Source organism: Arcobacter sp. CECT 8985 (genome assembly GCF_004116495.1).
Classification (GTDB): Bacteria; Campylobacterota; Campylobacteria; order Campylobacterales; family Arcobacteraceae; genus Malaciobacter.
The window spans coordinates 1-57,671 of record NZ_PDKC01000013.1; the positions used below are offsets into that span (position 1 = coordinate 1).

Sequence of the window (57,671 nt, forward strand, 5' to 3'; positions counted from 1 at the left end):
TATTTAAAGTTACATATTATTTACTTTAAAATTTACTATAATTAAAAGATAATTTTTTTCTAAATATTTAATAAAATACTTATAAATTTCATTTTATTTAAAATATATATTGAATCTATTTATAAATTTATTATTATATATAATTATTACTTTTTTATTAGAATTTTATTATTTTATTTACAATTTTATTATTTATTTAGTTATATTTCATTAAAATTTCATTATTCAAAAGGAGAATATATGAAAAAAATTACGTTATTAATTTTATTATCTTTATTTCAATATGCTTTTGCACATGGAACAGATAAAGGAATAAAAGTAGAAACAGTTGTTAAGGCAACTAAAAGTTGGAATGGAGATAAACTACCAGACTATACAAAAGGAAAACCTCAAATCACTATTTTGAAAATCACTATTGCACCACATACAAAATTACCTTGGCATAAACATCCTTATATAAATGCGGGAGTATTATTAAAAGGTCATTTAACTGTACATAGTGCAAATAATGAAGTATTAAAAATGAAAGCTGGTGATCCAATTGTTGAATTAGTAAATAAATCACATTATGGTATCAATGAATATGATGAACCTGCAGTTATTATGGTTTTTTATGCAGGTGAACTTAATAAACCTGTAACAGTACTTGACAAAAAAGTAAAATAAAATAATTTGCTTTAAGCTTTGTATATTTTTCTGTAGTACAATGAAAAATATACAAAGTAAATTAAACTCAAATTACACACTTACAAAAGTTTATATGTTATTGGAATAGAAATAACTAATGACTTAGGAACAGATGGGAACTTTTTAGATGCATTTAAAATAGCTTCTATTGTGGATTTTCTTAATAACTTATGCCCTTTTAATACTACTATTTCTTTTATGTTACCATTTTTTAATATTTTAAACTTTACTTTTACATCCCCTTGAATATTGAACATTTTTGCTCTTTTTGAATAAGTAATATTTTCTTGAATTAATTTTCTTATTAAAAGTAAATTTTTTTGTATATAAACTTCTTTTTGATTTAATTTTGGCTGTGTGATTTTAGTTGTTTTTACTTTTTTATTTGCTGCTTCTTTTTTTACTTTTTTTATAACTTTTACTTTTTTTATAATACTCTTTTTTAATACTTCTTTCTTTATTTTTGTTTTAACTACTTTTTTTGTTTTGACTACTTTTTGTGGTTTAATTTCTTTTATTTTTTTATCTTGTTTTACCTTTTTTAATACCACATAATTTAAAGATATTTTATTTATATCTTTTTTCTTATTAACTATTATTTTTTTATTTGCAAATAAAAAATATAATCCACTAGCTATTAATACATATATAAAAACTGTAATTATAAATGAGTTTAAATATCTTTTCATTTTTTAGTTAAAATTGATATATTTTCAAAGTTATTAGATTTAAGTGCATCAAGTATTTGTACAAATGTATCAAAAGTTGCTTGCTTATCACTTTTAATATTTATTGGTGTTTTTCTATTTAGTTTTAATAATTCTATTTTTAGAGTTTTTATACTTACTCTTTGTTTTTTAAAATAGATTTGATTACTTTTCTTTACGATAATATTTACTTGTTTATGTGTATTTATACTATTAGCATTACTTGCATGTGGAAGATTTACAGGAATAATACCTTTTGTAATAAAAGTCGATGTCATAAGTATTATTGCTAAAAGTACAAGTAAAACATCAATAAATGGAATTACATTTATACTATCAAATTTCTTTATCTTCATATTTACTTTCCAATACTTCTGCGTATCTACTTAATATATTATAAAAAACCATAGAAATTATGGCTACTACTAATCCTGCAGCAGTTGCTTTAAGAGCCAGAGCGAGTGATGCCATTATTTTACTTGCTTGTATATCTACACTACTCATTGTCATAAATGTAAGCATTATAGCTATTACTGTGCCTAATAAACCAATAAAAGGTGAGTTTGATGCAATTGTCCCAATAATAATTAAATGCTTTGTAAGAGCTATTTCTAAAGCTTTTTTATTTTTATATTTTGTAATATCAAGTTTTCTATAAAAAAGTACTCTTTCAATAAAAAACCATACAGATATAAAGCTCATAATAGCTAATAAGATTATAACACCATAATCAACAAGATTTTTCATTACTTCTATATCCATGGTTATTCTTCCTTTTATAATTGGTTTTTATTTTGCATAGAATAAAAAGTTAATGTAGTAAAAGTAGATAAACTAATTTTCATTATTATCCTTTAGTTTTTATAAGAATAATAATTTAAATGTGTTAATTAATCATTAAATAACTATTAAGTAAGCCTTAAATTTTAGTTTTTACTATTATATTTTTTAAATCAAGAATAAATTTATTTCCATTTTTAGATGGTTCTATCTTAATAGTAATTAAATTTTTATCACAAAATTCTTTTACCATTGCAAGACCTAATCCAAAACCCTCTTTATGTGTATTTTCTTGAAAGTATTTATCAAAAATTATAAATAAGTTTTTTGTATCAATCTCTTTTCCCGTATTAAAGAAAATTAATTTATTATCAAAAAATGAAATTTCAACAATACCATCTTTTTCTATATTATGTTTTAATGCATTTGATAAAAGATTATCAATAGTTTTTTCAAAACCATTAATATCACTTTTTAATAAAATATCTTTTTCTAATTCAACTTTTATTTTTATATCTTTTTTTACATCTGCAAATTTTTCTAAACTATTGTTAATAAGCTCTTTTAAACTAAATTCTGTAATATCAATTTTATCAATCTCTTTTTTTATTTGATATTCCATATTTTCATATAACTTCAACAATTCACTTGAAGCTTTTTTAATTCTACTTAATCTTTTTAATGCCTTTTCATCATCAATCTTTTTTTCAAGCATTTGAGTATTTAAATTAATAGTTGAAATTGGTATATTTAGTTCATGTAGAGTCTCTTTAACTGTTTTTTGTAGATTTTCATCACTTTTAAATAGTGGTTCAAAAATAGATTTACTAAGAAATAAATATAAAACAAGTCCAAAAATCAAAACACTAATTGTTATAAGTAAAAAAGTATCATGATTAAAGCCAAATATTGAAGTCAAATAATAATTCAAAAACAAAGATAATAAAAGCACGAATATTATTACAATAGAATTTGATATTAGAAAGTTTCTTTTTTTAAAGTTCAAACTTGTACCCTATTCCTTTTAGATTTTTTATTGAGTCTTTCCCAAATATTTTTTTTAAATTATTTATATAAACTCTAATTGAGCCTTCACTATACTCTTCATTATATGACCAAAGGCTATTTATAATCATATCTTTTGTAACAATAGTTTCTCTTTTTGCTAAAAACAATTCTAATAAGTCGATTACTTTACTTGTAAGATTTAAATCTTCATTACCTTTTAATAATCTTCTATTTTCCACATCAAAAATCATATCATTAGGTAATTCAATTTCTTTTTTTAACTTACCGCTTCTTTTTAACAAAGAATTTATTCTAAGTAATAACTCATCTAAATCTACAGGCTTTTTTAAATAATCATCACATCCACTTAAAAATCCATTTGTTAACATATGTTTATCTTTGTGGGAAGTTAGATAAATAGTAGGTGTATTATCATCTGCATGTCTAAGCCTTTTTAGAAGTTCTATTCCACTTATTTTTGGAACATTTATATCTAATAAATATAAATCATATTTTTCTTTAAAACAGTAATCCAAAACCTCTTCACCATCTCTTGCACACTTTACTTCAAATCCTTCATCATTAAGAAAATCTTCTAAAGTTTCCAAAAAAAGTTCGTCATCTTCTAAAATTAATATTCTATTCATTGTTGCTTTCTTATTAAGATATTACAAATTTTATCAAAAGAAGACTTATTTAATAAAATTTATTGTTATAATATATAACAATACTATATATTTTGGGGGAGAGAATATGATTAGAAACGTGGGTGTTATAATACTTTTCCTATTTTTGGGATATTTTGTAGTTTCACAAGAAAATATAAAAATTATTTTTAGTGGAATTGCTATATTTTTAGTTGGAATGTATTTTATGGAAAATGGGTTTAAACTATTTTCGGGAGGAGTATTAGAAAAAGTTCTTGCAAATTTTACAAGTAACATATTTAAATCAATTACAACAGGTTTTGTAACAACAACTCTTGTTCAAAGCTCTTCATTAATCTCAGTAATAGTAATATCATTTTTATCTGTAGAATTACTTACTTTAGCTCAAGGTATAGGAATAATATTTGGTTCAAATCTAGGAAGTACAACAACAGCTTGGATTGTCTCAAGTTTGGGATTAAAAATCAAGATTTCAATGTATGCAATGCCAATGTTAATATTTGGAGTTATTTTAAAGTTTTTTAAAAATAACACTTATAAAGGAATTGGAAATATACTTTTGGGGTTGGGTTTTATATTTTTAGGTATTTCATATATGAAAGATGGATTTGAGACCTTAAAAGACTCAATTGATTTAGCTTCATTTGCAATGACTGGTTTTTCAGGATTAATAGTATATATCTTAATTGGCGCATTAGCAACTATTGTCATTCAATCAAGTGGTGCAACTATGGCAATTATAATTACTGCATTAAGTGCTGGAAGTTTAATATATATAAATGCACTAGCTCTTGCAATTGGGGCAAATATTGGTACTACAGTTACTGCAATAATAGGTTCTTTAACCTCAAATGAAAATGGAAAACGACTTGCTTTTGCACATCTTATTTTTAATGTAATAACAGCTTTATTTGCAGTGGTTTTTCTTCATTATATAAAAGATTTTGTTGATATATTAGCACCCTATTTTGGAATTGATGCAAAAAACTATAGTATGAAACTTGCACTTTTTCATACCATTTTTAATATTATAGGAGTAATTATTGTCGCTCCATTTACAGGATATATTGTAATACTTTCAAAACGATTTATCAAAAAGAAAGTATCAAATTATTCAAAACCAAAATATTTACTAGAATCAAACTTAACAATACCAAATGCAGCTATTTTATCTATCAGAAAAGAATCAATAAACCTATATGAAAATTGTCAAAAAGCAATACTTCATGCTTTAAGTTTACATACTTCAAATTTAAGAACAAAAGAAGATTTAAAGCAAGAATTAACAAAAGATATCAAAAAAATCGATACAAACCTAGATGAAATTTACCAAGAAAATTTAAAAGTACTTTATAGTGAAATAATAAAATACTCCTCTTTTGCACAAGAGAATATGACAAGTAGTCAACTAAAAGTTGTAGGAAATTATAAAAGATCTGCAAAAGAGATTATTGATATTCTTAAAAGTACAAGAGATATACAAAGAAATGTAAATTTTTATTTAAAAAGTAAAAATGAATACATAAAAAAAGAGTACAATATTTTAAGAGAAGAGTTGGCTACTATATTAATAGATATAACATATCTAGATAATGACAATTTAGAAGAAGTTGATAAACTAACTCAGTTAGAGATTATAAAAGATAGATTAAGTCAAAATGATATATCAAATAGCGAAAAAATTGATATATTAATTAGAGAAAATAAAATAAAAGCAACCATGGCAACTTCACTTATTAACGATAGTGCTGCAGTCTATTCTATACAAAAGAAATTAGTAGAAATAGCTATGCTTTTATTTATAAAAGATGAACTAATTCAAGAGATAGGAGAACAAACAGATGCCTCATATTGAACTAATTGAGAAAGTAAAAGCATTTTTAAAACAAGATAATAAAAAAGATGTAAAAAAAAGTAAAGTTATTAAGATATTAAATAAATTAATCGAAAAAAAACAGAATATGAAAAAAGAGATTAAAAAGTGCGAAAACAAAAAAGAGAAACAAAAGCTTCAAGAAAAACTTGAAGCTTTAAAGAAACTAATAAAAAAAACAAAAAAACTCATTTGAAGTTTTTAAAGTTTTGTCTTAAAGCTTCATAAGCAACAATTGAAACTGAATTTGCCATATTTAGACTTCTTGCATCATTTGTCATAGGAATAGTAATACATCCATGTTCATTCATTGCAAGTAAGTCTTCTGGTAATCCAGCATCCTCTCTTCCAAAATAGAAATAATCACCTTCTTTAAACTCTTGATCAAAATATACTTTATCGGTTTTTGTAGTTGCAAAGAAATGTCTATTTGAGTATGGATTCTTTTCCCAAAACTGTTCAAGATTTTCATATTCATAAACTTCTAAATCATACCAATAATCAAGACCTGCTCTTCTTACTTGTTTTTCTGTAATTTCGCCAAAACCATATGGTTTAATTAAGTGTAATTTACAATTTAAAGCAAAAGCTAATCTTCCTATTGTGCCTACATTTCCTGGAATTCTTGGTTCGTGTAAAACTATATTAAACATTTTATAAAATCACCGTTTTGTTTTTGTGTACAAATACTTTATCATCTAATAATAATTGAAAAGCATTATATAGTACAACTTTTTCTACATTTCTACCAGCATTTCTCATCTGTTGCCATGAATAAGTATGATCAACTCTAACAACATCTTGTGAAATAATTGGTCCTTCATCTAAGTCATCAGTAACATAATGAGCTGTTGCACCTATAATCTTAACACCTCGTTCATAAGCTTGTTTATAAGGATTTGCTCCAATAAAAGCAGGTAAGAATGAGTGGTGAATATTTAAAACTTTTTTAGGGAAAGTCTTAACAAATTTTGAAGTTAATATTCTCATATATTTTGCAAGTACAATTAATTCAGGGTTAAACTCTTGAATTTTAGTTATAAGTTTATCTTCATGTTCTTCTCTACTTAATCCCTCTGCATTGATACAGAAAAATGGTATTCCAAACTTTTCAACTAAGTCTCTTAAATGTTCATGATTTGCAATAACAGCTTTAATATTCGCATCTAAATCACCATCTAAATATCTAATCAATAAATCACCTAAAACATGTGATTCTTTTGTAGCTAAAATAACAACATCTTTATTTTGTTTTTCATTTAATTTTATAGATGATTCCGGTGGTAAAACTTCATGTAATTCTTTTAGAAGAATTGTTTTTTTTACATCTCCAGTAATAACAGTTCTCATAAAAAATTTCTTAGTTTCTGGGTCAACGTACTCTGAGTTTTGTTCTATATTTAAGTGATTTGCAAAAAGAACTTTTGAGATATTGTAAACAAGTCCTTTATCATCTATAGTATCTATTAAAAGTATATACTCTTTCATTATAATCCTAGTATTATTCTCATTTTAAAGTGAGAATAATACCATTTTCTTGATTAATAGATAATTGAAATTATACCATTGAAGCTAATTTTTGTCTATAAGCCTCTAAATTAAAGTCTTTAACTCTAGCTACACCTGTTTCAACTGCTGCATTTGCAACTGCAGAAGAAACTTCAACCATAAGTCTTTTATCAAATGGAATTGGAATAATATATTCTCTACCATAAGATAACTCACCATATGATTCTTTTAATTCATCAGTTAAAGGCTGTCTTGCTAATTGTGCAATAGCTTTTGCTGCTGCCATTTTCATTGTCATATTAATTTTTCTAGTTTGTACATCTAATGCACCTCTAAAAATAAAAGGAAAACCTAAAACATTATTTACTTGATTAGGAAAATCTGATCTACCAGTTCCTACAATTGCTTTTGGTTTAACTTCTTTAACATCTTCAGGAAAAATTTCTGGAGTTGGATTTGCTAATGCAAAAATAATTGGTTCTTCACTCATAAGTGCAATATGCTCTTTAGTAAATGTTCCAGGTCTTGAAAGTCCAAGAACCATATCAGCATCAGTAAATGCTTCTTCCATAGTTAAAGGCTCATCAATCATAAACATTTTTTTATATTTATTTAAATCTTTTCTACCTTTATGTATAACACCTTTAGAATCACACATAATTAAATTTTTTACACCTAGTTCTTTATACATAGTTGAACAAGCAGTAGCTGATGCACCTGCACCAACAACTACTACTTTCATATCTTCAATTTTTTTACCCATCATATCACTAGCATTTATCAACCCCGCACTTGTAATAATTGCTGTTCCATGTTGGTCATCGTGCATAACTGGAATATTTAACTCTTCTATTAATCTATCTTCAATTTCAAAACACTCTGGTGCTTTAATATCTTCTAAGTTGATACCCCCAAAAGTTGGTGCTATTGCCTTAACAGCTTCGCAAAATTTATCTACATCTTTTGCATCAACTTCAATATCAAAGGAATCAACTGCAGCGAATTTTTTGAATAATACAGCTTTACCTTCCATAACTGGCTTTGATGCTAAAGCACCAATATCCCCTAATCCAAGTACAGCTGTACCATTTGAAATAACTGCTACAAGATTTCTTTTTGCAGTATATTCATATGCTAATTCTGGCTCTTTTTTTATCTCTTCACACGGATGTGCAACACCTGGTGAATAAGCCATTGATAAATCTCTTTGTGAATTTAATTGTGTAGTAGTAGCAATTGCTACTTTACCTGGATTTGGACTTTTATGGTATTCTAAAGCTTCTTCTTTAGTAACTTTAACGCTCATCTCTCTAACCTTCCTCATTGATTTGAAGCGCAATTGTAACAAAATGAAACTTAATTTTATAAAAATTTTATAAAGATTCCCTATTTTTTATATAGTTAAGGTTGTTTTTAGCTTTTTTATTACATAACTTATACATAATAAATACATTAATTTTAAATATTAACTATCTTATTTCAATAATTCCTGCAAATCTTCCAGTCTTTTTTGATTTCCTATATGAAAAATAATCATCTCCACTACATTTTGTACAATATTCAGAAATTTTAATATTTTTTATTCCTAAATCATTTAACTGTTTTTTATTTATTTGTTGTAAATCAATATTTCTATTATTTACAAATTCTTTTCCAAAAGAAGTTTCAACAATTTTCACTAGTTCTTCACTTACTTCATAACAACACTTTTGAATACAAGGACCTAAAATAGCATTTATATTTTCTGGCTTACAGTTAAATTTCTCTATCATTTTTTTTGCAGTTTTTGCAGTAATTTTTAAAAAAGTTGAATTTCTACCAGCATGAACAGCTGCAATAACCCCTTTTATCTCATCATAAAGTAATACAGGAATACAATCTGCAACCATTACCATAAGAGGTAGATTTTTTTCATTTGTTATTAATGCATCACAAGAATCTATTAAAAATTCACTATTTTTATTTATTATTTTTACTTCATCTTTATGTACTTGATTCATATATCTTAAGTTTGGGATAGTAAAAGGATATTTTTTTGAAAGATTAAATCTATTTTTATCTACATTTTCTTTTTTATCATCCACATGATAAGCTAAATTTCCATCATTTTTATTAGTAAACGTATAAAAAATATTATTTTTCATGTAAATCCCTTTTATTTATAATTATAATTATAATTATACAAAATTACAATTATAAAATTTTGAAAATATTATTTTAGTATTTAATAAGATGAAAAAATATTTTTGTTTTTTATACTTGTACTCTTTACTAATTGATTAATAATATTTAAAACCTAAGTTTTATCTTTTTAATAAATATTCTTATAATCCCAATAACATGAAAGATTAACTATAAATACCTCTTATCTAATTTTGCATGTAGATATTAAAAAAACTTATATAAGTGAAAAGTATTTTTTTATATAACTTATTTGTAATCTAATAGTAAATAATACAAAAGATTATTTTAATATTTTATTATAAACATTTACTTATATTCTTTTTGGTAAAATCCATTTTTCAAAGGTAAAAAATGTCAAAAAATAATATAAATAACACACAAGTCTATGCAATTTTTGGGGATCCAGTAGAACATTCAAAATCTCCACAAATGCATAATAGTGCATTTGAATTTCTAAATTTAGATGCAGTTTACAAAAAACATCATTTAAAAGATGGGAAAAAATTAAAAGAAGAATTTTTAAATAATTTATATGCTGGAGCAAATATCACAGTTCCACATAAAGAACAAGCTTTTAAACAAGCAGATGAAGTAATTGGAATCGCAAACGAAATAAAAGCTGCAAATACATATATTAAAAAAGATAACAAAGTATTGGCTTATAATACAGATGCCCCGGGATTTTTAAAAGCAATTGAAAGCTTTGGAAATATAAACAAAGTATTAGTTATAGGTGCAGGAGGTACAGCAAAAGCAATATCTCTAGCACTAAAAGAAAAAGGAATTGATGTAGTTGTTGTAAATAGAAGTGAATCAAAACTAGAATTTTTTAAAGAAAAAGATATCAAATCTTATTCATGGAAAGATTTTAGACTTGATTATTTTGACCTAGTCGTAAATTCTACAAGTGCAGGACTAAAAGATGATAAACTTCCGATGAATAAATCTCAATTAGAAAATATCTTTTTGAATTCATCATATGCGTTTGACTGTATCTATGGTAAAGAAACTCCATTTTTAGCACTTGCAAAAAAAGAGGGACTAGAAACAAAAGACGGGGAAGATATGCTTTTATTTCAAGGTGTTTTAGCATTCGAATATTTTACAAATACAAAAATAGATTCAAAAACTATTGAAATAATGAGAAAAGCACTTAAAGAAGAAAATTAATTTTCTTCTTTATCTTTTTCCTTTTATTGCATCCAAGTAACTATACACAGTTACTTTTGAAACACCCATAAAGTTTGCAACTTTATCTATGGAACCTTTTACTAAGAAAATACCTTTCTCATCCATAAATTTAATAATCTCTAAACTTTTTTTTCTTGTTAGTTTTTCATTATTTTTAACTGTGTTTTTAAATATCTGTTCGATGATATTATCAAGTGTACTCATAATATCTTGATTAAGTATATATTCTTCTTGTTTTTTCATATCTTCAGTTGAAGATGTATTTCCCAAAAATCCTTGTAATTCTTCTTGTAAAAGATGAGATAAAGTTAAATCATAATTAAGACATAACATACCTATTACTTCATCTTTCCCATCACGAATCAAGGCTGATGAAGATTTTATTTTTTTACCATCATGTGTCTCAAAAAAATAATTGACAACATAATCATCTTTAAAATCTTTATTAAGTAAAACCATTTTGATAAGATGATCAAAACTTTGCCCAACTTTTCTTCCTGTAACTTCACCATTTGCTGCATAAACTACAGAATTTTGAGGTTGTGTTAAATCATGCAATACAACTTCACAATTTTTTCCAAAAGTTTTTACAATTAAATTTGCGATTGGGATATAAGCTTTAAGAATTGAATTCATAAAAAGTCTCCTTCTTAAAATGTAATATATCAAAAAAATACTAAATTATTTAGTGGTCAGATTTCAACCCTGCTCCACACATTGAAATTAAGCAATCACTTAAACTTTCATTATCTTTACAATATTGTAAATAAGCAGCATATGAAGCAGCTGTTGTATGCTCACAATAAATTCCTTTTGACGCAAGTATTTCTCTACTTCTAATAATATTATCTTCTGGTGCAATTATCGTCTTTACATTATACTTATAAATATATTCTAAAATCTCTTCTCCCCTCATAGGAACACCAATTGCTATACCTTCAGCTAATGTAGGTTTTGAAATTACTTTAGAAGGTTTTAATTCACTGTTTTTTGTAGCTAACACAAAAGGAGAACAATATTCACTTTGTATTGCATAGATATTTGGCATTGATTCAATTAACTTGCTTTCAAGTAATTCTTCTAAAGCTTTAATAACACCAATAAATAAAGTACCATTTCCTAAAGGAATAAATATATTTTTAGGAATTCTATTTAATTGTTCATATACTTCATAAATATAAGTTTTTGTTCCTTCATAAAAAAATGGATTATAAACATGATTTGCATAATATTTTTTCTCTTCACTAACTTTTTTTCTACAAATATCTGCACAATCATCTCTTGAACCAGGTGTTATATTTACTTTTGCATTATGAGATCTAATCATATTTATTTTTTTAGGTGAAGTTCCTTTAGGAACAAATATTTCGCACTTTATATCTGCTTTTGCACAATATGCAGCCACACTATTTCCTGCATTTCCACTACTGTCTTGAACTACACTTTTTACTCCAATTGATTTACAATGAGATACTAACATAGCTGCGCCTCTATCTTTAAAAGATAATGTAGGCATAAAATAATCCATTTTTAATAATACATTTTCATCAAATCTAATTATAGGAGTCATTCCTTCACCAAGAGTAATATCTTTCCAACTATCATCTATTATTGGCATAAACTTTCTATAACGAAATAGTCCCCATGTATTTTTATCTACAAGTTCCAAATCAAATTTAGGAGCTTTAAACTGTAACTTCCATAATCCACCACAATCACATTTTGATTTTTGAGATGTCACATCTTCAATTTTTTTACATTTACTACAAATATATTTCATTTAATACTCCTTTATTTACAAGATGCAATAACATCAACTTCTACTTTAAATCCAAAATGAAGTTTTGATAAGGTTGCAATAGTACGAGCAGGTGTATGATTTTGGAAAAAATCACTATATATACTATCAACTACAGCCCATTTATCTAAATCATTAATGTAAATATTTACTTTTAAAACCTTTTCTTTACAAGATCCTGCTTCTTGTAGAATTAATTCTATATTATTTAGAATTTGTTTTAATTCATCTTGCATTGTTCCAAATTTTTTTTCACCAGTATTTGGATCAATTGAAAATTGTCCTGATAAATAGACTCTACCCTCATCTACAACTGCTAATGCATAATGACCATTTGCTTTTAAATTTTTTACTTTATTTATTATTTTCAATTTTAATCCTTATAAATTTTATTTAAAATTATATAACTTTTTATACTTAATGTCAATTATATATAATTTTTTATATATAAAATTATAAATTTTTATAAAATTTTTGAATAAAAATTATAATTTTAAAATAGAATTTATATAAAACTATAAAAATGATTGCTATTATTATATTTATTTTTATTATTTAACAGGTTTTAAAAGTATAAAAACAATAAATAGGATGAAAAATGTCTAATTTACCTTTAACTCAAAAATCAAAAAAAGCGATGGTAGTATCTCCCCATCATGCAGCTTCTGATGCTGGATTAGAGATATTAAAAAAAGGAGGAAATGCAATTGAAGCAACAATTGCAGTTGCCTCATCTTTAGCCATACACTATCCCCATATGACAGGAATTGGTGGTGATGCATTTTGGTTAATATATGATCCAAAAGATGGAGTAAGTTTTATTGAAGCATCTGGTTATTCAGGCTTTGATGTAAATATGAACTTATATAAAGATTTAAAATCTATTCCTTTTAGGGGCAAACTTGCAGCAAATAGTGTTGCAGGTGCTGTTTCTTCATGGGATTTAGCTTACAAAAAAAGTAAAGAATCTTGGCAAGGAGAACTAGACACTTCTACTCTCGTACAAGAAGCTGTAAATTCAGCACAAGAAGGAATTAGAGTAACGCAATCTTTACATGATACATTAAAAGAAAAAAAAGATGAGTTAATAAAAGATTCTTATTTTGCCCAAGTTTATTATCCAAATAATGAAGTACCTAAAGTTGGTGAACTATTAGTTCAAGAAAAACTTGGAAAAACTATCAAAACTTTGGGAGAAAAAGGTTTTGATGATTTTTATACAGGAAGTATAGCTAAAGATATTGCAGATGATTTTAAACAAAGAGAAGGTTTAATAACAACTAATGATTTAAAAAAACACAATGCAACTTGGCAAACTCCTTTACAAATAAAAACAAGTAATGCAAAAATATTTAATGCTTCTGCTCCAACACAAGGTGTTGCATCACTTATGATTATAGGACTATTTGATAGATGGCTAAAAAAGCTACCTAAAAAAGACTCTACAAATCATATTCATTTACTTGTAGAAGCTACAAAAATAGCTTTTAAACATAGAGATAAAATGAGTTCAGCTGCAACTTCACAAGAGTTGCAAGCTTGGTTAGAACCAAAATATTTAGATAAATTAAGTGAAGAAATTGATTTTCAAAAAGCAGTACCTTGGGGTGAAAATACAACACCTGGTGATACTACATGGTTTGGAGCAATAGATTCAAAAGGTAGAGTAGTAAGTGCAATTCAAAGTATTTATCATGAATTTGGAAGTGGTTTTACTCTTCCTAAAACTGGCATTGTTTGGCAAAATAGAGGTTGTAGTTTTTCTCTTGATTCAACACATATTCAATCTTTAGAACCACATAAAAAACCTTTTCATACATTAAATCCTGCTATTGCACTTTTTGATGATGGAAGAGTTATGGCTTATGGAACCATGGGTGGAGATGGTCAGCCTCAAACACAAGCTGCAATTTTCACTAGATATGCTTATTATGATGAAGATTTACAAACATCAATAAATAATCCAAGATGGTTATTAGGTAGAACTTGGGGTAACTCCTCACAAAGTTTAAAACTTGAATCAAGATTTAGTAATGAAATAGTCAATAACTTAAGACAAAAAGGGCATGATATTGAAATATTAGGCAAACTTGATTCTGCAGTTGGACATGCAGGTGCAATAGTTTATTATCCGTCAAAAAACATATTAGGTGCATTTGACCCAAGAAGTGATGGAAAAGCTTCAAACTTTTAAAATAAGGACAATTTTATATGAATGAATTATTAATTTTAATACCTATACTTTTAATTAGTGGTATTATTGCTGGTTTATTAGCAGGACTTCTTGGTGTAGGAGGAGGAATAGTTATAGTTCCAATGCTATATCATATTTTTATACATATGCATATTGATATTTCTATTGCTATGCCTTTAGCTATTGGTACATCATTATCCACTATTGTAGTAACTTCAATAATTTCTGCTAGATCTCATCACAAAAAAGGTGGTATTGATTGGGAATTATTTAAAAGATGGATTCCTTTTGTTGTTTGTGGAGTTTTAATTGGAACAGTTTCATCAAAATTTATAGATGGATCAAATTTAAAATTTATGTTTGGTATTTTACTTTTAGTAGTATCTATAAATATGATTATTAATAGATTTAAAACATTAACAATTTCAGATCAATTACCAGGAAAATTTGGCCAATCTATTTTTGCTACACTATTAGGAAGCTTTGCATCAATGCTAGGAATTGGGGGAGGAACACTTATGGTTCCCCTACTTACTCTTTTTTCCTTTCCCATTCACAAAGCTGTAAGTACAGCTTCAATTTTTGGTCTTATTATTAGTGTACCTGCAACAATAAGTTATATTATAATTGGTTGGAATGTAGAAAATTTGCCTGCTGCATCCACTGGTTATGTTAACTGGATTGCTTTTATTATTTTAGTTCCAATGACTATGTTCTTTGCTCCATATGGAGTAAAATTAGCTTATAAACTAAATGTAAAACAATTAAAAACTGCATTTGCTGTATTCTTAGCTTGTGTAGGATTAAAAATGGTATTGGTTTAAAACCAATACCATTAAATTATATTATTTATTTACTATTTTTATAGTTGCTTTCTTTTTAAGCTCTTCAATTTTATTCATTGCCCAGTTTTTCACAGTTTTTTGGATATACTCATCTTTTACAGTATCTTTTACTCCATCAAATGTACTTTTGTACTCTGGAATATCATTTAACACATAAAATACTTCATACCCAAACTCTGTTTTTACTGGTTTTTCAGAGAAATACCCTCTTTTTTTATCTTTTAACAATGGTTTTAATTGACTATTTAATGCTTCAATTGGCATTTTTCCTAAATAACCATGATTTTTTGCAGTTGGTGCTAATGAGTGTTTTTTTGCTTCAATAGAAAACTCTTGAAGTTTATCTTTTGCATTTTGTAATTTTTTGATAATTTTTTTAGCCAAAGATTCTTTATTTACAACAATACTTAAAAGCTCAATTTGTGCTGGTGTATCATATTTATACTTTCTATCTTTGTAATATTTCTCAAGAACTTTATCACTTGGTTTCATATTTTCAGATTTTTGATCAAGCAATAAATCAAATGCTAATAACCCTTTTTTACTACTTAATTGCTCTTTTGTATAACCTTTAATTGTTTTCTCTTTTACCACATCAACTAAACTACCATTTTTTTTCTTTTTAGTATCTTGCCCTAAACTTAAAATATGTGTTAATACTTTCTTATATTTTTCAGTTTTTACAATATCTGTTTTTAATGCATAATCACTTGCCAATCTCTTTTCAATAAGTTTATTAATAATTTTACTTTGCATTTTTTTATCTAAAGTTTTGAAGCTCTTTGGAGCAACTTCTGTTGTAATATTTTCCCCATTTACAACAGCCAAAATATCACTTGCATAAGTTGATGATATTAAAGTTGATGCCATTACCATACTACACATTAATTTTTTCACATTTTATCCTTTAAAAATATTTTTATATATAAACACTTTATATTTATATATAAAAATATTTTAAAGAAGGAAGATATTTCTTCCTTCTTAATAATTAAATCTGATTAATCTTCGATTTTTCCTGATTTAATTCTTTTTTCATAAATTGCTTTAAGTTCTCTAATATCTTGTTGAACTTCAAATACACCATGCCAGTGAGCATAATCAGGAGCACCCATTAGTGCACCTTGTCTCATTCTTCTTCCTTCATGATGCCATAAATGATACCAAATTTTAAATGCTTTATCTGCCCATTTATCTTTGTTCATTAAACCTTTTTTAGTTAACTCATCAATCATTTTCTTAGCATCTGTTGCATAAGTGTTATAAAGTTTAACATGTTTATCTGCCATAGTAAAGAAGTTTTTAGTATGTGTTTTTGTGTGACAAGAAGCACACACTTGTTCCATTTCACTTCTTGCTGCTTTACTTCCTTTTGGATTTCCTGCTAAAGGGTTACCTTTAGTGAATTTTCCAGTTTTTTCAAACTCAGTTACAGCTGTTTCATATCCACCATCTCTTTTTTTAGAAATTGGTGCCCAAATATTCCATTTTAATCTTTTACTAACATTATGAGTTGATGAAAGACTTCCAATACCACTCATATGACAAGTTGCACAAGTTGGTGCTCTATAATCACCTGGTTCCCATGCATCTGGTGCAGAATCATATTTCCATTCACTACCTTCAGCATTAAAGATGTGTCCATGCATAGAGTTATTATAAATTTCGATATCTGGATGATCAGGTCCTAAGTGACACGATGCACAAGCTGCTGGTTTTCTAGCTTCAGCAATTGAGAATTTATGTCCAGAGTGACAAGATTTACAGTTTCCTACTCCACCATCTGGATAAACATTACCAATACCATAGTTTGGCCAAGTTTCTGCAGTTGGTCTTTTGTTTTTATCTAATTTAATAATAGTACCATGACATTGCATACATCCTGTAGCTTCGGGAGAGTGTTTAAAATCTTTATGATCTCTACCTTCAAAATGTTGCATTAATGATTGCATACCTTTTTTAGCTTTTACTTGAATAGCTGCTCTTGCATGCCCACTTTGATGAAATTGTGTTACCTCATTTGGGTGACATCTTTCACATGTTTTTGGACTTACTAATGCAGATACAAAAATTTCTGTACCTTTAATACCTTTACAATTTTGTGCTGCCATTGGATTATCTTTTTTAACACTATGACAATCAATACAGCTTACACCCACATGTCCATGTCTACTCTCTCTCCAATCATTTACATGACCTGGAGTCATTTTGGCATGACATTCAACACAACTTTTTCCTGCTTCTGTTAGTCCTCTTTTAACTTTTAAAGTTTTAACACTTGTAACATCTCCTACATTTGCTGCAAATGCTGTAAGTCCTAAAGCAAGAAATATAAATATCATCTTTCTTAACATTTTACTTCCTTTTTTGTGTATCAAATTTATTTCTTTATATAATCACCCAATATATGGTGACCAACGTTTTTGTGACATTCAACACATTTTTTGTCTGTTCTTTTTTCAAAGTACTCTTTATGTGCGATAAAAGCTTTAGTGTTGCTTGTAGTCGCATTTTGTAAGTTTGTATGACAATTCATACAACCTGTATCAAAAACAAAATTTTTAGAATGTTTTCTTTTTGCCTCCCAATCAATAGATTCAGGATCTCCAAAGTTTTGAACTCTAAAGTCATGTAATCCAGTTCTTGCTTTTTCAAATAAATAACTAGCAAGTGAATCATGAGGTAAATGACAATCAACACATTTTGCTTGAATACCGTTTGGATTGTTACCGCCGTGAGCATCAAGATAATATGAATCAGCCATAGGTTGCATCGTATGACACAATGTACAAAATTTGTCGTCTGAAGTTTTGTGTACCCCAACTGCTACACCAAAGGAGAAAAGTAGACCTATAACGCCACCTAAGACAAAGATTCCTATAATGAACCATATAGATTTAGCTTTTTTTTCCGTATTACGGGACATAAAAACTCCTATTATTTAAAACTTCGATTTCTCAAAGTATTTAGATGATAAATAAATATCATCCAACTAATATTACACTTCGTGTACCTACTTTATAAATAAATATAAATACTCTTCTACACCATAATAACTCTAACCTCCCCTTACTTATCAAATAAACAAATAAATATTCATTCATTTTGATTTTATAAAGTGCAATAGCAAATCTTAAATAAATATATTCAAAATCAATCATAAATCAACGGTTAGCTGCTAAATCTATGATAAAACTAATGCATTTTCTTTTATAAAATTACTAAATATAAAATTTAATAATTTATAAAGAATATATCTTAACTAAATTAGAAAAGAAAAAAATTGACGAAGGTCAAAAAAATGAAAATTATTTAAAATTTATTAAATAATATAATATATAAATATTTTAAGCTTTATATAAGGTAGTGTGAAGAAAAATTAAATAGAGGAATATCTCTATTTAATCTTATTATTTTATGTTAGGTCTATACACTTTTATGTTTGTATAGTTTTCTGAATCTCTTAAGTATTGCCCATGAAGCTGGCTTAATATACCTTTTTCACAATATAATAAATACTCTTTATTAGTAGGAAGTTTTTTAAACTCTTTTTTTAGATTAAAAAATGGTATTTTTAACACTTCTGTATCATCAAGTTCTATACAATCTTGTCCTTGTCTTATATCAATAACAGTATAATTTGTATCTTTAATATCTGTTACTACTTCTAGCTGCCCTACTTCTTCATTTATATTTTCTATCATTTCATCAACATATGTCTCTTTTGCATTTTCTACAGCTATTTCTAAAACACTATAATCAAACTTTTTAGACTCTGATTCCATTTTATCAAATGAACCATGAGTTACAGGATTTTTTGAGATTACTCCGCAATATTCTGGCATTGTTTCTGCAAATCTTCTTGTTCCAATCTCTTCTGCAATATCTATAATTTCAGGCTTATTCATAGTACAAAGAGGTCTTAAAACAAGTTTTTTTGTAACTTGGTCTATAAGTGCAAGATTTCTTAATGTTTGACTTGACACTTGTGCGATACTTTCACCTGTCATAATTGCATCAATTTTCATTCTATCTGCTATTTTACTTGCAGCCATAAACATTAATCTTTTTAATGTAACTCCCATATATGATTCATTAGTAGATCTAAATATTTCAGTTACTACATCTTCAAAAGGAATTGTAATAAAAGATACTCTATGCGAAGCACCAAATTTATTCCATAAATAATAAGCTACTTGTTTTACACCAATTTCATGAGCTACTCCACCAAGATTAAAGAAAACAAAATGAGTTTTCACTCCTCTTTTCATAGTTAAATAACTTGCAACAGTAGAATCAAATCCACCAGACATCAAAGATAAAACACTACCTTGTGTTCCAATAGGAAACCCTCCAAGTCCTTTGTGTCTATAAGTAATTATATTTAACTGCTTTTCAATTAGTTCTAATTTAACAGTAACTTCGGCATCTTTTAATTTTACGCCTTTTGTATCATTATTAGCAAGCATATACCCACCAACAGTTTGTTCTATATTTGTTGATCCAAATTCATGAGTTCCAGATCTTTTAGCTCTTACAACAAAAGTTTTACCTTCTATTTCACTTCCCATAAATTCATTTACTTTTACTTTTATTTCATCTAAAGTTGATACATTATCTATTTGAATTGCTTCTAAAACTAATTCAACACCTGGTGTTTGAACTAGTCTTTGTCTAACAGTGTCTACTACTTCTATTGGGCATACAACTTCTATTTTATCAAAAAACTTTTTGATAGGAATATCGTCTGAAATTTTACTCATTAAGCTTTTAACATTGTTATAAATTTGATTTATCATTTGTCTTTTTGCTTTTGTTCCCTTTATCATAACTTCTGGGAAAAATTTAATGATAAATTTTTGTGTTTTTAGCTGCGTTCTATCCATAAATTGAAAACCTTATTTATTTTATAGGCGCAATTATAACATAACTGTTTTAAGGTTAAATATTTAATGTAAAAAATAGCAATTATTCAGTAATATACAGCACTTTTAAACTATAGATGAATTAAGGATTTTGATTTGAAGAAAAGAAATCATATAAAAAAAATATCGGACTATGCAATTGTTGGCGGACTTGGAGCCCTACTTGTAACTGGACTAGTTGGTTGTCAAGATAGAGGAAGTAATCAGCAAGGTGATAATGCAGCTTTTACAAATGCTTCACAAAAACAAAATGCATTTGTTATTATTGAACAACTTCCAAACAATAAAGGATATAAAATTGTAGATGAATTTCCTGCAAATAAAACTACAGTTGTACTTAGACAACCTGATGGAAGTGAAAGAATTTTAACAAAAGATGAAATTGATAAACTTGTTAAACAAGAAGCTGCAAAAATAGATGCAGGAACTTCACCACTTACTAATCCTGAAGTATCAAATGGAACAATGGGACTTGGAGGAGTACTTTTATCTTCAATTGCAGGTGCAATGATTGGTTCATGGATAGGTAACAAATTATTTAATAATCAAAACTATCAAGCTCAAAGAAGAACACAATATAAATCTCCACAAACATATACAAGATCAAAAGAGTCATTTAAAAAAGCAGCTAGCTCTGCAAATAGAACAAGTTCAACTAAAAAAAGTGGTTTTTTTGGAAGCAAATCTTCCTCTTCTGGTTCTAGAAGTTTTTTTGGTGGATGATAAATGAATTTAAAAAAATTAGAACCTCTAACAAATGAATATTTAGAGTCAATTGGATTTGTTTGGCACACTGATGAAGATAAAACTTCGTATGTTGCCAATGAAGTAATTGAAATAACAGAAGACGAAGCTAATGCATATTATGAAGCAACAAATGAACTTTATGATATGTATTGTGAAGCTGGTGAATATGTAATTAATAATAATTTATTTCATGAATTAAACATTCCATTTAATTTAGTAGATATTATCAAAAAATCTTGGGAAGATGATGTTCATTGGCATATTTATTCAAGATTTGATTTAGCAGGAGGAATTGATGGCAAACCTATTAAATTAATAGAGTTTAATGCTGATACTCCAACTTCATTATTTGAAACAGCTATTATTCAATGGGCTTTATTAAAAGCAAATAATTTAGATGAAGCCAGTCAATTTAATAATTTATATGAATCATTAAAAGATAACTTTAAAAGAATAATAACATTAGATAGTGATGTAGAAAAATTTGAAGAGTATTATAAAGATTTAGGATGGAAAATATTATTCTCTTCAATTAGTGGTATTAGTGAAGATGAAAATACAACTAAACTTTTACAACATATTGCAACAGAAGCTGGTTTTAATACAGAGTTTGAATATATTGATAAAGTTGAATTTAGTGATGATGGTATTTTTGCAAAAGATAAAAGTTTTGAATTTTGGTTCAAACTTATTCCTTGGGAAGATATTGCAATTGATGAAAGTGAACTTGCACTACTTTTAACTGAGATGATAGAGAATAAAAAAGCAATTATTTTCAATCCTGCTTACACTTTAATGTTTCAATCAAAAGGTTTTATGAAAATATTATGGGATTTATATCCAAATCATCCTTTATTGTTAGAAACATCATTTGAACCTTTAGAAAATAAAAAACAAGTTGAAAAAAGATGCTTTGGTAGAGAAGGAGCAAATACAAAAATAATAAATGCTGATGGCTCTATTGATATACAAACTGATGGTGAATATGAAGGACATAAAGCAATTTATCAAGAGTATGTTGAATTTCCTAAAGATAGTGATGGTAATTATTATCAAGCAGGTGTATTTTATGCATATGAAGCTTGTGGTTTAGGTTTTAGAAGAGGAGAAAAAATATTAAATAATATGTCAAAGTTTGTAGGACATATTATTAAGTAAGTTAAAGAATCAACTCTTTAACTTACTATCTTCTTTTTCTATATGCTCTAATAATTTTTTAAAACTTTTTTCAATTAATCTAAAATTTTTAATAGATAAAACAGGAGTATGACTCAATCTATCTTTTGGTTTAAATCTTCTTCTTGTTGTATCTCTTATATCAATATTATCACCAATAAGAACGATATCAAAAGCTCCACTTTTTCCAATAAAGCCTATATTTAATGGTATATAATATTCTCTTTCATCTTTTATATTATAAAAAATTGCTTCATTTCTAAGCATAACATACTCTAAAGGAGCATCAATAGTACAACCAAATGAATTAGATTTATTAAAAATTATTTTTTTAATATTTTCAATATTTATAATAGATTTTTTTAATCTTTTTTGTACTCTTTTATACATAATTTTCCATAAAAAAGAATCAATTTGTTTTGAGCCATCTAAATAAGTTAAAGGCTGTTCATCTATATAATATATATTATTCAAAATTAACCTTTATAACTATTTATATAATCATCTAATGGTTTAAAATTCACTTTTTCATAATCAATTTTTAACTCTAAATCCATCAAATATATATTTTCTAAAGCAAACTGTTGCAATTTTACAAAATCTTTTTGTGTTGTAATAATTGCATATTCAGCATACTCTTTTTTAATTTTAGCAACATCATCTTTTGTAAAGGTATGATGATCTTCAAAAGCTTTAATTTCTACATTTTTAGGTAAATAATCTAATAACCTTTTAGGTTTAGAAATTGCCGTTACCAATAATAACTTATGAGGTAAAACATTTACTCTTTTTTCATTTAAACTATATGAAACAAATCTTTTAAAATCTTTTCCTTCTTGAAGCTGAATTTGAGCAAATGAATAAAACATCTTTGGCTCTCGATATCCACCACTTGGAAGACAAAAAATATTTGTAGGTTCATCTTTTGGTCTAATTAAAATATCGAATTTATTAATATTATACTTTGAAAATCCATCATCAAGAAAAACTATTTTACAACCTAATTCTTGTGCTTTTTTAATAGCTTCAACTCTATTTTCACTAACAATAATTGTCGCATTTGGTAAAGATTTAGCAAGAAGCATTGCTTCATCACCACTTGTTTTTATATCTTCTAAAATTTTTCCATTTTTAGATATAATATATAATCCTGTTGAAGTTCTACCATATCCTCTTAAAACTACACAAGCATTTTCATATTTTTTTGCTAATTCAATTGTCAATGGAGTTTTACCACTTCCACCTACAATTAAATTCCCTATACTTATAATTGGAATATTAAATTTTTGAGGTTTTGAAAATCCTCTTTTCATTAGTACTATAATTAAATAAATTAGAGTAAAAGGTAATAAAAGAAATGATATAATTTTTTGGAAAGTGTTTGGATAGAAGAGATAATCTTCTACCCATAAAAAAAGCTTTTGTCTCAATCTATATCCACTCTGAAGCAATCGATATAATATTATCACAAATGTAATTTACTTCTTCATCCGTTAATGCAGGATACATTGGAATAGATAAAATTTGTTGATAAGAAGTTAAAGCTGCTGGGAATTCAGTAATTTTTATTGAATACTTATTTTTATAATAACTTAATAAATGTAAAGGAATATAGTGTAATCCTGTTGCAATTCCTCTTTCTTTTAATGCTCTTGCAAAAGCATCTCTATTTCTTGAAATTCTTATTATAAAGTGATTAAATACATGTTCTTCTTTTGCTTTTGGTACTGATACATGCTTAACACCTGATAATCTTTCAGTATAAATCTTTGCTATTTCTCTTCTTCTTTTTATAAACTTATTTGTTTTTTGAAGTTGTGCAAGAGAAAATGCTGCATCAAGTTCACTCATATCATATTTGTGTCCTATGTCTACAACATCATAAATATAATCTAAGTTTCCAAAATCATCATATGTTGTTGTAATTGCATGTGTTCTAAGTAATCTTGCTGTATTTGCGATTTCTTCATTATTTGTAACAATCATTCCTGATCTACTAAGAGCATGTTTACCATTTGATGGATTTGTAGAGAAAATAGTCATATCAGCTCTTAAAGAACCAACTGTATCATTTTTATAAGTAACACCAAGTGCAGCAGTTGCATCTTCAATTAAAATTATTTTATATTTCTCACAAATATCATATAATCTATCTAAATCAGGAGTTTGACCTGCAACAAAAGAAATAATTGCACCTCTTAATTTTTTAGACTTATTCTCTTCTAATACTTTTTCGAATTTATTTAAATCAATATTCATATCTTCACTATTAATATCAATAAAAATTGGTTCTGCATCAAAGTGTCTTACTACTTCAGGAATATTAACAAAAGAGTTTACAGACATAAGTATCTTATCACCTCTTTTTAATTTAATAGCACTCAATGCTAAATGTATTGCAGATGTAGAGTTACAAGTTGCTATTGCATGTTTTGCACCTACAAAATTTGCCATATTTTCTTCAAGCTCTAAAACTTTAAAGCCTTCTTTCTTATTATTAGTATCTAATACTGTTTTAATTTGTTTTAATTCTTCATCATTAACAGAAGAACTATAAAATGAGATCTCTTTCATATATTAACTCCATTGTATTTTTGCTATTACAGGTAATTTACCTTTAAATTCGTTTGATTTAATTTTATGATTTAACATATCAATTAATTTTTCTTCAATTCCTAAAGAGATTAACTCATCTTTAGATTTTTTTTCATCAACCATAAGTTTTAGTACATCATCCATTTGTTTATATGTATATCCAAGTTCATCTTCATCAGTTTGACCTTCCCATAAATCAGCACTTGGCTTTTTAGTTAAGACTTCTTCAATTACACCTAAATATTTACCAAAATCATATTCATCACTTTTATACATTTGCCCAATAGGATTAATTGCACAAGCTATATCACCAAAAATTGTTCCATACCCCAATAAAAGTTCACTTTTATTTGATGTTCCAACTACAATAGATGAATCTCTAGATGAAATATCATATAAAACTGACATTCTTACTCTTGCTGAATAGTTTCCTATTCTTAATTTATCTTCATTCATATTATTAATATATGCGTTTATCATTGGTGATATATCTACTATTTCATAAGATATATCAAATTTTTCACATAATTTTTTTGCGTCATCAATGCTACTTTTACTAGAAAATTGTGAAGGCATAAGAACACAACTCATATTCTCTCCAAAAGCTTGTTTACAAAGGATTGCAACAATCGCTGAATCCAATCCGCCAGAAAGACCTACTGTTACTTTTTTTAAACCAGTCTTTTCAACTTCATCCCTTAAAAACTTTAATAATTGTTGTTCAATGTTTTTCCAGTTTATCAATTTTTATCCTTTGATAATAATTATATCTTATCTTTTTTTGTTTTTTCATAAAGTTTGTCTAAATAATCCAAACTAGTTTCTGAAATATTACTTTTTTTAACCTGTAAATCATTTCTTATAGATTGTAATTCTTCAATTTCAAAATATTGTAAAAAGTTTGGATTTATGTCAACACTATCCTCTTTATTAATAACTATTAACTTTTTTATTTCTTCTATTAATTGTTCTTTTTCTTCCATTATTTATTAAACTTATTTAAAATTTGAGTTAAATATAATTGCATTTTCTCTTCTCCAATATCACAGCTTGCATCTACACAACATTTACAACATGTACCAGCATCTGTAAGCTTTGCTAAATCATCTAAAGACTTTGCACCTTTTTCTTTTACTACATAAACTATCTCACCTAATGTAACTTTGTGACAATTACAAACTTCAAAAGAGTGAGGAAAGCTTTTTGCCATAATATCTCCTTGTCATATTCCCCTTGATTCTTTTATTTGTTCATATGCTTGATTTATTTCTTGAAGTTTCTGTGTTGCTTCATCTATTATATTTTGACTTGCACCTTGCCCTGCAATAATATCGGGATGATGTCTTTTTACTAATGCTCTATACTTTTTCTTAACTTCACTATCACTATCACTGCTAGAAGCGCCAATTATTTCATATGCTTTTTCTAAAGATAGTGTTTCATTCTCTTTTTGTTGTTTATAAAACGTCTCAAAATTATTTACTAATCTCTCAAAATCCTCTCTTTTAATTTTAAGCGCATTAGATATATCTTCTGTTATCATTAATTCAGTATTTGAAAAATCTCCATCAATAAATGCAAGATTTAATAAATACTCCATAATTTTAACTCTTTTTTCATAATTATTACTTGTCAACTTGTATAAATTTTTACAAATTTCAATTGTATTATCAAAAGAAGCTTTCTCTTTATTATAAATTTGTTTTAATTTTTCTCTAATTTCTTCGTCATTTTGAAAGTGTCTTGAAATATCACTTAAAGTGTGTTTTAAAAGTTGCGCTTCTAAATCACTTACTTGTCCATCTGCTTTTGCAACTTTAGCCATAAGAGCTACAAGAAGGCCTGCTTCATGTTGCATCAAGTCTCCATCAAACTTTTCTTTTATATTTAAGTTAATATTTGCAAATTTTTCTGTTTTATAATTTTTTGCTATTAAAAATAGAATAAAACCAATAATTAATAAAACTATAAACTTCATTAATAATTTCCTTTAAATAAATTTTTCTGATAATAGAGAGATTTTATCAAAAATTAGGTAAAATCTTTTCTTTAATTAGATAAATATTTGGAGAATTTATATGTTTGGAATGGGCTTTTTTGAAATATTACTCGTTGCAGTAATAGCTATAATTGCATTGGGACCTGAAAAATTGCCAAATGCAATGGTAGAAATAGCGAGATTTATTAAAAAATTTAAATCAGGTTTGGATGACGCAAAATCAACATTAGATAATGAATTAAATATATCAGATATGAGAGAAGAAGCAAATAAGTTTAAAGCTCAAATTGAAGATGCTAAGTCATCAGTTAATGGTAGTTTCGATCTTGGATTAGATGATATTATGAAAGATGAAGATACTTCAAAAGAAAATAAAAAAGTATCTTTAAAAAAAGAAAAATCCAAAAAGAAATCAAAGAAAAAAGAAACTAAAGTAAAAGAAGAAATTATTGAAGATAAAACTTCTCAAGAAGAACAAGACTCTTCTAATAAATTTAAAGTTAATTTTGATGAAGTAACAAAAAAGGATAATGATTAATGCTTGAAGATTTAAAACCACATATTGCTGATCTTAGAAAAAGACTTGTAATTTCTGTTCTTGCTTTGGTTGCAGGTTTTTTTATATGTTTTTTCTTTTATGAACCAATTTTAGATTGGATGATGGTACCTGTTGAAGCTGTATTGCCAGCAAACTCACAAATGGTTGCAGTAGAAGTTCAAGAGACTTTTTTCACAGCTTTAAAAGTTGCTTTTTTTTCTGGTTTTATTTTAGTTTTACCTATTATATTTTGGCAACTATGGCTATTTTTATCTCCTGGGTTATATGACCATGAAAAGAAATTAGTTTTTCCATTTGTATTTTTTGGAACTTTGATGTTTATTATTGGTGGAGCATTTGCTTATTATGTAGTTATTCCTTATGGATTTGAGTTTTTAATTAACTTTGGTTCAGCAGTTGTAACTGTACTGCCAAGTATTGGGAAATACGTAGGTTTTTTTACTAAATTATTATTTGGATTTGGTATTGCATTTGAATTACCTGTTATTACATTTTTCCTTGCAAAAATAGGAATAGTTGATGATAGAATGTTAAAAGACTATTTTAAATATGCTGTTGTAATAATATTCATTGTAGCTTCACTATTAACACCTCCTGATGTATTAACACAGTTTTTAATGGCAGGACCACTTATCATACTTTATATTGTTTCAATATATATTGCAAAAGCATTTAATCCTGCAATTGATGAAGACGAAGACGACGATGAAGATGATGATGATGACGAAGATTATGAAGAGCAAGATGAAAATGATGACGAAGATGATGATGACAAAGACGAAGACGAGGAAAATGAAAAGAAATAATTTAGACCCACTAAAAACTTCAAGCTATGATTACCACTTACCAAAAGAACTTATAGCCACTCAACCAGTAAGTCCAGCAGATAGCGCTAGACTTCTGGTTTATGATAGAAAAAATGACAAAATAATTCATACAACTTTCAAAAATTTACTTGACTTTATACCTGATAATGTTTCAATTTTCTTAAATGATACAAAAGTTATTAAAGCAAGAATATTTGGAACAAAAAGTAGTGGTGGAAAAATTGAACTACTTTTAAACAAACCTTTATTTATGAATAGATTTTTAGTAATGATAAGAGGAAAAGTAAAAATTGGTACAATTTTAGATTTTGAACATAATTTAAAAGCAGAAGTAGTAGAAGTAAATGAAGATGGAACAAGAGTTGTAAAATTTTATGAAAATGAAAAAGAGTTAGAATTTTTACAATTAGTTGAAATTCTAAATAAAATAGGACATCTACCTTTACCTCCTTATATGAATAGAGAAGATAAAGAAGAAGATAACCAAAACTATCAAACACTATTTGCAAAAAACTATGGAGCTGTTGCAGCACCAACTGCTTCACTACACTTTACTCCTAAATTATTAAAAGATTTAGAAGATAAATTTAGCATTGATTATCTAACTTTACATGTAGGTGCTGGAACTTTTAAACCTGTTGATGTTGAAGATATTTTAAATCATCCTATGCATAGTGAATATTTTGAGATATCTGCAAAAGCAAAAGGATCTTTAGATAATGCAAAAAAAGTTTTAGCAGTGGGTACAACTGTTACTAGAACTGTTGAGTATTATGCAAGAACAAATAAAATTCAAGGTGAGTGCGATCTTTTTTTAAATCCATCAAATACACCTATAAAAGTTGATCATTTATTAACAAATTTTCACTTACCAAAATCAACTTTAATAATGTTAATTGCCTCATTTGTAGGATTAGAAAAAACACTAGAAATATATGAAGAAGCCATCAAACAAAAGTATAGATTTTACTCTTATGGTGATGGAATGCTAATAATTTAAGGACGAACTATATGCCAACTTACGTACTATTTGACACAGAAACAACTGGAAATCAAGAAGAAGATAGAATAATTCAATTTGGAGCAATGATTGTAGAACAAAATGGAAATTTAACTTGTTATGATGAATTATGCCATAGTGATGAACCAATTAAACTTGAAGCGATGGAAGTTCATAATATTACTCCTGATTTAATAGAAGGAAAACCAAAAGCTATTGAAACTACATTTTATAAAAAACTTCTTGAACTTAATAATGAAAATAACTATTTAATAGCACATAATATTAATTTTGATTTAGGAATGATTCAAAAAGAAGGTTTTGAAAATAAGTACCAACTAATAGATACATTAAGATGTGCAAAACATTTATTTCCTCAATTACCTTATCATAGATTACAATATTTAAGATATGCATTAGAATTATACAGAAATGAAAAACAAGAAGCTCAAAAACATGATATTATAATAAAAGCACATGATGCTATTGGTGATGTATTAGTGATGAAATTATTTTTATCGAAATTGGTTACTGAATGTAGAAAGCAATATCCAGATTATAATCCGATGGAAAAACTTGCTGAACTTACAAAAACTCCTGTTTTTATCACAACTTTTAAGTTTGGTAAATATAAGGGTAAAGATGTAGTTGAAGTAGCAAAAGAAGATACAGGTTACCTAAATTGGATGCGATCAAATTTAGACTTGGATGAAGATTTAAAATATACATTAGATAAAGTTTTATCTTCTTTTTAATAACCTTTGTCAAATTAGATAATAAAGAATTGTACTTTATTATCTAATACTGCTTATATTCATATTAATTTCATATAAATTTCATTTACTTTTCTTTATAATACTAAACTTAAAAAAAACACAAGGGTAGATTTTGAATCATTTTTCAAGAATAGGTTTTATTTTGGCAGCTGCTGGCTCGGCTGTTGGGTTAGGTAATATATGGAAGTTTCCATATATTACAGGAGAATATGGTGGGGGTGCATTTGTTTTAGTATATCTACTTGCAATTGTATTTATTGGTTTATCTGTATTTTTAGCAGAAGCGGTAATTGGACAAAATGCACAAGCAGATATTGCAACTGCATTTATTAAGACTTCAAAATCAAAAAATAAAAATTGGAAATTCACAGGATTAGTGGTTATTGCAGGTTTATTAATTCTTTCTTTTTACTCTGTAGTATTAGGCTGGATTTTAAACTATATTTTTACTTCTTTTGGTGACTTACCAACAACACCTGAAGTTGCAGAAAAAGCTTTTGGTGATTTACTTGGTAAAAATATTGTAGGACAAATTATTTTTCATACAATAATTGCTGGAACTGTAATTTTTATTGTTCTAAAAGGAATTAAAGCAGGTATCGAAAGAATAAATTTAATTTTAATGCCATTATTAGCAATTATTTTAATAGGTTTATTAATTTATGCTTTAACTTTAGATAGTTTTTCTCAAGCAGTTACATTCATGTTTTATCCTGATTGGAGTAAAATTGATGGTGATGCATTACTTGCAGCATTAGGACAAGCTTTCTTTACACTATCTTTAGGTGTTGGTACAATTTTAACATATTCAGCTTCATTACCAAGAAGAGTAAATTTTGTTAAATCTTCAATTATGGTTGCAATCGTTGATACAACAATTGCAATTGTTGCTGGTTTAATTATATTCTCTTTTCTTTTTGAAGCGGGAGCAAAAAGTACTGATGGTCCAGGACTTGTATTTATATCTTTACCTGTAATTTTCTCTGGATGGGGAGTATTAGGTCATTTTATTTCACTTGCATTTTTTATTGCACTTGTATTTGCAGGAATTACATCTGCTGTTTCTATGATTGAACCATCACTAAAATTCTTCACTGATAGATTTGGTATGACAAGAACAAAAGCAACTGTTATTTGTGGTACTTTTTTCTATGTATTTGGTATTATTGCCCTACTTTCAATGACAGGAGAGTTTAAACCAATGTTAACTGCATTTGGGAAAAATGCATTTAATTGGATGGATTTTGTTACATCATCAGTTATGATGCCACTTGCAGCAATTTTAACTTGTGTATTTTTAGGTTATTTTGTTGATAAAGATTTATTACATAGAATCTTCACAGCACATGTATCTGAAACATTCTTTAATATTTGGTATTTTTTAATTAAATTTTTAGTACCAATTGCAATTACTATTTTATTATTAAACAAATTAGGTGTTTTAGGTTATTTTAAATATATATAAAGGCAATTGCCTTTATATATAAGTATAAAGAAAAAACAAAGCTATCAAAATATTTAAAATTATAAAAAATATCTTTTTGTAAACAGATAACAATGATATTAAAAAGTAAAAAACTAAAAAACTAAAATTTACGCTAACTTCATAACTATTAATATTTAATGAAAATATTTTTAACAAATAATCATCAAAAACACCACCAAATCCTAAAAAATGAAGAAATAATAACAATGGATAAAAAATAGTAAAACCAAGTGTAATAATAAACGAGAATAATTGCATATAAGAAGTTGTACTAAAAAAATAATGAACAACAGGATTCATAGCCAAGAATATCCAAATATTAAAAAATAACAACAAAACTACTTTTGGTAAGTTTTTAAAATAATTCAAAAATAAATAGACATAAAACACACCAATTATAGAAAACCAAAGAGATAAAGAAAATATATATTTTGGGAAAATTGATATTATTAAAATTAAAGTAAAAACAAGAGTATTAAAAGATAATATTTTAATATTTGATCTTAAAAATAAGATTCCAAATACAAACATTAAAAATGCTCTAAAAAAAGATGGAATAAAATCAATAATCACCAAATAGAAAAATAAAAAAAATACACAAATAAAAAGTAAATCAAACTTTTTATTTCTGTGATTATAAAATTTTTTATGAATAGGGGTATAAAAAGCAAAGAAAATATAATAGATAAATAAACAAAACAGACTCAAATGAAAACCAGAAATGGCAATAAGATGAGAAATTGCAAATTTTGAAAAGAATTCTCTTAAATCACTTGAAGTGGGAATAGCTAAAAAAATTGCTTCAAATAGCTCTTTAATATATATATTTGAATGTTGTTTATCTATTTTTGAAACTAGATATGTTTTAAATGTACTTTTCTTTTCTAATTTTGTAATGAAAAGTGATTTTGCAAAAAAACCTTTTAGATACTGATAAAAAGTTATATATTTACTAATAAATAAAACTCTTACTAAATCTTGCTTTAAATAAATGTTATTACTTTTTGTGTAAAAAATAAAATCATTCGTTTGTAATTTTAAAATATTATAATTACTCTTTTTATATATATTTAATATTATTGCTTTTGTTTCAAATATATCATCAACTATCAGATTTTTATATTTATAATAATCATGCATTAAATTAAATATAAAAAGAGTAGTTAAAAATAAACAAAGATATAAAAATTCTTTTTTAGTTTGCAGTAAAGGTAAAGCTTCTATTTTCATAGAAGTAGTATAACAAATAAATAATAAATTTAATTATTTATTTTCTATATCTTATTTTATTTTTACCACTTTGTTTTACCTCATATAAATATAAATCTGCTTTATGAAGAATTTTATCTATATTATTTGTCTGTCTATTGTCACTAATACCAAAACTAGCAGTAAAATTCAAATAATTATCTTTATTAAGTAATACTTTACAATTTTGAGTCTCTTCTCTTATTTTTTCAACTATTTGTAATACCTCATTTGTTTCAATATTAGAAAAAGCAATAACAAATTCTTCTCCACCAATTCTTGCACATATATCGTTATGTGAAAGATATTTTTGAAGTATTGATGCGAATTTTTTTAAAACTACGTCTCCAACATCATGTCCATGTTTATCATTTATATATTTAAAATTATCAATATCTATCATTACAATATGCACTAAATCTCTTCTAAAAAGTGTATCTTTTAATATTTTTTGAACTTTTATAAAAAAACTTCTTCTATTGTCAATTTTTGTTAAAAAATCTTTATATGCTAATTCATGTAATTCTTTATTTGATTGTTTTAACTCTTTTGTTCTTCTTTCAACATCTTTTTCTAACTTTTTTGTATATATTCTTATTACAATTTGATGTCTATAAGATAGATAAAATATAATAGCAAGAACTATTAATATTATTATATTAAATATAAAAGTTGTATTCTTTATTTGTACTATAAAATCACGATAATTTGATACTTTAAGTGTTGTAATATATCTATTTTTTAAATCTCGTACCTCTAAATAATTAATAATAAAACTATCAGTATATACAATTTTATATTTAACTAACAAATTTTCAGTTTTCATTATATCTTCAATATCATTCAATTTATTATATTGAACTTGTATAAATTGAAAAGTTGTGTTTATATATGAATTAATTGATTTATTTAATAGTTTTGCAGAATATAAATACCCTACACTTTTTCCTATTTTATCAGTTTTTTTAACTTCTGCTTTGATAATATAATAAATATTCCCTTTAAACGATAAAATTAAAGAAGCTTCTGGTTTATTTTTTAGAATCTTTTTTGTTTTTTCAAAAAGTTCATCTATTGTGTCACTTTTTTTTGAACATGATAGCATTGTAATATTGTCAGAATTTGTATAATTTAAAAACTCTATCGAGATCATTTTTAATAACTCATTAGCATCTCTAAAATTTCTTTTTTCAAAACTTGGGTTAGTTCCATTTAAAAAATAATATGCATTATCCCATTTACTATAAGTTTGAATAATAGAGTTTAAAAATTGAGTTTCTAAACTAATATTTTTAACTAAATTTCGTATATTTTTTTTGTTATGAATTTTTTCAATTGACACATATCTATTGATAAAATATTCATGGCTAAATGCATAAATTAAATTTAATAAAATAAAAAAAACACCTAAATAAATAAGCTTAAGTTTTATGTCTTTAAACATTTATAGCCCTTGAAATTGAGAACATTATTTTATAGTAATTTATTTAAATATAAATTAAAACTTGACAATAATTGAAAAAGAGAGAAAATTTGTTATTTTTCTACTCTTCTCCAAATACTCATTTGAGATACACTATGTTGAAATTTTCTTGCAGTTTCTTTTATTACAAATGGAACATCTTTTAAATCGACTAATTCAAATCTATCTTTTAAACTATCTTTTAATGTATCAATAGTTTTTACTTCTTTATTATCTTTATAAAAACCACCTAACCAATTATCTTTTGGAGTATACTCTTCTAACCATGTATAAGGTGATAAAAGAACTAATAAACCATTATTATTGACTCTATTTGGAATATCTTCTAAGAATTTTTGAGGATAATACAATCTATCTATTAAATTTGAACAAAATATCAAGTCATAACCACTATATAGTCCTTTTAAATTACAAGCATCACCTTGCATAAACTCAACTTTGTTTTTAGTATCTTCTAGCCCTAAATCTTCTAGTGACACTCTTTTTTCATCAAATAATTCACCCTCTACTCTTACTTTATAAGTTAAATTATCATATTTTATAAGTTTTACCCCAACATTAATAAAATTAGCACTAAAATCAATTCCTAATACATTATCGAACACTTTTGCTAATTCAAAAGTACTTCTACCAACTGAACAACCTAAATCTAGAGCTTTTTTTGTATCCATATTTTCTAGATATGGTTTTAATAACTCAATAGATTGTTTTGGAAAGTTTTTTACATTAAAAAACTCTTCACCATAATGAAATTCACAATATTGAGAAATAAGCTCATCTGTTTCATATACATTATCATTTAATTTTGTTCTATATTCATTATCAGATTTTACATATCTAAAACCTGCATGTTGAAAGAAATGTTTTCTAAAAGCATATCTAGCACTTTTTAATTTTTCGTTTCCTAAAGAGATAAAAGAACCACCCTTAATTAAAGCATGTTTATCATCAAAAGTTGGTGTTGTGAAATCATCATATGCATTATGTGTTTCAAATTCATCAAATGGATACATCGGTGTGATACTCCATTGCCAAACATTTCCAACTACATCATAAAAATCATCAAATTTATACATATCAACAGGAGTTTGATTAAAATATCTTAAACCAATATTAGATTCTTTTTCATCTGCTTTTGTGTAGTCATATAGTCTATAATATTCATCTTCAGTTGGAAGTCTTACTTCAAAACCTAATTTTTCACTTTTATATTTACAAAAAGCTTCTGCTTCATATACATTTATATCCACAGGAAAATTTAATGGTAAAGGTACAATATTATTAATTTGTCTTAAATAATATTCATTATCTTTTTTTATCCAAAAAGTTGGCATTTTTGCTTGGGTAAAATCAAGCCATTTTAATCCATCTTTTGAAAAATAGTTCAATTTAGAGTATCCACCATCTTTAACAAATTCTAAAAATTCACCATTTGATACAAGATATTTACTAGCTTTAAAATCTTTAATTGTTGAACGGTGATAAGAAAACTCATTATCCCATCCATAATAAATAGGATTTTGTCTATCTTTTTGTAAAACAACTTCTGAACCTTTTACATCAACTAACTCATTTTGAGGATATTGTTTACTATATTTTGTACAATAAGAAAAAGGTTCTTCTTCAATAAAATGAGATATTTCTAACTCCCTTAATAATACTGAAGATGTCTCAATATGTATATTTTGATGCTCTATTCCCATCAAAATAATCCACATAGGACTATCCCAATTTATTGGCATAGTAAATTGTATATTATCAATTAAATCAAGAACTAAATTTTTAACATCTTCTCTATATTTTTTTACCTCATCAAACTCTGGCCAAACATAGTGCTGACTGCTTAAATCATCCCAGCTCATCTCATCTACACCAATTGCAAACGTATATTCAAACTTTTCATTTATTCTTTTATTAATAATTTTACTAACCATAAGTTTATTAATAAAAAATGTAGCAGTATGACCATAATAAAAGACCAAAGGATGTCTTAATCTATTGGGTTGTTCATAGATTGATTTTTCATCTTTTAATAAATCAAATAACTTATCTTCTAGTTCAAATGTTTGAAGGAAATAACTTTTTATTTCTTCTCTTTTTTCTTCAATAGTTCCTTCGCTTAAGTTTATGGTATCTGCTTTTATATTCATATTTTACCTTTTATAATATTGTCTAAAAATTCGATTTTATACTTTTTTGAAATCATTTTGTATAGATTAATTATCTGTTCATATTCATTGTTATCTATTAGTTTCCAATGATTTTCAATTCTATTTATATCATTATCAACATTTTTATTTAATAATATTTTTGAAATAATATTTTCAATTAATAACATTCCCAATCTTTTTATAGATGAAGTTTCATCTAATATTTTAATACCCTGTGCAGTCATATTTTCTACTTTTATAAGTTCGTTATTATTTATTTGTTTTTTTGTTAAAATATTTAATGCTTGATTATGTAAAACTACAGGCATTTCATCCCTATCCCCAACTGAAGATTTAAGATTTACTCCAATTGAACCTAATTTAATAGATTTTTCAATTATACTATTACTATTCATTCCGTTAGTTAAATACATAAATCTATAAGCAATTGACATATTTATAAAAGTCGCTCCATATTCAAAGGCTCCTAGAGCAGGAATAGATAAACATTTTTTATAAAAAGATATTGCTTTTTCATAATCTTGTTCCCATTCTGCATAATTTGCTTTAATATTATAATAGTGCCAAAGCCATAATGGCTCATTATCTTCACTATGAGAAAACAATAACTCTTCTAAACTTCTAATACAAGATAAACCCTCTTGCTTTTTGTTTTTATTTCTTTGACTTACTATAATCCAAGCTTTTCTTTGAAAATACCTAACTTGACAATCATTTGGTTTTATATTTGTATTTAAATCTAAAGATACTGGTAAACTATCATAAGCTTTATCAAATTGTCCCATTCTTTCATATAGTGAGCATAAATTTACTGAATATTTATTTGGATTTATTTCATAAAGATATTTTACTATTAGTATTGCTTGATTAAAATGTCCATTTCTTTCAAATAAAAAGATTAATTTATTCAATGAATCAATTGATATTTTTCTATAAATAGAATTATTAGTAGTATCAAAATCATCAATATTAGAAGAATCAAACATCATGTTTGCAATATCAAACCAATAAAGATCAATTAATTCATAATGTTGCTTTTCATAAACTGCATCAATAAATTTTTCTAAAATAATCAAATATCTTCTCTCATCTAAAACTACATCTTTTATGTAATAGTACAAAATAATTAAAGATATAGGATTAGTAAAGCTATTAACACACTCTTCAATATGATTTCTCAAATGATAAGATAATCTTTTATGCTCATCTTCAAGATTATTTACTTTAACATTATTTGTAAGATATATTTGAAATGACTTTTCTTGTTTTAAAAAATGAAAATCATCAAAACTTCTATTTATAAAATTTTGAAATCCTGAAATAAGTTGATTTGTATTTGACTTTGTATCTTCTAAAAAGTTTCTTCCACAATACTCAAATAGTTCTAAAGAAATGAATTTATTTAAATCTTGCTTTATCATCAAAGATGAGCTTAATTGAAGTAATTTAAATAGTTTTTGTTCTTTACTTGATAATAATAAACTAACCTTATCATCTTCAAAAGAGTTTTTTAATTTATTTATATGAATATTTAAACATTCAAGATTTTTTAATTTTTTACTCACTTGTTTTATTTGATCATTTCTAACATAAAAATTTACTATGACAAATCTTTTTAGAATTGAACTAATTACAATTTTCCAAAGCCAATGTTGAGTATCTAATAAATCTGCATTATAAATATTTATTTTTGTTTTACTATCTAGTGAACTTAAAATAATTGAAACTCTTTTTAATCTTCTAGCATCTTTATTAAACCATGATAATAAAAACTCTTTAAATTGTGAACTCTCACCATCTAAAATAGAAGGCATCATCACAAGACCAATAAAAAATAAACCTACAAAAAATAAAGAGATAGTATCATTTACACTCCACTCAAAAGGCATTTCAAAAAGTATCTTTTTTGATATATCTTCATATATTGAAGCTGAAATAATTGCAAACATAATAACTAGAACAGAAACAATTGAAAATATAAAAGAGAATACTCTTTTTGTAAAATTATATAAAGAAGTTGAATTTTTACATACTTTTGTTAAAGATACTTCAAAGTCATCTATAGTATCAGTAATAATATATGTAATATTTACACCATCACTATTTTTTGAAACTATTGGATCTTGTTTTGTTTTTCTTGTACTAGTATTTAAAGATGATGTAATTATATTACAATTACTTTTACTCATTAACACCCTCTTTTGCAAGTCTATTTTGAACTGGATCTGAAAATTTATAAGTGCCTTTTTTTACATAATAAGGCAAATTTTCTAAAGTTTGAGCTTTATACTCATTTACAAATTGTTCATCATAATTTTCAAAAGAATCTTTTAATATATCAAGATACTTAGCAGCAATTACACAATTTGTATCGCCAGGTTTTGCAATTTTTTCTTCATTTATTGTCATAAAAGTAATTATATCTTCATCAAGTTTCTTATCAATTACATTAGATTTATCAATTAAAATATTTGAATAATTTTTTTCTCTTAATTTTAATAATTCCAATTCTTCTTTGGTTATTTTAATTACTGCACCATTTGCATAAGAATTTTCATCTTTTTGTAGATTTAAAAATACTGTGTTTACTTCTTTTTGATCTTCATAATCTACAGTTTCTATTGCATTCCATACTTTTTTTATTCCCTTTATTTTTACAGGAATCAAATCTTCATATGAAATTTTTCTTTTAAATGACTTTTGTGCACTATTTAAATTTATCAATGAACCATATCCAAATAAATACATTATATTAGGTTCTCCTTTGCTATTACAATTCCATCACTATCTATATAAATATAATCACCATTTTGAATATCAACATTATCAATATTCAAATCACAAGCTATTTTACCAGCTTGTACTTTTTCATACTTTCTAGGACATGTTCCTTTTGCATAAATTGCAATATCGAATTTTTTTATATTTTGAATATCTCTTACATAGCCATTTATAACCAATGCATTATATTTATTATCATATGCAAATTTTGTAAGCTTATCACCAACTACAGCATAATATTGCATCTGAACATCAACAACTACAACTTTACCCTCTCCATTTATATTTTTTAATAGTTTTATTAAATCATTGTTATTTTTATCTAATTTTACTGTTATTATTTCACCATATGCTTTATTTAAACCACCATATGATTTAAAATCTGGTCCTAATACATTTACTTTTTGAGGGTTATTATCACAAATATCAGCTGTAAAAAAACTCATTTGATTTTCCTTCTTAAATTTTAAACTAATTAATTATATTTTACTTATCTTAAATTTAACCAAAATTAGTTACCATATTTACCTAATAAAATTAATTACACACAAAACAAAAATAGGTATATATATGAAAGTAGTCACAGGAGTAGTAGGGAATGATATACATGTAGTAGCTAATAGACTTATTGAAATATCATTACAAGCAAGAGGGTATGAAGTATTTAATTTGGGAGTTAATACTTATCTTGAAGAGTTTATAGACGCAGTTATTGAAACAAATGCCGATATATTATTAATATCATCATTAAATGGTGAAGCAGAAGGATGGTGTAGAGAACTTAACATTTTAAAATCTAAATATAAATCTTTAGATGATGTTGTCTTTATGCTAGGTGGAAACTTAGCAGTGGGAGAAGCTAAAACTGAAGACCTAGTTCCAAAATTTAAGAATTATGGATTTGACTTAGTTTTTCATCAAGTAGATTTAAATAGTGGATTAGATGCATTAGAAAAATATGTTAAGGCAAAAAAATGAGTTTACTGCAAGAAGAAAGAGAAATAATAGTTCAAAATGAGTATGCAGATAATTTTGATTTTTCAGAAATTGAAGAGTTTGTAAAAAATGCAAGTAAAAATCTTTTTATCTCACACAATTTTAAAAATAGTAATAAAATGCTAGTTCAGCCAAGAGGTGGTTTCCCAACTTATCAAAAACAATTTGCATTAAATGATTTTTTTGTAAAAGCAAATGTTGATGTTTTACCTTTAACAATCGATTCAAATACAAGACTTAATGATTATGCAATGTCAAAAAAGATGTTAAGATTAAGTGAAGAAAATGAAGTTGATATGTTAAATGGTTATCCACTTGTAAATCATGGATATAGAACAACTAGAAAAATGATTACACATTTTGACAAACCAGTTAGTTTAAGACATGGAACACCAGATGCTAGACTTTTAGTTGAGACAGCAATTGCCTCAGGTATTTTTGAAATAGAGGGTGGTCCAATTACTTATCTATTACCATATTCAAAGAACTTTCCAATTGATAAAGCATTTTTATATTGGAAATATGTAGAAAGAGTCTGTGCAAAATATTCAACTTTAAATGAACCAATAAATAGAGAATCATTTGGTCCTTTAACAGCAACACTCGTTCCACCTTGTATTACTATTGTAATTCAGTTACTTGAGATGCTTTTATCACTTGAAGAAGGAGTTAAATCTTTTTCAGTATCATTTTCTCAAAGTGGTTCAGTAAATCAAGATATTGTTACAAGTGCAGTATTAAAAAAATTAGCAAAACTCTACGCTAAAAAAATAGATTGTGAAGATGCAAATATTCACCTTGTTTATCATCAGTGGATGGGCGCATTTCCTTCAAACAAAGAGTATTCTGAATCTTTAATAAACACATCAACAGTTATTGCAAGTTTAGTTGGTGCAGATAAAATCATAACAAAAACAAGAGATGAAGCTTTTGGTATTCCTACAAAAGAAGCAAATGCAAAAACAGTAGCAAATACTCAATATACACTTAGAATATTAAATGGCTTACCAAATATTGTAGATGAAAAAGAAGAAGAGATTTTAACAGAAGAAGTAAATAGTATCATGGAAGCTGTTTTCAATGATACTGCTGATACTTTATGGAGAAAAGTATTTAATAGTGTAAAAAATGGAATAATTGATGTTCCTTTCTCACCACATATTATAAATCACAATGAGGTAGTAACAGTAAGAGATAAAAATAAAAATATCAGAATAATAAAAAGAGGAAAACTCCCAATTAGTGATAAATGCTTTGAATATGAAAAAGCCCAATGTGATCTTAACAAAGATGCAACATCAATCGTAAATGATATTATACATGATATAGGAATAATGCAATGAAAGATAGATTATTAATAGATATTGGAAGTACATATTTTAAAGTAAGTGATTCAGAAAATCTTCAACAACATTTTAGAGATTTTAATAAAGATATTTATGATGATTTAAAATATAAATGTAGTGATATTTTAGAAAAATATAATAAAGATGATATTTATATTTGTTCTTCTGCAAATGGAGGACTTAGTACTTTAATAATAGGAATTACAAACTCTTTTTCTTTAAAATATGCAAAAAATATAGCTTTTAACTCAGGTATTAACATCATTGATACTGTTTTATATCAAAATATTGAACAAACAACTATTCCTAGTGATTTAATTGATGTAGTTATAATAACAGGAGCAATTGATAGTGTTAGTAATGTTTTTGATGAAAGATTATTTAACTATTTAAATGAGCTTAACTATTCAAATATAGTTTATGTTGGTAATGAAAAAGATAGTAGATATTTAAATGAAAATATTAAAAATTTAATTGTTTTACCAAATATTATTACAAACAAACTTCAAATAAACGAAATGCAACTAAAACACTATTTAACAAATTTATATCAAGCAGATATTATGGGAAAAGAAGATATTAAAAATCTATATGAAATTACTAATAATCAAATATATTCTACTCCATATATTGTAAATAAAACTTTGCCTTTAATAAATAGTATGTTTAAAGTTGCTGATCCTTTTATTTTAATTGATATTGGTGGAGCAACAACTGATATTCATTATAGTACTACACTAGTAAATGATAATATGGTAAAAGATAGTGAGTTTGATAGACTTGTATTTAAAAAACTTGGTGTATTTAAATCAAAAGAATCTTTAATATTTGCAGCAAAAAACAATGAATTTGTATATGAATTACTTGCATTTTTGAATGTTACAGAACATATATTTGAAGAACAAAGTGATAAAGCATTAAAAATTTTAATGCAACTGGCAATTTTTCTAGTTTTATATAAAGTATCAAAAGCCCACCCTTTATATGTTAACCTCAAATTAGATTTACTTAAATCTGTTGTATTAACAGGTGGAATTACAAAAGTTTTAAAACAAGATGAAGTTGAAAATATTATTGGATTTTTTTATAAAAAGATTTTAAATAGTAGTGTAAAACCAAATATTATATTAGATAGTAATTATGAAATTTGGACTTTAGGTATAACACAAAAATAAGGAGCTAAAATGTCTATAAATTGTATAAGAACACTGTTAGAAGATGCTAATATATCTTCTAGTGATAAAATTGCCATAATTCAAGATGATTCAAAAATCACTTATGGTGAGTTATTTACAAAAGTAAATCAAGTGGCGTTTTATTTAAATGAATTAGATTTACCAAAAGGTAGTAGAATTGGTATATATTCAAATAAATCAATAGATCAAGTTATTGCTATTTTAGCCATATTATCTACAGATTATATTTTAGTTCCTTTGACAAGAATGTTACAACCAGAACAAGTAAAATATATTATTGAAGATTGTGATATTAAATGTATCATTACTGATAAAGTAAAAATTGAGAAAATTGAAGAAATAGAGTTTAATGGTCAAATAATCTCATATGAAAGAACAACAAATGATTTAGCTTCTTTTGAAGAGATATACAAATATTATAATAAACCATATAATCATGATATCAATGGGCATGACAATGCTGTTATTACATATTCATTTGGACTAACAGGAAAACCAAAAGGAATAGTTATTTCACATAGAAATCTAATTGATTCTGCAAGAGTAGTATCAAAATATCTAAAATTAAAAGAAGATGATGTAATTTCTGGATTGCTAATATTTAATCTTGATTATGGGTTAAATCAAATCTTTTGCTCTTTATATAAAAGAGCAACACTAGCACTACATAGATTTATTTTACCAAATGATTTTTTTAACCATATAATAAAAGATAAAGTAACAGTTCTTCCTCTTATGCCAATTCATCTTACGTTAATGTTTGATGAACAAGAACATAAACTTCCAAGTAATGAATTACTTAAAGATGTAAGAATTATCACTTCTTCTGGTGGAAATGTAAAAACAAAAATGATAAATGATGTTGAAAAATACTTTTCAAATGCACAATTTTTTTCTATGCATGGACTAACTGAAGCTTTTAGATCAACATACTTAGAACCAAGCCAAATTAAAATTAGACCTGATTCTATTGGAAAAGCGATTCCCGATGTTGAATTATATATAATAAATGAACAAGGGCAAGAGTGTAAACCAAGAGAAGTTGGAGAATTAATTCATAGGGGTGGATATATTTATAAAGGTTATTGGAATGCATCAGTTGAAACTAAAGAAAGATTTAAATCTATAAAAATTCTAAAAAATATCATAAATCTAGAAGGACACTTATGCGATGAAATAGTAGTTGCAACTGGTGATTATGTTTATAAAGATGAAGAGGGATATTTATATTTTGTATCCAGAAAAGATGATATGATAAAAACAAGAGGCTTTAGAGTAAGTCCTTATGAAATAGAATCAGTAGCATATAAAAATATACCTCAAATCGAACAATGCGCAGTTTTTTCAATTGAAAATCCTGAAATAGAAGAAGAAATAATATTTGTTTATTCAAGTAGAAGTGAACTTGCTTCAAATGAAATTATTTTTGAACTAAAAAAGCATTTGGCATCTTACATGATACCAAGTAAAATATTTTATAAAAAATCACTACCTTTAGTTCCTAGTGATAGAAACAAGATAAATAAAGAAAGTTTAAAAGAAGACTTGATAAATAATGTATAAAAAAATAACAATAAAGTGTTATTTTCTTAAATTTCTTTTAAATTTTGATATAAATCAAAGAAATGAAAGTTTATTTTATATAAAATAATAAAAATTAATTTGAGAGGACTTTAGAATGAAAAAAATTTTAATCGCAACTTCACTTTTTGCATGTGCATTATTTGCTGCTGATGGTGCTGCGCTATACAAAAAATGTGCTACTTGTCATGGAATGAATGGAGAGAAAAAAGCATTAGGTAAAAGTAAAATAATCAAAGACCTTACAAAAGACCAATTTCTTGCTGCAATGAAAGGTTATAAAGATGGAACTTATGGTGGACCAATGAAAGGTTTAATGAAAGGGCAAGTTGCACCTTTAAGCCATGATGATATAAAAGCATTAGCTAACTATATAACAAAAAAATAACGACTAGATTTCTAGTTGTTATTAACACTAGAAATTTCTATTCTATTTCTTCCTTTATTTTTCGCCTTATAAACAGCTTCATCTGCTTTTTTAATCATTATATCTTTATTTTTCCAATCTTTAAAATATGAAACACCCATACTAACAGATATACTTATAGAACGGGTAGGATGAAAAATCTTTTGGTAATTTATATCATCTTTTAATTTTTGTAAATTCTCAAGTAAATACTCCTTATTACAAAAACAAAGAATAATAAACTCTTCTCCTCCAAATCTATAAACTTCGCCATTTAAAATTTTTGCATATTCTTGTAACTTTTCAGAGATATAAATCAATACTTTATCTCCATAATCATGCCCAAAATTATCATTTATTCCTTTAAATCTATCAGCATCAATAAATACAGTGTTTAACATATCTATATTATTTTGATTTATATAAATATTCAAATCATTTTCCATTTTTCTTCTGTTATAAAGTTTTGTCAAATGATCTCTGTTTATATTATCTTCAAGTTGAGCTTTTTCTCTTAAAAGTTGCTCAATTAAAGTATCTTTATAATCATCTTCAATATCTGTATTTTTTTGTTCAAAAATTTTACCTAATTGAAATTCAAATTGATTGTTTTTTGTATTATAATCAACATTTTTACACTCAATAACTAAAGAGGGTTTATCTTCACCCAAACCATTAGTAAGTTGTATTTTATCTATTTGTTTTATTGAATAGTGAATTTTATCATTTTTAATAGTAGGCTCAATTAACTCTTTTTTCCAATATCTAGTTGTATCTTTTTTCAAAGTTGCAACTTTTTTTAATAATATATTTTCAAATAGGTTTTTATCAATAGAAATCTTATACATAATCAAATATTAACACTAATATACTTAATTATTTAACTTCTAAAAACTAAGCATATGATACAATCATATTTTAAATTTCAAAAAAGGTTTTAGATTGAATATAAAAACATTTTTTTTACCATTTATAATAACAATATTTTTTAGTGCATGCGTTCATCAAAATTTGCCAATAAAAGATTTGAAGACATATTCTCAAGATCCAAATAAATATGTAACAAAAGATTTGACTTTTAAAAATCAACAAAAAGCAAATATTAACTTTAATAAAAAGTATTTTAGTGTTTGGGATAATCCAAAAATAAAAATATCTAAAAGTGTAGCAACTTGGGGATTTAGTTATAAAAAAAGAGAAATTTATTTACAAAATTTCTCAAAAGCTTCAAAACAATGGTTTGATAAACAAATAGAGAATTCAAACTTTAAAGAGTTTAAAAAAGTATCAAAACGTGCAATTATGGTAAAAAATAGTGCTGTAAAAGTATTCCCTACAATAGAAATGATGTTTTACAATCCATACACAGCAGGGGAAGGATTTCCTTTTGATTATAATCAAAATTCACAAATAAAAATAAATACTCCAATTTTAGTATCTCATTATTCAAAAGACAAAGCTTGGGTATTTATCAAATCCGCTTCTGTTTTTGGTTGGGTAAAAATATCTGATATTGCATTTGTAAGTGATAAGTTTATTAAAGAGTTTAAAACAAATAACTATTATATTGCAACAAAAGATAAATTTAATATACATGATAATTTTTTTATAGAAAAAATTCAATTAGGTACAATTTTCCCAAAATATAAACAAAACTATTTAATTGCAAAAAAAGATTTAAATCATAATGCCTTTATTAGATATATTAAAATCGATGATAAGAATATAGATAAAAAACCATTAAAATTTAACTCAAAAAATATCGCAAAAGTAGCTTCACAATTAATTGGTGAACAATATGGTTGGGGAGGAATCTTTAATTTTAGAGATTGTTCTAGTTTTACAAAAGATTTCTTTAGTACATTTGGAGTATTTTTAAATAGAAACTCATCTCAACAAATAGAAGATGGAAAACATTTTTATATTAAAAATCTATCAAATAAGAAGAAAAAAGAGTATATTATAAAACATGCAAAAGCATTTAAAACATTGATTCATTTACCTGGGCATATTATGTTATATATTGGAAACAATAAAGGTGAACCTTTAGTAATGCAAGATGTTTGGGGCGTAAAAACAAGGGTATTTCTTTATACAAAAGGAAGAAATATAATAGGTAAAAATATCATAAGTACTTTAGAATTTGGAAAAGAATTACAAAATTACGATGATACAAAAAATGTATTAGATAAAATTGATTATATTACAATTTTAGATGAGTAAAGAGTTATTCCTTACTCTGTTTATCTTTTAAATAAATTAATCTATACAACATAGGTACATAATATAGATTTAGAATTGTTGCCCACAATATACCAAAACCTAAAGCAATAGCCATTGGTTGAAGAACTAAAGCTTGTCCTGTAGGGAAAAATATCAAAGAGCTCAAACCCAAAACAGTTGTAATAGATGTAAGTAAAATTGGTCTTAACCTTAAAAGAGCATACTCTTCTAGTTGTTTTATTGATTTTGCTTTTTTAATAAAATCCATCATAATAATACCATCATTTACAATAACACCTGCAAGTCCAACAATACCAATAAGCCCTGGCATTGTTAGATTTATACCCATTATTAGATGCCCTACTAATACACCTAAAATAGAAAGAGGAATTGTACTTATTATAATAAGAGGTTTAACCATAGAATCAAACATCCATACAAGTGCTATAAATATAAGAATTATTGCAATAATAGCAGCTTCACTCATCTCTTTTTGAACTTTTGCATTCTCTTCTTGCTCACCTTTTATATTTATTATTACATCTTTTGATAACTTATTTAAAACAGGATTTAACTTTTCATATACATCTGAAGATGTAATTTTAAAAATAGAAGCTGTTACACTTGTAATTCTTTTGTTGTTCTCTTTAAATATTTGAGAATATGCAGGGATTTTTATAAAATCTGCAACCTCTTTTAAAAGAACTTTTTGTTTATTTGGTAAAGTTATCTCAAAATCATCTAGACTTGTAATTATATCTTTATGCAAACTTCTAAAAACAATCTCAATTATTCCTTTATCATCGAACATTTTAGAATAAGTAGCTTTTGCATAAAAAGGTTTTAATTGATCTAAAATCATCTTTTCATCAACACCAATTTGTTGTCCATATTTATTTACTTTAAATTTAAGTTCATAATTACCCAAAAGTGCATTGTCTGCAACATTTGAAACACCTTTTATAGTTGAAAGTTTCTCTTTTATCTTTTTTACTGCACGTTGAACAATCTCATTTTTTCCACTTACAGAGATTTCAATATCATTTTTTACTATTCCAGCTTTTGGAGTAAATACTTTTAAATCATCAAATTTAGAAGTATCCATATTTTTATTTATTATTTTTTTAATTTTCTCTTCTATTATTTGAGCACTTTGCTGTCTAATCATATCTGAATCATCATATTTTGGTGAAAGATAAGGATTTATATATTTGTCAAAAAAGTTTTGTGGTGCTCTTTCATGTAAGTTTACAAAAGTTTGAAAATAAAATTCTTCATTTATTGGCTGGTTTTTACCATCAAGCTTCATACCAATTACAGAAGTTATTGAACTTACTTCTGTTTTAGTATTTAACGTATCAAGTAGTAATTTTTCCACTTTTAGAACAATTTGTTCTGTTTGCTCTATTTTTTTTCCAACACCAACAGAACCATTTACATATATTTGTGTTGTATCAAATGTAGGTAAAAATTGAAACTTAATTGATTTAAAAAGTATAAATGTTGAAACAAAAATAAATACTACCATTAATATTAAAGTAACATACTTACCTCTTAATAAAAAGTGTAAAATCTTTGAGTATACTCTTTTATTAAAATCCCAGACTTTATGAGATTTTCTATCACTATTACTTACTTTTAATATCTGCATTGAGTGTAAGGGTAAAAATATAAATGCTTCAATAAGAGAAGATAGAAGAAGTACAGTAATCATAATAGGAAGAATTTGCATAAATTTTCCAGTCTCTCCACTCATTATCAAAATAGGCAAAAATGCAAAAATTGTAGTTGCTGTTGCAGTCAAAACAGCTGGATACATTTCATATGCCCCATCACGAGCAGCCTCAAATCTACTTTTTCCCATTTCCATATGTCTATAGATATTCTCCCCTACTACAATTGCTTCATCAACTAACATTCCCAATGCAATCAATGCACCAAGTAATGAAATCATATTTAAACTATAGCCTAAGTATTGTGCACCTATTAATCCTATCATAAAAGAAGTTGGAATTCCTATTGCAATAACTATTGCAATTCTTACATTAATAAAAAATAATAATGCAGTAAAAAGAAGTATTAATCCAAACATAATATTTGAAACAACAGTATTCAATCTATTTTTAATCCAAATAGATGTATCAATATATGTATCAAACTCTATATCAGGATAAATTTTTTCATAATCTTTAGTAATTTGTTTTATCTTTTTAACAAGTTCAATTGAATCACCTTCATACCCCTTATTTACTCCAATTGCAATATTTCTTTTTGCATCATAATGGGAGATACTTGAAACATCTTCAAACTTATACTTAACAGTTGCTATATCATGAAGGTATATCTTTTTATCATCAATTTTTAAAATAATATTTTTTATATTATTTATGTCTTTTTCACCATTAAAAGTACTTAAATAGTAGTGTCTTTTTGTATCTTTTATAATACCAACTGGAAAAATAGAACTTATTTTCGAAACTGCATTTACAACATCAACTTTACTAAGATTTAATGCTTTAATTTTTTCTTCATTAAAAATAACAACTAATTGCTTATCTGTTTTACTAAATACTGTAACTTCTGATAAATCTTTTAATTGCATAATTGTAGATTTTACATCATCTGCAATATCAAGAAGTTGTTCTTTTGTTCTTTTATTGTCTTTTGAAAATAGTGAGACTGTAATCAAAGGAAAAGTATATTCCATAGTCTTTACAGTTGGTTCATCCATATCTGTAGGAAGATTTGTTTTTACTTGAGTAATTATATCTTTTACATCATCAACTACTAAATTTGGATTTTCTCCATCTTTTAAATCAACTTGAATTGTAAAAAAACCATTTTTAATAGTAGAGCTTATCTTTTTTGCTTCACTCAAACCAAGAAGTTCATCTTCTATATCCTCTACTGCTATTTTATCAAGTAAATCTGAACTTGCTCCTGTATAAGATCCATTTATTATGACTGCATCAAGTCTTGCTGGGGGAAATATCTCTTTTGAAATATTTAAGTATGAAAAGATTGATAGAGTAAATAAAAAAAACAGTAACATATGATTTAAAACTGGTTTTCTTAAAAAAAACTCTATCAAGGACTTTATCATTTTTTCTCTTCTAGTGATTTTATGATTAAAGAATCAACAATTTGGTTTTTAAATTTCATATCTTCCAATTGTTGAGCCAAGAATTTATTTTCCTCTTTTAGCGAGATATAATGTGCATATAATTTATTTACATCTTTACTTACATAATATATATTATTTCTCAAATATATTTTTGGCACATATAATACAAGAGTAATTATTAACATTGAAAATGCAATAATCAATGAATTCTTAGCATTAAGTTTAATCAAATTTGAAAATCCTTAACTTTGAACTTCTGCTTCTAGGATTTTGTTTTATCTCATCTTTTGTAGGAATTATTGGTTTTTTTGTAATAACTTTTCCCAAAGCATGATCATTCCCACAAGTACATTTAAATGCTTCAGGTGGACAAATACAAGATTTAGTCCATTTTTTAAAAACTTTTTTAACTATTCTATCTTCTAATGAGTGAAAAGAGATTATACCAATAATGCAATCTTTTGGTTTTATTTCTTCAATTGAATCAAATAATCTTTTTAATACACCCAATTCATCATTTACTTCTATTCTTATTGCTTGAAAAGGAAGTGTTGCTGGGTGAATTTTACCTTTGTGCATTTTTTTTGATAAAAACTCTGCAAGCTCTTTTGATGAATTAAAAGGTCTATTATTTACAATTAATGATGCAACTTTTTTATATTCTCGAACTTCGCCATACTCTTTAAATATTTTTTCTAAATCTTCTAATGAATAATTATTTACAACAGTACTTGCATCTAAGTCTTGTGTTTGATCCATTCTCATATCTAAAGTATCACTTTCAAATCCAAAACCTCTTTGAAGTTTATCTAATTGTAAAGAAGATACTCCAATATCAGCTAAAATACCTTTTATATTGTAATCTTTAAATTTATTTAAAACATGTTCAAAGTTACCTTTATTAAAAATAACTCTGTCTTTAAAATCTTTTAATCTTTCTTTTGAGAAAGCCAAAGCTTCGTCATCTTGGTCATTACATATAAGTTTTATATTTTTATTTTGAGAAATTAAGCCAAAGCTGTGTCCAGCAAAGCCTGTAGTACAATCTATTATATATCCGTCATCTATATCTTTAAAAGCCTCAAGGGTTTCTTCATATAAGACAGGAACGTGTGGAACATCCATTAAAAAGGTCCTTATTAAATTTTATATATAATACCTAAATTTTGATTTAAGGTATTTTAAAATGACAGATAAAAATGTAGTTGACTTATTAAGTAAACTTTCTCTTACAATGTTTAGAAAAAACTTTTTCGGTATTTATCATGGTGCAATATCTGCAAAAGTTGACCATAATTCATTTATTATAAATACATCTGATGCTATCTTTGATGAGATGAGTGAAAAATCATTTTGTCATTTAAGTACAACAAAACAAGACTATAGATGGAATGAAGCAAGTATTGAGGCATATATTCATGCAACAATATATAATAATATACATGAAGCAAAATATATAGCATTTGGAATGCCAATTTTTACAACTGCATATACACTTGATCATGACAAGATAATATTTGATGATTATTTTGGAAGAATAACATTTGGTGAAATAGATGTTATTGATCCTGGAGATTATAGTACATGGTATGATAGAAATGCACTTGAAGTTACTAAATATCTAAAAGAGAACAATACAAGAATTATGGTAATAAAAGGTGTAGGTACATATGTATATGATAGAGATATAAATGAACTTGTAAAAAGAGTTGCCATCTTAGAAAATAGTTGTAGATTAATAAATATTAGAGCTTCATATAGCTAATTTCTAATATTTTTCTTAAATATTAAACTATAAACCCCAATTCATGGCTACTTTTAGCTATTTTAAAGGTTAAATACTATAAAGTTTGATAACATTTTAATTTAAACAAGGAGTTCTTCTATGAACAAGGCTGAATTTATAGACGCAGTAGCTACAAAAGCTGGTTTATCAAAAAAAGATGCAAAAAATTCTGTTGACGCAGTATTAGATACAATTACTGAGACTTTAGTTAAAAAAGATTCTGTAAGTTTTATCGGATTTGGAACATTTACTACTTCTGACAGAGCACAAAGAACTGCAAAAGTTCCAGGAACTGACAGAACAGTTACTGTACCTGCTACTACAGTTGCAAAATTTAAAGTTGGTAAAGCTTTAAAAGAAGCAGTTGCTGGTAAATAATCTCTTCATCTTTAATCCTATCCTATAATGGGATAGGATTTTTTTATGTCTAAAAATCAATGCCCGTGTGGTGAAACTGGTAAACACGTTGGATTCAAAATCCAATGACCTAGGTCTTGTCGGTTCGAGTCCGACCACGGGTACCACTACATAAGTTACTCTATTATAACATATAACTTGATACAATATCAAACACTTTAAATACAAATGGAAATTGTATGAAAAAACTATCAATAATTATTATGTTTATTCTTGTTTTTTTGCAAAGTTTTGCTTTTGCAAATAACTCAATTGATGAAAATACTTTAAAAAAAATGATAGGTAAAATGCTAATAGTTGGTTTCAATGAAAGTAAAATCAATGAAAAAAGTAAAATTGTAAAAGATATAAAAAAATACAATTTAGGAGGAGTTATACTATTTGATAGATATTATAATAATAAAGATAAAATCAAAAATATATCTTCACTAAAACAGCTGAAAGAATTGACAACTACTTTACAAAATATATCAAAAGAACCTCTAATTATCTCAATTGATCAAGAAGGTGGTAAAGTTGCAAGACTTAAAGAAAATATTGGTTTTATAAAAACACTAAGTGCAAAAGATATAGCTTCAAATAGCTTAGAAAATGCAACTATTACTTATGATAAACTAGCTAAGAATTTAAGAGATATTGGAATAAACTGCAATTTTGCTCCTGTTGTTGATTTAAGTATTGAGCCTAAAAACTATGTAATAAATCAACTACATAGATCATATGGAAAAAACCCTATAAAAGTATCAAAATATGCACAAACTTTTATAAGTTCACTTGAAAAACAAAAAATTATAAGTACCTTAAAACATTTTCCAGGACATGGCTCTTCTACAACTGATTCACACAAAGGATTTGTTGATGTATCAAATACATGGAAAGAAAAAGAGCTTATTCCTTACAAACAAATACTTAAAAATAGCAATAAATCTATGATGATTATGACAGCTCATGTATTTAATAAAAACTTAGACTCAAAATACCCAGCAACACTTTCAAAAAAGGTAAATACTCAATTATTAAGAAATAAACTTAACTATAAAGGTGTAATAATAAGTGATGATATGCAAATGAAAGCTATCTCAAGTCATTATTCCCTTGAAAAAAGTGTAGTTTTAGCAATAAATAGTGGAGTAGATATTTTACTTTTTGGAAACCAACTTGATTATATAAGTACAGATAAAATTATAAATACTATTTACAAAAATATTAAAAACCATAATATTTCAATACAAAAGATAGTTTTAGCAAATAAAAGAATAGATACATTAAAATCTACAATAAAAACACCTAGTTTTTAACTTATCAAATAAACTTTTAAGCCTTTTTTCGACACAATTTCAGACTTAAAAGAGAAGCCGCTATGGAGAAATTGGTAGACTCGAGAGATTCAAAATCTCTTTTCAGCAATGAAGTGTCGGTTCAAGTCCGACTAGCGGTACCATTGTTATATTACTATATTAAAAATCTTTAAACTTCTCTCTAATTTCCAAAAATTCATCCAAGTTATCAAAAAAGATATCTATTAATTTTGGATCAAAATGTTTTGCTTTTTCTTTTCTAAATAGTTCAAATATTTTTTCATCTTCCCATGCATTTTTATAACATCTGCTACTTCCTAAAGCATCAAATACATCTGCCACAGCTGTTATTCTTCCATAAATATGAATATTTTCTTCTTTTAATCCTCTTGGATAACCAGAACCATTCCATTTCTCTTGATGTTCATGTGCTACAATTGCTGCTGCTTTTAATATAGGTCTATCTGAACCTTTTAACATTTCATAACCTATTGTTGTATGAGTTTTCATTATTTCAAACTCTTCTTCTGTTAATTTTCCAGGCTTTTTCAAAATTGCATCTGAAATTGCAACTTTTCCTATATCGTGCATTGGACTTGCTTGTCTTAATATCTCTGCTTCTTTCTCAGATAAACCATATTTTAAAGCTAATATTTTTGAATATTCTGCAACTCTTTTAACATGATTTCCAGTCTCTTTAGAACGAACTTCTGCAATAGCACCCATTCTAAAAACTACTTCTTTTTGAGTATCAGATATTTCTATATTTAGATTTTCTATTTCATTTTTTGCTTTTTCAATCTGTTTTTTTGTAGTTATATCTTGAAAAATAGTTGTATAGTTAACAAAATCACCATTTTTATCATATTCTGGTGTTATAATAACATATAAATAAATAAGCTCACCAGACTTACTTCTATTTAATAACTCTCCTTGCCAAATCTTTTTATTTTTTATAGTCTTATCTAAATCATCATGTACTTTCTCATCAATTAATCCTTCAGCTAAAAATGTATAATTTTTCCCTATTAATTCATCTTCAGCATATCCAAAAGTTTGACAAAATGCTTTACTTACATAAAATATTTTCCCTTCACTATCTGTTTTTGCAATAATTACATTCTTATCTAGAGTTTTAAGCATTCTATTTAATTCATATGATAAAGATTTTGATTCTGTAATATCAAAAATTGCACCAACTATTCCACCTACTTGTCCATCTTCATAAAATAGATTTTTGTAAAGTATTAAATCTTTTTTACTATTATTAATCTCAATAGAAATTTCATACTCTTCTATTTGTTTTTTATCAAGTAAAATATTATCTTTTTCATCAATAAGTTCTGCTGTTTTTTTATTTATTAAATCTGATGATTTTTTGTTTATAACTTTTTCTCTTGGTAAGCCAACCATCTCTTCAAATGCTTTATTACAGCCAATAAACTCTTTATTTGTATTTTTATAATAAATAGGAGTATTTACATTATCAATTAAGTTTTGTTGAAAAGTTAATTGTTTTCGGATTTTTATTTCTGCTTTTTTTCTTTTATTTATATTTAAAAGTAAAATAATTATAAAAATAATCATCATTATAAAAAGTACAATCGTTGATACTATCTCTTTAAAATATATTTCAAAGGGTGAGAGTTCTTTATTTAAAAAAATACTGCCTGAAGGAAGTATTTTTTCATCAATATTAAATTTTTTTATTTGATTATAATCAAAAATATAATTATTAGGACTCTCGTATATAGAACTCATATCTTTTACATTAGAACCATCAAGGATTCTTTTTGCCAAATTTGCTGCTGTTTTACCTTGAGAAAAACCTGTAATCATATATCCACCAATAATATTTTTGCCTAAAAGACCTTTTGAAGTAGTATATATTGGAACTTTTACATTTTTATTTAGAAGTTTTTTCAATGAAAAATGATCTAAAAATTTATTATCTTCTGTTTTAAAATATGTATTATGTAAAATTACACTATTTGAAGTTAAATTTTTTAATTTATTAAGTAATTGTTTCATTGTTAGCTTGTCTAAAAATTCAAACTTTAAATTTTTGTTTTCATAATTTTTTATAATCCCTTGCATCTGTTTTTTTACAGTTTTTCCTGTAGTTGTTGAATCAATTAAATTATATATTGTTTTTACATTTGGATGAAGTTTTAATATCAAATCATAATTTGCTTTTAAATCTGTTTCCTCACTAACTCCTACAAAGTTATCATATCCTTCAAGTTGCTCTTTTTTAAGGTAATTTACTCCACAAAAAACTACAGGCACTTCTTTGAATAAAGTAGAGTTATATTTTTTCAAAAAATTAAAAGCATTATTATCTGAAGCAAGGATTATGTCAAATTTTATATTTTTATATTTTTCTTTATAAATATTTTTTAGATTACTATAATGTTCTGATGAACTAAATCTTTTAGTGTCCATATACTCAATATAAATATCATACTTATCTGGATCATCAAATACGAAACGCATTCCTCTATTTATCTCTTGAGTCCATATTGAAGATGGATGATAAGAGTGAAGAAACAACACATTTGACTTATTATGCTCTTGAGCAAATAATGAGCTAACAAAAAAAACAAAAAGTAAAAAAAACTTTATAAAAATATATTTTTGCATTTAATACTCCAAATATTTAATATTTAAGTATATCAAATTATTAATAAAAAAGAATTTTGTCATATTTTGTTATATTTAAAAAGCAAAAATATTCTAATAACACCTTTTTTTTAGGTATCATATATAAAATTTTTATAAAGATTAAAAAATGAAAAATACTTTTTTAAAGATAGTTTTTATAATTACTGCTTTTTCTCTTAACTTATTAGCTTTAGAAAAAGTAACATTAAACCTAAAATGGTTTCATCAATTTCAATTTGCAGGATATTATATAGCAAAAGAGAAAGGTTTTTATGAAGATGTAGGATTAGATGTAAAAATAGAACAAAGAGATATAAAAGAAAATTATATAGAAAAGATTATGGAAAAAGAAGCTTACTATGGTATTGCTGATTCAATAATTTTATTATATAAATCAAGAGATAATCCTATTATACTTTTATCAACTGTATTCCAACACTCACCAAATATTTTAATTTCATTAAAAAATAATGTAGATTCTCCTTATAAATTAAATAATAAAAAAATACTTTTTTATGAAAAAGATATAGATGGCTTTTCTATATTAGCATTGTTAAAAAAATTAAACATAAACCCAAATTTAATCAGAAAAATAGGCAATAAAGCCTATACCGAACTATTAAATGATACAGTAGATGCAATTCCTGCATATATTTCAAATGAACCTTATTATTTCAAAAAAAGAAACATTCCAATACATATAATAAATCCTGCAAATTATGGTTTTGATTTTTATGGTGATATGATATTTACAAGTAGAAAAGAAGCAATAAATCATCCTTTAAGAGCTGAAAAGTTTAAAGAAGCATCGTTAAAAGGATGGAAATATGCACTAAAACATAAAGAAGAAGTTATAAAATTAATTCATGACAAATATGCAAAAAATATAAGTATAGAGCATTTACGATTTGAAGCAAATGCTATAGATAAGTTAATTTCAATGGATACGACTCCCTTAGGAACATTAGATGAAGGTAGATTAAAATATATAAATAATTTTCTTAAAGAGTATTCTAATAAAAAAATAAATAATTTAAATTTAGAAAAATTTTTATTTAAAGGTAATAAAAACTTTTTCAATTTTTCAAAAGAAGAATTAAAATATTTAAAAGAACATCCAACTTTAAATGTCCAAAGTCTTAAAGATTTTCCACCATTTAATTTTATTGAGAATAATGTACCAAAAGGATTTTTAATAGATTACTTCAATTATGTAACAAATCTAACTGGAATAAAATTTAACTTTAAAAGAAGTCTATCTTGGGATAAATATCAAGAAATGATAAGAAATAAAGAAGTTGATATTATTCCAAATATTGCAATAACAAATAAAAGAAAAAAGTTTATAACGTATAGTGATTTTAGCCACATAAGATATACTCCTGCTATTGTAAGTAATAAAAATGCACAATCAATA

General features: G+C 25.7%; 58 protein-coding genes and 2 tRNA genes (1 of these 60 running past the window's edge). 25 read left to right on the forward strand and 35 right to left on the reverse strand.

What is annotated here, in order from left to right; translation table 11 throughout:
* Positions 1–240 precede the first annotated feature (240 nt).
* Positions 241–666 carry a cupin domain-containing protein gene (locus CRU93_RS07100; RefSeq protein WP_129103496.1) on the forward strand — a complete coding sequence of 142 codons (426 nt, stop codon included), beginning with the start codon at positions 241–243 and terminating at the stop codon, positions 664–666.
* Between the two features lie 80 nt (positions 667–746).
* Here the strand turns inward: CRU93_RS07100 and CRU93_RS07105 are convergent, their stop codons facing one another.
* The 5 genes from CRU93_RS07105 to CRU93_RS07125 form a co-directional block, all read right to left on the reverse strand.
* The gene (locus CRU93_RS07105; RefSeq protein WP_129103497.1) at positions 747–1,376 is read right to left on the reverse strand and encodes an energy transducer TonB; all 630 of its coding nucleotides are present in this window, start codon (positions 1,374–1,376) and stop codon (positions 747–749) included.
* Positions 1,373–1,750, reverse strand: a complete 378-nt coding sequence (exbD, locus tag CRU93_RS07110; RefSeq protein WP_129103498.1) for a TonB system transport protein ExbD — start codon at positions 1,748–1,750, stop codon at positions 1,373–1,375. The genes CRU93_RS07105 and exbD overlap by 4 nt, the downstream gene beginning before the upstream one ends.
* Positions 1,731–2,156: a TonB-system energizer ExbB gene (gene exbB / locus CRU93_RS07115; RefSeq protein ID WP_129103499.1), complete on the reverse strand. Its 426-nt coding sequence runs from the start codon at positions 2,154–2,156 to the stop codon at positions 1,731–1,733. Before exbB ends, exbD begins: the two co-directional genes overlap by 20 nt.
* 157 nt (positions 2,157–2,313) lie before the next feature.
* Entirely contained in the window at positions 2,314–3,093 is a 780-nt protein-coding gene (locus tag CRU93_RS07120; RefSeq protein WP_258238860.1) for a HAMP domain-containing sensor histidine kinase, read from the reverse strand.
* A 76-nt stretch (positions 3,094–3,169) separates the two neighbouring features.
* A complete protein-coding gene (locus CRU93_RS07125) occupies positions 3,170–3,829 on the reverse strand; it encodes a response regulator transcription factor (protein WP_129103501.1) in 660 nt (219 codons plus the stop codon).
* A gap of 106 nt (positions 3,830–3,935) precedes the next feature.
* On the opposite strand from CRU93_RS07125, the gene CRU93_RS07130 reads away from it, so the two are divergent.
* Together CRU93_RS07130 and CRU93_RS07135 are read left to right on the forward strand one after the other, a co-directional pair.
* On the forward strand, positions 3,936–5,705 hold the full coding sequence (locus CRU93_RS07130; protein ID WP_129103502.1) for a Na/Pi cotransporter family protein: 1,770 nt from the start codon (positions 3,936–3,938) through the stop codon (positions 5,703–5,705).
* Positions 5,692–5,919 carry a hypothetical protein gene (locus tag CRU93_RS07135; protein ID WP_129103503.1) on the forward strand — a complete coding sequence of 76 codons (228 nt, stop codon included), beginning with the start codon at positions 5,692–5,694 and terminating at the stop codon, positions 5,917–5,919. Before CRU93_RS07130 ends, CRU93_RS07135 begins: the two co-directional genes overlap by 14 nt.
* On the opposite strand, the gene CRU93_RS07140 is transcribed toward CRU93_RS07135, so the two are convergent.
* The 4 genes from CRU93_RS07140 to pgeF all read right to left on the reverse strand — a co-directional run bounded on the left by CRU93_RS07140 (position 5,912) and on the right by pgeF (position 9,376).
* Complete coding sequence (locus CRU93_RS07140; protein WP_129103504.1) at positions 5,912–6,376, reverse strand: tRNA (cytidine(34)-2'-O)-methyltransferase; 465 nt, start codon at positions 6,374–6,376, stop codon at positions 5,912–5,914. The genes CRU93_RS07135 and CRU93_RS07140 overlap by 8 nt on opposite strands.
* A gap of 1 nt (position 6,377) precedes the next feature.
* Entirely contained in the window at positions 6,378–7,211 is an 834-nt protein-coding gene (gene purU / locus CRU93_RS07145) for a formyltetrahydrofolate deformylase (RefSeq protein ID WP_129103505.1), read from the reverse strand.
* A 70-nt stretch (positions 7,212–7,281) separates the two neighbouring features.
* Positions 7,282–8,538, reverse strand: coding sequence for a malic enzyme-like NAD(P)-binding protein (locus CRU93_RS07150; RefSeq protein ID WP_129103506.1), 1,257 nt, complete (start codon positions 8,536–8,538; stop codon positions 7,282–7,284).
* Between the two features lie 163 nt (positions 8,539–8,701).
* Positions 8,702–9,376, reverse strand: a complete 675-nt coding sequence (gene pgeF, locus CRU93_RS07155) for a peptidoglycan editing factor PgeF (protein ID WP_129103507.1) — start codon at positions 9,374–9,376, stop codon at positions 8,702–8,704.
* A 391-nt stretch (positions 9,377–9,767) separates the two neighbouring features.
* On the opposite strand from pgeF, the gene CRU93_RS07160 reads away from it, so the two are divergent.
* Complete coding sequence (locus tag CRU93_RS07160; protein ID WP_129103508.1) at positions 9,768–10,586, forward strand: shikimate dehydrogenase; 819 nt, start codon at positions 9,768–9,770, stop codon at positions 10,584–10,586.
* 9 nt (positions 10,587–10,595) lie between these two features.
* Here the strand turns inward: CRU93_RS07160 and CRU93_RS07165 are convergent, their stop codons facing one another.
* The 3 genes from CRU93_RS07165 to CRU93_RS07175 are packed head-to-tail and all read right to left on the reverse strand — an operon-like array spanning position 10,596 to position 12,776.
* Positions 10,596–11,243, reverse strand: coding sequence for a transcriptional regulator (locus tag CRU93_RS07165; RefSeq protein WP_129103509.1), 648 nt, complete (start codon positions 11,241–11,243; stop codon positions 10,596–10,598).
* A 49-nt stretch (positions 11,244–11,292) separates the two neighbouring features.
* Positions 11,293–12,387, reverse strand: a complete 1,095-nt coding sequence (locus tag CRU93_RS07170) for a threonine synthase (protein ID WP_129103510.1) — start codon at positions 12,385–12,387, stop codon at positions 11,293–11,295.
* Between the two features lie 11 nt (positions 12,388–12,398).
* Positions 12,399–12,776 carry a RidA family protein gene (locus CRU93_RS07175; protein ID WP_129103511.1) on the reverse strand — a complete coding sequence of 126 codons (378 nt, stop codon included), beginning with the start codon at positions 12,774–12,776 and terminating at the stop codon, positions 12,399–12,401.
* Positions 12,777–13,003: 227 nt separating this feature from the next.
* Between CRU93_RS07175 and CRU93_RS07180 the strand changes: the two genes are divergently transcribed.
* On the forward strand, positions 13,004–14,599 hold the full coding sequence (locus CRU93_RS07180) for a gamma-glutamyltransferase family protein (RefSeq protein ID WP_129103512.1): 1,596 nt from the start codon (positions 13,004–13,006) through the stop codon (positions 14,597–14,599).
* Between the two features lie 17 nt (positions 14,600–14,616).
* On the forward strand, positions 14,617–15,423 hold the full coding sequence (locus CRU93_RS07185) for a sulfite exporter TauE/SafE family protein (RefSeq protein WP_129103513.1): 807 nt from the start codon (positions 14,617–14,619) through the stop codon (positions 15,421–15,423).
* Positions 15,424–15,444: 21 nt separating this feature from the next.
* On the opposite strand, the gene CRU93_RS07190 is transcribed toward CRU93_RS07185, so the two are convergent.
* The 5 genes from CRU93_RS07190 to thiI all read right to left on the reverse strand — a co-directional run bounded on the left by CRU93_RS07190 (position 15,445) and on the right by thiI (position 20,330).
* Entirely contained in the window at positions 15,445–16,341 is an 897-nt protein-coding gene (locus CRU93_RS07190; RefSeq protein WP_129103514.1) for a peptidyl-prolyl cis-trans isomerase, read from the reverse strand.
* A gap of 104 nt (positions 16,342–16,445) precedes the next feature.
* A complete protein-coding gene (locus CRU93_RS07195) occupies positions 16,446–17,798 on the reverse strand; it encodes a multiheme c-type cytochrome (protein ID WP_129103515.1) in 1,353 nt (450 codons plus the stop codon).
* A 26-nt stretch (positions 17,799–17,824) separates the two neighbouring features.
* Entirely contained in the window at positions 17,825–18,370 is a 546-nt protein-coding gene (locus CRU93_RS07200; RefSeq protein ID WP_129103516.1) for a NapC/NirT family cytochrome c, read from the reverse strand.
* Between the two features lie 58 nt (positions 18,371–18,428).
* Positions 18,429–18,605 (reverse strand): hypothetical protein, encoded by a 177-nt coding sequence (locus CRU93_RS14150; RefSeq protein ID WP_164967644.1) that lies wholly within the window; start codon positions 18,603–18,605, stop codon positions 18,429–18,431.
* A gap of 249 nt (positions 18,606–18,854) precedes the next feature.
* Entirely contained in the window at positions 18,855–20,330 is a 1,476-nt protein-coding gene (gene thiI / locus CRU93_RS07205; RefSeq protein WP_129103517.1) for a tRNA uracil 4-sulfurtransferase ThiI, read from the reverse strand.
* A 135-nt stretch (positions 20,331–20,465) separates the two neighbouring features.
* Between thiI and CRU93_RS07210 the strand changes: the two genes are divergently transcribed.
* Both CRU93_RS07210 and CRU93_RS07215 read left to right on the forward strand, forming a co-directional pair.
* Positions 20,466–21,092: a UPF0323 family lipoprotein gene (locus tag CRU93_RS07210; RefSeq protein ID WP_129103518.1), complete on the forward strand. Its 627-nt coding sequence runs from the start codon at positions 20,466–20,468 to the stop codon at positions 21,090–21,092.
* A 3-nt stretch (positions 21,093–21,095) separates the two neighbouring features.
* Entirely contained in the window at positions 21,096–22,274 is a 1,179-nt protein-coding gene (locus CRU93_RS07215) for a glutathionylspermidine synthase family protein (RefSeq protein WP_129103519.1), read from the forward strand.
* Between the two features lie 9 nt (positions 22,275–22,283).
* Here CRU93_RS07215 and CRU93_RS07220 read toward each other — a convergent pair whose 3' ends face one another.
* The 7 genes from CRU93_RS07220 to CRU93_RS07250 are packed head-to-tail and all read right to left on the reverse strand — an operon-like array spanning position 22,284 to position 26,865.
* Entirely contained in the window at positions 22,284–22,766 is a 483-nt protein-coding gene (locus CRU93_RS07220) for a hypothetical protein (RefSeq protein WP_129103520.1), read from the reverse strand.
* 2 nt (positions 22,767–22,768) lie between these two features.
* Complete coding sequence (locus CRU93_RS07225; RefSeq protein ID WP_309109278.1) at positions 22,769–23,761, reverse strand: tetraacyldisaccharide 4'-kinase; 993 nt, start codon at positions 23,759–23,761, stop codon at positions 22,769–22,771.
* Positions 23,724–24,866 carry a DegT/DnrJ/EryC1/StrS aminotransferase family protein gene (locus tag CRU93_RS07230; protein WP_129103522.1) on the reverse strand — a complete coding sequence of 381 codons (1,143 nt, stop codon included), beginning with the start codon at positions 24,864–24,866 and terminating at the stop codon, positions 23,724–23,726. Before CRU93_RS07230 ends, CRU93_RS07225 begins: the two co-directional genes overlap by 38 nt.
* A gap of 3 nt (positions 24,867–24,869) precedes the next feature.
* On the reverse strand, positions 24,870–25,631 hold the full coding sequence (locus tag CRU93_RS07235; protein ID WP_129103523.1) for an NAD+ synthase: 762 nt from the start codon (positions 25,629–25,631) through the stop codon (positions 24,870–24,872).
* Between the two features lie 20 nt (positions 25,632–25,651).
* Complete coding sequence (locus tag CRU93_RS07240; protein WP_129103524.1) at positions 25,652–25,870, reverse strand: hypothetical protein; 219 nt, start codon at positions 25,868–25,870, stop codon at positions 25,652–25,654.
* Positions 25,870–26,097 carry a (2Fe-2S)-binding protein gene (locus CRU93_RS07245; RefSeq protein ID WP_129103525.1) on the reverse strand — a complete coding sequence of 76 codons (228 nt, stop codon included), beginning with the start codon at positions 26,095–26,097 and terminating at the stop codon, positions 25,870–25,872. Before CRU93_RS07245 ends, CRU93_RS07240 begins: the two co-directional genes overlap by 1 nt.
* Positions 26,098–26,109: 12 nt before the next feature.
* A complete protein-coding gene (locus CRU93_RS07250) occupies positions 26,110–26,865 on the reverse strand; it encodes a TerB family tellurite resistance protein (RefSeq protein ID WP_129103526.1) in 756 nt (251 codons plus the stop codon).
* 100 nt (positions 26,866–26,965) lie between these two features.
* On the opposite strand from CRU93_RS07250, the gene tatB reads away from it, so the two are divergent.
* The 5 genes from tatB to CRU93_RS07275 all read left to right on the forward strand — a co-directional run bounded on the left by tatB (position 26,966) and on the right by CRU93_RS07275 (position 31,513).
* Complete coding sequence (gene tatB / locus CRU93_RS07255) at positions 26,966–27,424, forward strand: Sec-independent protein translocase protein TatB (protein ID WP_129103527.1); 459 nt, start codon at positions 26,966–26,968, stop codon at positions 27,422–27,424.
* Positions 27,424–28,251: a twin-arginine translocase subunit TatC gene (tatC, locus tag CRU93_RS07260; RefSeq protein ID WP_129103528.1), complete on the forward strand. Its 828-nt coding sequence runs from the start codon at positions 27,424–27,426 to the stop codon at positions 28,249–28,251. The genes tatB and tatC overlap by 1 nt, the downstream gene beginning before the upstream one ends.
* Complete coding sequence (gene queA / locus CRU93_RS07265; RefSeq protein ID WP_129103556.1) at positions 28,238–29,272, forward strand: tRNA preQ1(34) S-adenosylmethionine ribosyltransferase-isomerase QueA; 1,035 nt, start codon at positions 28,238–28,240, stop codon at positions 29,270–29,272. The genes tatC and queA overlap by 14 nt, the downstream gene beginning before the upstream one ends.
* Positions 29,273–29,283: 11 nt before the next feature.
* A complete protein-coding gene (locus tag CRU93_RS07270) occupies positions 29,284–30,027 on the forward strand; it encodes a 3'-5' exonuclease (protein WP_129103529.1) in 744 nt (247 codons plus the stop codon).
* Between the two features lie 133 nt (positions 30,028–30,160).
* On the forward strand, positions 30,161–31,513 hold the full coding sequence (locus CRU93_RS07275) for a sodium-dependent transporter (protein ID WP_129103530.1): 1,353 nt from the start codon (positions 30,161–30,163) through the stop codon (positions 31,511–31,513).
* A gap of 12 nt (positions 31,514–31,525) precedes the next feature.
* Here CRU93_RS07275 and CRU93_RS07280 read toward each other — a convergent pair whose 3' ends face one another.
* The 6 genes from CRU93_RS07280 to CRU93_RS07305 all read right to left on the reverse strand — a co-directional run bounded on the left by CRU93_RS07280 (position 31,526) and on the right by CRU93_RS07305 (position 39,663).
* Positions 31,526–32,764 carry a ComEC/Rec2 family competence protein gene (locus CRU93_RS07280; RefSeq protein ID WP_129103531.1) on the reverse strand — a complete coding sequence of 413 codons (1,239 nt, stop codon included), beginning with the start codon at positions 32,762–32,764 and terminating at the stop codon, positions 31,526–31,528.
* Positions 32,765–32,801: 37 nt separating this feature from the next.
* Positions 32,802–34,226, reverse strand: a complete 1,425-nt coding sequence (locus CRU93_RS07285) for a diguanylate cyclase (RefSeq protein WP_129103532.1) — start codon at positions 34,224–34,226, stop codon at positions 32,802–32,804.
* A gap of 92 nt (positions 34,227–34,318) precedes the next feature.
* Entirely contained in the window at positions 34,319–36,415 is a 2,097-nt protein-coding gene (ovoA, locus tag CRU93_RS07290; protein WP_129103533.1) for a 5-histidylcysteine sulfoxide synthase, read from the reverse strand.
* Positions 36,412–38,625: a lipopolysaccharide assembly protein LapB gene (locus tag CRU93_RS07295; RefSeq protein WP_129103534.1), complete on the reverse strand. Its 2,214-nt coding sequence runs from the start codon at positions 38,623–38,625 to the stop codon at positions 36,412–36,414. Before CRU93_RS07295 ends, ovoA begins: the two co-directional genes overlap by 4 nt.
* Positions 38,618–39,184, reverse strand: a complete 567-nt coding sequence (locus CRU93_RS07300) for a gamma-glutamylcyclotransferase (protein WP_129103535.1) — start codon at positions 39,182–39,184, stop codon at positions 38,618–38,620. Before CRU93_RS07300 ends, CRU93_RS07295 begins: the two co-directional genes overlap by 8 nt.
* Positions 39,184–39,663, reverse strand: a complete 480-nt coding sequence (locus tag CRU93_RS07305; RefSeq protein WP_129103536.1) for an S-adenosylmethionine--2-demethylmenaquinone methyltransferase — start codon at positions 39,661–39,663, stop codon at positions 39,184–39,186. The genes CRU93_RS07300 and CRU93_RS07305 overlap by 1 nt, the downstream gene beginning before the upstream one ends.
* Positions 39,664–39,787: 124 nt before the next feature.
* Between CRU93_RS07305 and glmS the strand changes: the two genes are divergently transcribed.
* The 5 genes from glmS (at position 39,788) to CRU93_RS07330 (ending at position 44,724) form a co-directional block, all read left to right on the forward strand.
* A complete protein-coding gene (gene glmS / locus CRU93_RS07310) occupies positions 39,788–40,195 on the forward strand; it encodes a methylaspartate mutase subunit S (RefSeq protein ID WP_129103537.1) in 408 nt (135 codons plus the stop codon).
* Positions 40,192–41,556, forward strand: a complete 1,365-nt coding sequence (locus CRU93_RS07315) for a methylaspartate mutase (RefSeq protein ID WP_129103538.1) — start codon at positions 40,192–40,194, stop codon at positions 41,554–41,556. Before glmS ends, CRU93_RS07315 begins: the two co-directional genes overlap by 4 nt.
* Positions 41,553–42,734 (forward strand): glutamate mutase L, encoded by a 1,182-nt coding sequence (locus CRU93_RS07320; RefSeq protein ID WP_129103539.1) that lies wholly within the window; start codon positions 41,553–41,555, stop codon positions 42,732–42,734. Before CRU93_RS07315 ends, CRU93_RS07320 begins: the two co-directional genes overlap by 4 nt.
* A 9-nt stretch (positions 42,735–42,743) precedes the next feature.
* Entirely contained in the window at positions 42,744–44,318 is a 1,575-nt protein-coding gene (locus CRU93_RS07325) for an AMP-binding protein (RefSeq protein WP_129103540.1), read from the forward strand.
* A 115-nt stretch (positions 44,319–44,433) separates the two neighbouring features.
* Positions 44,434–44,724 (forward strand): c-type cytochrome, encoded by a 291-nt coding sequence (locus CRU93_RS07330; RefSeq protein ID WP_129103541.1) that lies wholly within the window; start codon positions 44,434–44,436, stop codon positions 44,722–44,724.
* Between the two features lie 11 nt (positions 44,725–44,735).
* Here the strand turns inward: CRU93_RS07330 and CRU93_RS07335 are convergent, their stop codons facing one another.
* Entirely contained in the window at positions 44,736–45,590 is an 855-nt protein-coding gene (locus tag CRU93_RS07335) for a GGDEF domain-containing protein (RefSeq protein ID WP_129103542.1), read from the reverse strand.
* Positions 45,591–45,684: 94 nt separating this feature from the next.
* Here CRU93_RS07335 and CRU93_RS07340 point away from each other — a divergent pair, with 94 nt between their 5' ends.
* Positions 45,685–46,965 (forward strand): SH3 domain-containing protein, encoded by a 1,281-nt coding sequence (locus CRU93_RS07340; protein ID WP_129103543.1) that lies wholly within the window; start codon positions 45,685–45,687, stop codon positions 46,963–46,965.
* 4 nt (positions 46,966–46,969) lie between these two features.
* On the opposite strand, the gene CRU93_RS07345 is transcribed toward CRU93_RS07340, so the two are convergent.
* The 3 genes from CRU93_RS07345 to rsmH are packed head-to-tail and all read right to left on the reverse strand — an operon-like array spanning position 46,970 to position 51,214.
* Complete coding sequence (locus tag CRU93_RS07345) at positions 46,970–50,068, reverse strand: efflux RND transporter permease subunit (RefSeq protein ID WP_129103544.1); 3,099 nt, start codon at positions 50,066–50,068, stop codon at positions 46,970–46,972.
* Positions 50,065–50,319, reverse strand: coding sequence for a hypothetical protein (locus CRU93_RS07350; RefSeq protein ID WP_129103545.1), 255 nt, complete (start codon positions 50,317–50,319; stop codon positions 50,065–50,067). The genes CRU93_RS07345 and CRU93_RS07350 overlap by 4 nt, the downstream gene beginning before the upstream one ends.
* Positions 50,312–51,214, reverse strand: coding sequence for a 16S rRNA (cytosine(1402)-N(4))-methyltransferase RsmH (gene rsmH, locus CRU93_RS07355; RefSeq protein ID WP_129103546.1), 903 nt, complete (start codon positions 51,212–51,214; stop codon positions 50,312–50,314). The genes CRU93_RS07350 and rsmH overlap by 8 nt, the downstream gene beginning before the upstream one ends.
* 61 nt (positions 51,215–51,275) lie before the next feature.
* Here rsmH and CRU93_RS07360 point away from each other — a divergent pair, with 61 nt between their 5' ends.
* From CRU93_RS07360 to CRU93_RS07380, 5 genes are all read left to right on the forward strand, one after another.
* A complete protein-coding gene (locus CRU93_RS07360; RefSeq protein ID WP_129103547.1) occupies positions 51,276–51,854 on the forward strand; it encodes a class II aldolase and adducin N-terminal domain-containing protein in 579 nt (192 codons plus the stop codon).
* Positions 51,855–51,974: 120 nt separating this feature from the next.
* Positions 51,975–52,253, forward strand: a complete 279-nt coding sequence (locus CRU93_RS07365; RefSeq protein WP_129103548.1) for an HU family DNA-binding protein — start codon at positions 51,975–51,977, stop codon at positions 52,251–52,253.
* Between the two features lie 61 nt (positions 52,254–52,314).
* Positions 52,315–52,399: transfer RNA gene (locus CRU93_RS07370), tRNA-Leu, on the forward strand.
* Positions 52,400–52,471: 72 nt separating this feature from the next.
* Positions 52,472–53,590 carry a glycoside hydrolase family 3 N-terminal domain-containing protein gene (locus CRU93_RS07375; protein WP_129103549.1) on the forward strand — a complete coding sequence of 373 codons (1,119 nt, stop codon included), beginning with the start codon at positions 52,472–52,474 and terminating at the stop codon, positions 53,588–53,590.
* 56 nt (positions 53,591–53,646) lie between these two features.
* Positions 53,647–53,733: transfer RNA gene (locus CRU93_RS07380), tRNA-Leu, on the forward strand.
* 16 nt (positions 53,734–53,749) lie between these two features.
* Here CRU93_RS07380 and CRU93_RS07385 read toward each other — a convergent pair.
* Entirely contained in the window at positions 53,750–56,233 is a 2,484-nt protein-coding gene (locus CRU93_RS07385; protein WP_129103550.1) for an ABC transporter substrate binding protein, read from the reverse strand.
* A gap of 148 nt (positions 56,234–56,381) precedes the next feature.
* Between CRU93_RS07385 and CRU93_RS07390 the strand changes: the two genes are divergently transcribed.
* Positions 56,382–57,671 carry the start of a diguanylate cyclase domain-containing protein gene (locus CRU93_RS07390; protein ID WP_129103551.1) on the forward strand. It continues 2,082 nt past the right edge of the window, so the window shows 1,290 of its 3,372 coding nt (coding positions 1–1,290); its start codon is at positions 56,382–56,384; the stop codon falls past the right edge of the window.

Coding starts and splice junctions, on each gene's coding strand:
- tatB (WP_129103527.1), top strand. CDS start 26,966: ATGTTTGGAATGGGCTTTTTTGAAATATTACTCGTTGCAGTAATAGCT.
- CRU93_RS07365 (WP_129103548.1), top strand. CDS start 51,975: ATGAACAAGGCTGAATTTATAGACGCAGTAGCTACAAAAGCTGGTTTA.
- glmS (WP_129103537.1), top strand. CDS start 39,788: ATGAAAGTAGTCACAGGAGTAGTAGGGAATGATATACATGTAGTAGCT.
- CRU93_RS07315 (WP_129103538.1), top strand. CDS start 40,192: ATGAGTTTACTGCAAGAAGAAAGAGAAATAATAGTTCAAAATGAGTAT.
- CRU93_RS07325 (WP_129103540.1), top strand. CDS start 42,744: ATGTCTATAAATTGTATAAGAACACTGTTAGAAGATGCTAATATATCT.
- CRU93_RS07360 (WP_129103547.1), top strand. CDS start 51,276: ATGACAGATAAAAATGTAGTTGACTTATTAAGTAAACTTTCTCTTACA.
- CRU93_RS07135 (WP_129103503.1), top strand. CDS start 5,692: ATGCCTCATATTGAACTAATTGAGAAAGTAAAAGCATTTTTAAAACAA.
- rsmH (WP_129103546.1), bottom strand. CDS start 51,214: ATGGATGTTCCACACGTTCCTGTCTTATATGAAGAAACCCTTGAGGCT.
- thiI (WP_129103517.1), bottom strand. CDS start 20,330: ATGGATAGAACGCAGCTAAAAACACAAAAATTTATCATTAAATTTTTC.
- CRU93_RS07300 (WP_129103535.1), bottom strand. CDS start 39,184: ATGTATTTATTTGGATATGGTTCATTGATAAATTTAAATAGTGCACAA.
- CRU93_RS07180 (WP_129103512.1), top strand. CDS start 13,004: ATGTCTAATTTACCTTTAACTCAAAAATCAAAAAAAGCGATGGTAGTA.
- pgeF (WP_129103507.1), bottom strand. CDS start 9,376: ATGAAAAATAATATTTTTTATACGTTTACTAATAAAAATGATGGAAAT.
- CRU93_RS07240 (WP_129103524.1), bottom strand. CDS start 25,870: ATGGAAGAAAAAGAACAATTAATAGAAGAAATAAAAAAGTTAATAGTT.
- CRU93_RS07385 (WP_129103550.1), bottom strand. CDS start 56,233: ATGCAAAAATATATTTTTATAAAGTTTTTTTTACTTTTTGTTTTTTTT.
- purU (WP_129103505.1), bottom strand. CDS start 7,211: ATGAAAGAGTATATACTTTTAATAGATACTATAGATGATAAAGGACTT.
- CRU93_RS07250 (WP_129103526.1), bottom strand. CDS start 26,865: ATGAAGTTTATAGTTTTATTAATTATTGGTTTTATTCTATTTTTAATA.
- CRU93_RS07150 (WP_129103506.1), bottom strand. CDS start 8,538: ATGAGCGTTAAAGTTACTAAAGAAGAAGCTTTAGAATACCATAAAAGT.
- CRU93_RS07270 (WP_129103529.1), top strand. CDS start 29,284: ATGCCAACTTACGTACTATTTGACACAGAAACAACTGGAAATCAAGAA.
- CRU93_RS07160 (WP_129103508.1), top strand. CDS start 9,768: ATGTCAAAAAATAATATAAATAACACACAAGTCTATGCAATTTTTGGG.
- CRU93_RS07200 (WP_129103516.1), bottom strand. CDS start 18,370: ATGTCCCGTAATACGGAAAAAAAAGCTAAATCTATATGGTTCATTATA.
- CRU93_RS07125 (WP_129103501.1), bottom strand. CDS start 3,829: ATGAATAGAATATTAATTTTAGAAGATGACGAACTTTTTTTGGAAACT.
- CRU93_RS07185 (WP_129103513.1), top strand. CDS start 14,617: ATGAATGAATTATTAATTTTAATACCTATACTTTTAATTAGTGGTATT.
- exbB (WP_129103499.1), bottom strand. CDS start 2,156: ATGGATATAGAAGTAATGAAAAATCTTGTTGATTATGGTGTTATAATC.
- CRU93_RS07280 (WP_129103531.1), bottom strand. CDS start 32,764: ATGAAAATAGAAGCTTTACCTTTACTGCAAACTAAAAAAGAATTTTTA.
- CRU93_RS07330 (WP_129103541.1), top strand. CDS start 44,434: ATGAAAAAAATTTTAATCGCAACTTCACTTTTTGCATGTGCATTATTT.
- CRU93_RS07195 (WP_129103515.1), bottom strand. CDS start 17,798: ATGTTAAGAAAGATGATATTTATATTTCTTGCTTTAGGACTTACAGCA.
- CRU93_RS07105 (WP_129103497.1), bottom strand. CDS start 1,376: ATGAAAAGATATTTAAACTCATTTATAATTACAGTTTTTATATATGTA.
- CRU93_RS07100 (WP_129103496.1), top strand. CDS start 241: ATGAAAAAAATTACGTTATTAATTTTATTATCTTTATTTCAATATGCT.
- CRU93_RS07295 (WP_129103534.1), bottom strand. CDS start 38,625: ATGAGTAAAAGTAATTGTAATATAATTACATCATCTTTAAATACTAGT.
- CRU93_RS14150 (WP_164967644.1), bottom strand. CDS start 18,605: ATGATTGATTTTGAATATATTTATTTAAGATTTGCTATTGCACTTTAT.
- tatC (WP_129103528.1), top strand. CDS start 27,424: ATGCTTGAAGATTTAAAACCACATATTGCTGATCTTAGAAAAAGACTT.
- CRU93_RS07140 (WP_129103504.1), bottom strand. CDS start 6,376: ATGTTTAATATAGTTTTACACGAACCAAGAATTCCAGGAAATGTAGGC.
- ovoA (WP_129103533.1), bottom strand. CDS start 36,415: ATGAATATAAAAGCAGATACCATAAACTTAAGCGAAGGAACTATTGAA.
- CRU93_RS07230 (WP_129103522.1), bottom strand. CDS start 24,866: ATGAAAGAGATCTCATTTTATAGTTCTTCTGTTAATGATGAAGAATTA.
- CRU93_RS07375 (WP_129103549.1), top strand. CDS start 52,472: ATGAAAAAACTATCAATAATTATTATGTTTATTCTTGTTTTTTTGCAA.
- exbD (WP_129103498.1), bottom strand. CDS start 1,750: ATGAAGATAAAGAAATTTGATAGTATAAATGTAATTCCATTTATTGAT.
- CRU93_RS07130 (WP_129103502.1), top strand. CDS start 3,936: ATGATTAGAAACGTGGGTGTTATAATACTTTTCCTATTTTTGGGATAT.
- CRU93_RS07165 (WP_129103509.1), bottom strand. CDS start 11,243: ATGAATTCAATTCTTAAAGCTTATATCCCAATCGCAAATTTAATTGTA.
- CRU93_RS07335 (WP_129103542.1), bottom strand. CDS start 45,590: ATGTATAAGATTTCTATTGATAAAAACCTATTTGAAAATATATTATTA.
- CRU93_RS07215 (WP_129103519.1), top strand. CDS start 21,096: ATGAATTTAAAAAAATTAGAACCTCTAACAAATGAATATTTAGAGTCA.
- queA (WP_129103556.1), top strand. CDS start 28,238: ATGAAAAGAAATAATTTAGACCCACTAAAAACTTCAAGCTATGATTAC.
- CRU93_RS07285 (WP_129103532.1), bottom strand. CDS start 34,226: ATGTTTAAAGACATAAAACTTAAGCTTATTTATTTAGGTGTTTTTTTT.
- CRU93_RS07305 (WP_129103536.1), bottom strand. CDS start 39,663: ATGAGTTTTTTTACAGCTGATATTTGTGATAATAACCCTCAAAAAGTA.
- CRU93_RS07345 (WP_129103544.1), bottom strand. CDS start 50,068: ATGATAAAGTCCTTGATAGAGTTTTTTTTAAGAAAACCAGTTTTAAAT.
- CRU93_RS07320 (WP_129103539.1), top strand. CDS start 41,553: ATGAAAGATAGATTATTAATAGATATTGGAAGTACATATTTTAAAGTA.
- CRU93_RS07245 (WP_129103525.1), bottom strand. CDS start 26,097: ATGGCAAAAAGCTTTCCTCACTCTTTTGAAGTTTGTAATTGTCACAAA.
- CRU93_RS07170 (WP_129103510.1), bottom strand. CDS start 12,387: ATGAAATATATTTGTAGTAAATGTAAAAAAATTGAAGATGTGACATCT.